The following is a 57,671-nucleotide window of genomic DNA, read 5'->3' as shown; positions in this document are numbered from 1 at the left end:
CCTTTGCCTGATGCTGCTGCTTTTCGGTTTTCAGGCATATGCCGGCGAAGCAGAGCTCAAGGGCTTCATCACCAACAACACCATTTCCCGATCCGGCCAGGAGTTCTACCGCAAGTTCTGCGAGCGCCTGAACGACACCAGCTCGTTGGATTTCAACCTAGCGGTCAAGGAAAGGCCGTCGGCACGCTGGGGCATTCTGGTCTGGGTCGAGCAGAGCAATCAGCCGCTTTACCGCCGCTTTCTGCAACCGAACGTCGGAGACATCGAGCAAACCGCCTATGAGGCGGCGGATTTCGTACTGCAAGAGATAAACCGTAAGAAAGTTGAAGCAATGTTCGAAGACACCATTGACCTTGCGAAGGATGAGTTATGAACCGGCCACAACAAAAAACCACCGGCATTCTCCTGGCCGGGCTATTGCTCAGCACTGGCGTTACGGCGACTGAACTGGTCTATACCCCGGTGAATCCGTCTTTTGGCGGCAGCCCGCTGAACGGCGCCTGGCTATTGGGCAACGCTCAGGCTCAGAACGACACCAAGGATCCGGATGCGATCGATCGCGCCTCGCTGTCCGGAACTTCGGCGCTCGACCGCTTTACCAGTCAGTTGGAGTCACGTCTGCTCGGAGATCTGTTGGATAAAGTGAAAACTCCAAACAACGGCTCCCTAGAAACCGATGATTTCCTCATTAATGTCGTGAACCTCGACGGCAATCTGACGGTGCAAATTACCGACCGGCTGACCGGTGAAATATCGGAAATCATTGTCAACGGCTACGGCGCCGCCCCCGTCAACAACTAAACAGCAAGGAGAGCAAAGGCCATGAGAAGCCTATTCGTCGCCATCGGGATGATGGCTGTTCTGCAGGGCTGCGCAGTGCGCGAACCGATGTCCGCAGACCAGGAACAACCCACCCTTACTCCACGCACGTCGACCTACCAGGACCTGCTACAACTGCCCCGCCCCAAAGGCCCACTGGTGGCGGCCGTATATGGCTTCCGCGACCAGACCGGGCAATACAAACCAAGCCCGGCGAGTTCATTCTCCACCGCCGTGACCCAGGGCGCGGCGAGCATGCTGGTCGATGCCATGCAGGCCAGCGGCTGGTTCATCGTGCTGGAACGCGAGGGCCTGCAGAATGTGCTGACCGAACGCAAGATCATTCGCGCTTCGCAGGCCAAGCCGGACGTGGCACCGAACATACAGTCGGAACTGCCATCGCTGCTGGCCGCCAACATCATCATGGAAGGCGCCATCGTCGCCTACGAAACCAACGTGCGCAGCGGCGGACTAGGTGCGCGCTACCTGGGTATCGGCGTCTCGCAGGACTACCGGGTCGATCAGGTCACGGTAAATCTGCGCGCCATCGACGTGCGCAGCGGCCAGGTGCTTTCCAATGTGATGACCACCAAGACCATCTACTCCATCGGGCGCAGCGCCAACGTCTACAAGTTCATCGAGTTCAAGGAATTGCTCGAAGCCGAGGCTGGCTACACCACTAACGAACCGGCGCAGCTCTGCGTACTGTCGGCAATCGAGGCGGCGGTAGCCCACCTGATCGCTCAGGGCGTCGACCGTCAGCTCTGGCATACCGCCGACAACACGCCCGCGGTCGAGGCCGAGCTGGCGAAATACCTCGCCACGCCGACCAAGCTCTAGATTCGTTCCCGTTTCATCGAAGCCGCGAAACGCGAACAGTCCATGAAACAAACGCAACGGTTTCAACCGTTCGATGGATTTGCCGAATCGCGGTTTAGGACAGGATGACCTACCGCGATTCAACCAGGGACGACTGATGAACCACGCGCAAAGGATTGCCCGCAAAGCGCTGTTGCCGCTGATCTTCGCAGCGGTAACCAGCCCCGCCCTCCAGGCCGCTGGTCTTCCGGCTTCGCTCGACCTGGCGCCCAGCGAAATCGCCTCGAGTCTGGATCATTCGATTGCATCGGCCCGGCCAAACGCCAGCGCCGCGCATGGCAACCTCGCTCTCATCGCCCAGGCCGGAGACAGCCTGACCAGCGATATCACTCAAACCGGCAGCGCCCTGGAAGCCTTCATTCTCCAGAGCGGCTATGCGCACGAGGCAACCATCGTGCAGCAGGGCAGCCACAACCAGGGATTGATTGTTCAATCGGGCGCCTATAACGAGGCCCGGATCGAGCAAAACGGCGCGTACAACAACGCGCTGATCGAACAGACCGGCACCGGGCATCGCAGTAGCGTCACGCAGAACGGCCAGGGTCTGAGCGTGCTGGTTCGCCAGTACCGCTGAAGCAAAGCACCAGGAAGTACCGCTGAAAAAACATTCCATGGAGAGATAATAATGTTCAAGATCAAACCCCTTGTAGCTGCCATCCTGACTGTCGCCACCGCTCAGGCTTTCGCCGCTGAGCACACCTCCGAACAACGCCAGAACGGCATCGATAACCTCGCCGAGGTCACGCAAAGCTTCGGCAGTTCGAACATGGCCAAGCAGGTGCAGAGCGGCTGGGGCAATGACGCATCGATTGAGCAGAACGGCTCATATTCTTCGTCGGCCTTGCAGACCCAGGTCGCCAACTTCAATCAGGCGAGCGCCAACCAGACGTTGGCGGTACGGAGCGACTCGGAGCAGTGGCAGAGCGGCAAGAGCAACGATGCCAGCATCAACCAGACCGGCACCTTGGACAGCAGCGCCAAGCAGCGTCAGCAAGGTTACGCCAACACCGCCGAAACCGATCAAGTCGGCACCTACGGCGCTGATGCGGTTACCAAGCAGGATGGCAGCCACAACTATGCTTCCAGCTATCAAGCGGCGGCTTACGGCAGCAAAACCGAGCTGTACCAGGACGGCGACCTCAACGACGCCAGCATCAGCCAGTCGTTCAGCTCCAACGACCGCGCCATGATCGATCAGCAAGGCAACGAAAACGCCGCCGAGATCGTTCAGAACTGGAGTGCTGGCTCGGTCGCCGAAGTCGAGCAGGTTGGCAACCTCAACGATGCATATGTCAGCCAGACAGGCACCAGCCAAGAGGCTTACACCTACTCGGGCGGCGACTACAACAACCTGAACGTGGACCAGCGCGGCAGCCACCAGAACGCTTTCATTTATCAGCAAGGCGACGAGAACGACGCCGACGTCGCCCAGCGCGGCAATGGCAACACCGCCACTGCCAATCAGTACGGACTCGGCAACGTGGCGGTGCTCGATCAGGATGGTCGCCATCAGGTCGCCACGGTTACTCAGCACGGCAGCTACAACGACGCCACCGTTGATCAGCAGGGCAAGAACAACGAGCTGAGCTTCAATCAGTCGGGCATCTTCAACACCCTCAGCGCCGTGCAAGAAGGTGAAGGCAACCGCATCACCGGCTCCAGCAGCATCGCTGGCAACGATGTCGATATCGTCCAGGACGGCGATTTCAACCTGGCTGACGTCAACCAGACCGGTGTCGACAACGCGGCAACCCTGTCTCAGTACGGCGAAAGCCATCTGGCGACGGTTACCCAGAACGGCGCCGGCCACGAGGCTCTGGTGGTGCAGAGCGGCATGGGTAACAACGCGTTGATCAGTCAGGCAGGCTTCAACAACATGGCGATCGTTACCCAACACTGATCCCCCGCAACACCTCGCGACTGCCGGCCCTGCGTCGGCAGTTTCGTTCTCCACGGCAGTCAGCAACCCCTGTCCCGTCGTGACAGCCGCAGCACTGACCTGCTAGCTGCGCTCCGTCGAATCGAGCATCTTCGCCGTGACTGGCACTGAGTCGAAGCGCGCCCACTCAGGACCGTTAGACGATCCGATCCGCTTATATGCCTCCTTGATATCACCGCCTTGACCTACACAGCCTCGATCCACACCGCTGTGCGCGGAACGTTGCTCATCACAAAACGATGAAATAAAAGGATTTTTGTGATATTTCCGCTGCGCTTGTTCGACTGGCGCGGCGCTGCTTTGAGCGCAACGCCTGCCCGTTGGAAAAAGCCCATATAAGCAGTCGCAACTGCATTCAAGGAGCATATCGATGAAACGCAGCCTCACCACCGCCGCTCTTGCAGCCGGCTTGGCCCTTGGCGGCCAGGCCATGGCCGCTCCGATGCTTTGGCAGAACAACAGCCTGACCTACCTTTACGGCAAGAATTTCTCTGTGGATTCAGGCGAGGACGGGCGCGAAGCCGACATCCAGCAAACCATCACTTTCGAGCACGCCAGCGGCTGGACCTGGGGTGACATGTTCCTGTTCGTCGACCACAAGTGGTTCAACGGTCATTCCGGCAATGATGGGCGGACCTATTACGGCGAATTCAGCCCGCGCCTGTCGCTGGGCAAGATCACCGGCCAGGACCTCTCCTTCGGACCGGTTACCGATGTGCTGCTTTCGGCTACCTATGAGCGTGGCGAGGGACGCAATCGCAACTATCTGCTCGGCCCTGCCGTCGATCTCGCGGTGCCTGGCTTCGATCGCCTGGCAATCAATACCTATTACCGCAAGCCGGATGGCATTACCGGTCAGGCCAGCGGCCAATGGCAGATCACCCCAACCTGGGCCATGACCTTCCCGGTGGGCAAGTCCGACATCCTCTTCGACGGCTTCATCGATTGGGTGGTGAACGACGCCGGCTCCAAGTCCAAGGGCGACTTCGTCGCCAAGAACCTGCACATCAACCCACAGATCAAGTACGACCTGGGCAAGGCGCTGGATCAAACCCCAGGCAAGCTCTACGTCGGTATCGAATACGACTACTGGACGGACAAGTACGGTATCGAAGACAGCGATGGCTTCAACACCGATAACAACGTAACCAACTTCATCGTCAAAGCGCACTTCTGACGGCGTACCGGTCGTCAAGTTGCACGTTGGAGGTGCCGGCCCGCGGCGCAGGTGCGGCCTACGCCACGGATCGATGGTTGCGCAGTCACCACCGATCCGGGCGGCTACAAACCTGATCGACCCAACTCAGCGTCAGCTGCGCAGCTCTTCAATACGTGCCGCCAACGTGTCAATCGAAAACGGCTTGGTCACGATGCGCATTCCCGGCTCCAGTTGGCCGTTTCGCATCACCACGCTTTCCGCGTAGCCGGTAATGAACAGCACGTTTAACCCCGGATCGTGTTGGCGGGCGGCATCGGCCAGTTGGCGACCGTTCATGCCGCCCGGCAAACCGACATCGGTAATCAGCAACGCCACCGGCTCGTCGCTCTGAAGAATGCGCAGGCCCTCTTTGCCATCGCCGGCCTCTAGCACCCGATAGCCCAGCTCTTCGAGAATTTCCACCACCAGCATGCGCACCGCAGGCTCGTCGTCGACCACCAATACCGTCTCACCGCAGCCGCTCGCCTGCAGCGATGCATGCTGCGTCGCCTCGATCTGGCTGGGCGTGCTGTTCAAAGCCACATGAGGCAAATACAGGCAGATGCAAGTGCCGTGTCCGGGCTCGGACTGGATGCTCACCTGACCGCCCGACTGCCGAGTGAATCCGTAGACCATCGACAACCCCAGGCCGGTGCCCATGCCTAATGGTTTAGTGGTGAAGAACGGATCGAATGCTTGCGCCACCACATCCGCCGACATGCCAACACCGGTATCCGACACGCACACCAGCACGTACTGACCGGGTGGTACGTCGAGCTCCTGTGCGGCGGCGTCACTCAGCACGACGTTGCTGGTTTCAATGTTCAAGGTCCCGCCCGAAGGCATCGCATCGCGGGCATTGATGCCGAGATTGAGCAAGGCGTTTTCCAGCTGATTACGGTCTATCAGCGTTGACCAGAGGGCGCTGGCGACCTCAATCTCAAGCTTGACCGAAGGTCCGACAGTGCGACTGAGCAGTTCGCGCAGCTCGCCGACCAGTTCGCCGATATCGGTGGTCAGCGGATCAAGTGTTTGCCGGCGAGAGAACGCCAGCAGACGGTGAGTCAGCGCCGCAGCGCGCCGAGTCGCGGTCTGCGCCACCGTCACGTAGTGCGCCAGCGACTCGACGCGGCCCTGCTCGATGCGCTTTTCCAACAGCTCCAAGCTACCACTGATACCCGTCAGCAGATTGTTGAAGTCATGCGCCAGACCACCGGTGAGCTGGCCGACGGCTTCCATCTTCTGACTTTGTCGCAACTGCGCCTCGGCCCGAGCAAGCGCCTGGGCCTGCTCCTTTTCGGCCGTGATGTCGCGACCGACCGCATTGATCACCCCGTCTGCCGGTCGCGACGACCAACTGAGCCAGCGATAGCTGCCGTCGCTGCAGCGATAGCGATTTTCAAAATGCAAAAATGCCTGCCCCTGCGTCGAGCTTTCCACCGCTCCCTGCGTACTGGCTAGGTCGTCGGGATGAATGAAATCGAAGATGCGAGCGCCGAGCAATTGCGTCTCGCGCCAGCCCAATAACTGCTCCCAGGCCGGGTTGATGGCGATTATGGTGCCGTCGAACCGGCAACGAATCATTACGTCGCTGGACAGCTCCCAGAGCTGATTGCGGTCTTTGGTTCTGGCGGCGACCTCCTCTTGCAAAGAGGCGGTCAATGCTTGCAGGGCGAGTTCGGCGGAGCGGCGCGCAGATACATCGTTGAACAACACCGCCACGCGGTGTTCGGACGGCTCGCCCACCGGCATCGCCTGCACCTCATACCAACGCTGCAACGCCTCGGCGTTATTCTCGAAACGCACCGTGCGGCGGCTCAGCGCCACCTCGCCATAAATATCGAACCAGTGCTGCTCGTGAGTCGGCGCCAGGTCTCGTATCCATCTGCCAACCGCATCGACCAGCCCGGTATGGCGCTCGAACGCCGCGTTGGTTTCGATGAAGCGGTAATCGACCGGTTTGCCTTGCGCATCGAACTTCATTTCGATGATGCAAAAGCCCGCATCGATCGCGTCGAATAGGGTGCGATAACGCGTGTCGCTCTCAGCCAGGCGGCGCGCCGCTTCATCCACGGCGGTGCGGTCCTGCAGAATTTTCAGAAAGCCGACGTGGCGGCCTTCGCTAAGCAGCGGGGTCAGCGTGCCCGTACAGCGTAGACGGGAACTATCGGCGCGAATGTACCAGCGTTCATGGTGGGTGCAGCCTTCGAGGAAAGCGCGTTGCATGAGCGCCTGCAACTGGCCCGCATCGCGCTTCAGATCACTGAACAGATGATCGAACGCTCTGCCGCGCATGTGCTCTGCCGTCCAGCCGAAGAGGCGCTCGGCGCCAGCGCTCCAAGCGGTGATCACGCCTCGGAGATCCGTCGTGAACATGGCGCAATCGCTAGCGGCGTCGAAGATTGCTTGTACTTGCTGCGCTGACTCGGGAATGGTTTTGGCTCCTGCAGCTATTCGATTACAGATCGCCACGATCCGCGGATTGCCTACGCCATCATTGGCGAAACCGCCAAGAGGGTATGCCGTCGAACTTTAACTGCTGGCGATGTGCTTGCGAAACTCTCAGTAGACGGCTGGCGGTGCGGATAACTTGGACACATCCGCGACCCGCTGCGTCCCTTGCGCGTGCCGCCTGCCTTTCTACGCCTGGATGGACGCAAGCGCGCCGCGCTTGAATACGAGGGCCTTCAACCCACTGTCGGCGCTGATATCGGGGAATTCCGGCGGGTTTTCCAGACGCTCCTGAAATGTCAGTTCGGGCGCCTCGGCGGACATGCCTTCGATAAGAAAATCCGGCCCGGTGTCGGGATCGTTGATGCAAGCCAGCACCGTGCCGGTTGGGGTCAGTAGCTCAGGCAGGCGTCGAAGAATCTTTTGATAGTCCCGACTCAGCGCAAAGCTGCCTTTCTGGAACGACGGCGGATCGATGATCACAAGGTCGTAGGGCCCGCTTCTCTTGACTTTGCCCCACGATTTGAACAGCTCATGACCGAGAAAGCTGACCTTGTTCAGGTCATGCTCGTTCAGCCGATGGTTATCCCGCCCGCGGTTCAGCGCGGCCCTCGCCATATCCAGATTGACTACGTGCTCGGCACCACCAGCGATGGCTGCCACGGAAAATCCGCAGGTATAGGCGAATAGATTGAGCACCCGCTTGCCCTGCGCCTGCTGCTGGACCCAACGGCGGCCGTAACGCATATCGAGAAACAGCCCGTTGTTCTGCTTGATACCGAGGTCGAGCTTGTAACGCAGTCCGTTCTCGGTAATCAGCCACTCCTCGATCGGCTCGCCCAGTAGCTGCTCCATGCGGCTATCCGGCAGGTAACGATGCTGCAGCAGCAGGCTGTGCGCTCCGCTCGCCTGCCACGCTGGCCCTTCCGCCAGGGTCGACAACATCTGGATCAACGCATCAAGCTCCGCCGCCGCCGGTTCGCGAAACAGCGAAACCAGCACCACACCCTGCAGCCAATCCACTGTGACGTGCTCGAGCCCGGTCCAGCAGCGCCCCCGTCCGTGGAACAACCGCCGGGTCTCGTCAGGCGCTTGCGTCAGGGCAGTTGTCAGGTGTTGCTGCAGTGTATCGAGGGCGTCCGGGTGCATTGAATTTCATCATCTGATTAAGGCGCGCGCATTCTAAACATGATCCCGAGCGCCTGCAGTTCCTGGCGCGGCAGCGACCTGTTCGTCCTGCTGCCATAGGGCGATTCCGGCGGCACGGAGCTGCAGTATTGTGACTACCGGCTGGCAGCGTTGGCCCGGCATCAACGGGCCATCATGCCGGGCTCGGAGTCTTGACGGTGCGGCGTCCGCGGGCTGCGGTTTTGCGCGTGCCACTCTTGCGCGCCTTGCACGGTGCGGCGCGGCCCGCCGGAGTCGGCGGCCCGGCAATCTTCAGACGCAACCCAACGCAGCGTTCGACCTGCTTGCTCATCCAGGACGATTGTTTGCTGACGAATTCTTCCAGGCTCATCTCGCCGCTTTGCACCATGTCGAGCGCCTGCTCCCAGATTGCCGTAGTGCCCGGATCAGCAATCGCACGAGGGACGGCATCGATTAGGCTGAACGCCGCTGCGGTGGCGGCCAGCGCCTTGCCCTGCTTGGTCAGATAACCACGATCGAGCAGCCCCTGGATGATCCCGGCACGAGTCGCTTCGGTGCCGATGCCGGTGGTGTCCTTGAGCTTCTGCTTGAGTTTCGGATCGTCTACCAGCTTGGCGACGTTTTTCATCGCCTTGATCAGATCACCTTCAGTGAAGGGCTTGAGCGGCTGGGTCCAGAGATCCTTGAAGATCAGATCCTTTACGGGGCACGCCTGCCCTTGGCGGAGCGTTGGCAGAGTTTGCGGCCCTGCAATCTCGCGGCGGGTTGCAGCGAGCGCTTCCGGCAGCGCGCGTTTCCAACCAGGCTCGACGATCTGCTTGCCGACCGCCCGCAGCGCCTGGCTGGCACAGTCGAAGTCAGCCTGGGTCCGGTCATATTCGTGGTTGGGCAGAAACTGCGCCAGATAGCGCGCGCGAATAAGCGTGTAGACCGCGCGTTGTTTACCCACTAGGCGATCGAGTGGCTTTGCCGCGGCAGTCGGGATAATGCCGTGGTGAGCACCGACCTTAGCGTCATTCCAGGCACGCGACTTACGGCTGGCATCCAGATGTTGCTGCAGCTCGCCTAGCGTCGGGTCGGCATGTCTCAGTGCAGCGAGGATCGCCGGCGCCTCGCCGTGCTGACTCAACGGCAAATAGCCGCAGTCGCTTCGCGGATAGGTGATGACCTTGTGGGTTTCGTAGAGCGCCTGGGCGATATCGAGGGTTTCCTGGGCGCCAAGTCCGAGTTTCTTCGAGCAGACCTCCTGCAGCGTGCCCAGATCAAAGGGCAGCGGCGGCGCTTCGCGCATGCGCTCGGTCTTGAGCTTTTGCAGGTGCGCTTCACCGGCCTTGCGCATGGCCTCGGCGGCTTCCTGCGCCAAGTTCTGGTCGAGGCAGCGGCCCTGATCATCGCAGTGGTCTTCCGCTGCGCGCCATTGCGTGATGAACGGTACGTCTTCGCCGAGCAGCTGCACCTCGATGGCCCAGAACGGCTGTGGCACGAAGTCGGCGATGCTGCGGTCGCGATCGACCACCAACCGCAGCGTTGGCGTTTGTACGCGGCCAACCGGCAGCACGCCCTGATACCCGGACTGGCGCCCGAGCAGCGTGAACAGCCTGCTCATATTTATGCCGATCAACCAGTCGGCCCGCGAACGGCCCAGCGCCGATTGATACAGATTGAAAGTGTCACTGCCCGCGCGCAGCCCACCGAGCGCTTTGCGAATCGAGGCATCGTCCAAGGCGGACAGCCACAACCTCTGAACCGGCCCGCGATACCGACAATGTTCCACCAGCTCGCGGGCGATCATCTCGCCTTCCCGATCAGCGTCGGTGGCGATAACCAGTTCCCGCGCCTCAGCCAGCAGACGCTTGACCGCCTTGAACTGGCTGGCGGTCTTTGGCTTGACCAGCATCTTCCAGCGCTCGGGAACGATGGGCAGATCGGCCAGTACCCACCGCTTGTAGCGCATGTCATAGGCGTCTGGCGGTGCGGTTTCCAGAAGATGACCGATACACCAGGTCACCGTCACGCCGGTTCCTACCCAACAGCCATCGCCGCGCCGGGTCGCGCCGAGTACCTTGGCGATGTCCTTGGCCTGGGAAGGTTTTTCACAGAGAAACAGCCGCATCACGTCATCACTGGATCGTTTGGGTAACGCACAGCATGCGCAGTGACGGCCAATCAAGCAATCTTTATCTGTATGGATATACAGTTAAAGCATATTGATCTCACGACGCAAACGACTCGGCGTCGTGAACAGCCGCTCGCGACGACAGCTCCGGGGGCAACCCCGAAACCGCCCATGCGGAACGGCAAGGAAAAAGCCGAGTCGAAATAAATGACTGCGCCTCTTGACCATCGCCGCCGAACGCCACCGCCTCGGCCCTGCATAAAGCAGCAGGCGATCAATCCAGAGGCTTCAGCCCGACCAGCCTACAGGGCTTTCCCGGGCGCGTTCCGCCTTGCAATCGGCCCACATTTGGCCGGAGCGGCAGGAACAAGGAACGCGGCGCTTTCCCTGCGAAGCCCGCGTAAGGAGTATGGAATGACCGATTCCCCTAATTTTTCTTTCGACCCAGACGACGACTCGCCGCGTATTTCCACCGGCAGTGAAGGTCTGGATGACATCCTCGGCGGTGGTCTCGACCCCAACCGGATGTATCTCTACGAGGGCACCCCCGGCTCCGGTAAGACCACCATCGCCTTGCAATTTCTGCTCGAAGGCGTGCGCCACGGCGAACGGGTGCTCTATGTGACGCTCTCGGAAACCAAGCAGGAACTGAAGCTCGTCGCCAAGCGTCATGGCTGGACGCTCGACGGTATCGATGTGTTCGAGCTGGTCTCACCCGAGGCAAGCCTCGACCCCGAGCTTGAACTGACGGTACTGCACCCCGCCGAAATGGAGCTGAGCGAGACCACAAAGCAGGTGTTCGATCGAGTCAGTGAAACCAACCCGACCCGGGTCGTGTTCGACAGTCTGTCCGAGATGCGACTGCTGGCGCAGAGCCCGCTGCGCTATCGGCGCCAGGTGCTGGCGCTCAAGCATTTCTTCACCACTCGGCGTTGCACGGTGATTCTGCTCGACGACCAGACCTCGGAAGTTGGCGACCTGCAACTGCACTCCATTTCTCATGGCGTGGTGATGCTTGAGCAGTTGGCCATTGATTACGGCGCCGAACGCAGGCGGCTGCGGGTGATCAAGATGCGTGGCATTCAGTTCCGCGGCGGCTACCACGACTTCACGATCAAAAAGGGTGGGCTCGCGATCTATCCGCGGCTGATCGCCGCTGAGCATCACACGCACTTCATAGGGGAACTGACATCCAGTGGCAATGAGGCCTTGGACAAAATGCTCGGTGGCGGCTTGGAGCGCGGAACAAACGCGCTACTGATTGGCGCCGCTGGCGTTGGCAAATCATCGCTGGCGCTGGGTTACGCCGTAGCGGCGTGCCAACGCGGTGAACAGGTCGCTTTCTTCATTTTCGATGAAGGAATCGGAACCCTGATGGCCCGCGGCCGCGCTTTGGGGCTGAACCTCGAACCTTGGATCGAAAAAGAACTACTGCACCTGCAACAGATTGATCCCGCCGAACTTTCACCCGGCGAATTCACCGCTGCGGTACGGCATAGCGTCGAAGTACAAGGCGCGCGGCTGGTGGTGCTGGATAGCCTCAATGGCTATCTCAACGCGATGCCAGACGGCCGCTTCCTGATTCTGCAGATGCATGAGTTGCTCAGCTATCTGGGCCAGAAAGGCGTGATGAGCGTGATGGTTCTGGCTCAGCATGGCCTGGTCGGACCGATGGATACGCCCGTGGATATCAGCTATTTGAGTGATGCGGTTATCATGCTGCGCTATTTCGAGCATGCTGGCGTCGTTCGCCGCGCGTTGTCGGTGGTCAAGAAACGCAGCGGACGCCACGAAAACACCATCCGGGAGTTCCGGCTTGGCACTTCCGGCATCAAGGTCGGGCCACCGCTGTCGGAGTTCAGCGGTATATTCTCGGGCACACCGGCCTACACCGGCGATGCCGCTCCCCTCATGAAAGACGAGCATGACGACGCCTGAGCCAGAAAGCCCGATAGTAGCCGTCTACGCCCCCATTGGCAGGGACGGTCCCGCGTCGGCCGCCCTGCTCCGCCGCAGCGGCATGGACGCGGTGGTCTGTCACAGTGTCGAGGAAGTATTGGAGCGTGCCGGTACGGATGCCGATGCGGTATTCATCGCCGAAGAAGCCCTTTTCGGCCAGGACCTCGATGCGCTGTCAGCCTGGGTCGATCAACAACCGGCATGGTCCGATTTTCCGTTCGTGGTGCTGACCAGCAAACATCAGCAACCGGCAGTCGCCGCCTGGCGCCAACGGATGGTTGCAGCGTTGCGCAACGTCTCGCTGCTCGAACGGCCGGTACAGAGCATTACGCTCACCAGCGCGATCCAGACTGCATTACGTGGGCGGCATCGCCAGTACGAGGTGCGGGCGCTGATCGAGGCACGCGAACAGGCATCTCTCGAACTGGAGGCGCTGATAGTGGAGCGCACGAGCGAACTGGAGAAAACCAACCTCGAGCTGCGCACGCAAATAGCCGAACGCGCCCATATAGAGGAAACCCTGCGCCAAACGCAGAAGATCGAGGCCATCGGCCAGCTCACCGGCGGCGTCGCCCACGATTTCAATAACCTGCTGATGGTGATATCTGGCGGCCTCGATATGCTCGATCGGCGAGCGGATCCGGAACGCCGCCAGCGCCTGATGGATGGCATGCGCCAGGCTGCACAACGCGGAGCCGCCCTGACCCGCCAGCTGTTGGCATTTTCCCGGCGTCAGTCGCTGGCCCCCGAACCGGTGGACCTTGCCCTGCGCATTAGTCAGATGAGCGAACTGCTCGACCGCAGCCTGCGCGGCGATGTGCACGTGGAGGTGCAGTTCGCACCCGATCTGTGGCCGGTGGAGGTCGATCCGGGCGAACTGGAACTGGTGATACTCAACCTGGCGGTCAACGCCCGCGACGCCATGCCAGAAGGCGGTTCGATTCTGCTGCAGGCAACCAACGCACCGAATGAGCATGTACTGGGGCGTCAGGGCGACTTCGTCCGTCTGGCGGTGATCGATTCGGGTACAGGCATTCCCGCCGACGTGCGCGGCCGGGTATTCGATCCCTTCTTCACCACTAAGGAGATTGGCAAAGGCTCCGGTCTTGGCCTTGCACAGGTGTACGGCTTCGCTCGTCAGTCCGGCGGCACGGTATGGATCGATACCGAATGCGGTCGAGGCACCAGCGTGATCATGATGCTGCCTCGCTCGAAACATCTGCCGGATCAGGTGCCTATCGAGGATGCCCGCGTCGACGAATCCCCTGAGGCATCCGCAGGTAACGTCCTGCTGGTCGACGACGATGAAGAAGTCGCCGCACTGGTGGGTGAAATGCTCGAGCACCTCGGCTATCAGGTGACTCATTCCGGCAGTGCTGCCGCTGCTCTCGGCGCACTGGCGAACGGGAATCGAGTCGACGTCGTCTTCTCCGACGTGATGATGCCCGGCGGCATGAACGGCGTGGAACTGGCACGGGAAATCCGCATGCGCCAACTCGGTATTCCCGTCCTGCTCACCAGCGGCTACGCCGAAGCAGCGAAAAAATCGGCGGAAGCCGAAGGCGTGCATGTGCTGGCCAAGCCCTACCGCCTCGAAGAGCTGGCCGTGGCGTTGCAAAGCGCTATGGAAAGCGCCGAACTGACGAGCCTGCCGGCGCTCTGATCCACCTGCCGTTGACCGACGAGTGCGCGCATTCGCGAAACTAACCACAGGCAAGGCCGTCGAAACGCGAGTTCCGAGCCGCTGCGGTTTCGCCCCGGCTTTTGCTATTCGTCTGCGTCAACCAGAAGGAATCGACCATGCCCTCGCCTCGGGATATCCCTTATCCGCCTGCCCGTCCCGCAACCACCAAACGAAGTGCCGCGGCGCTGCTGGGCGTATGGCTGATAGGCTGTTCGCTACCCTTGCTGGCTGAGCAATCGCTGGTCGCTCGTGATGCGCAGAACAAGCGCCTCGCCGAGAAACTGATGGCCAAGCCCAACCACCTCTCCCCAGCGCCGACCGCGAAGTACAACCACATCGTTACCTATGGCCAGTCCCTGGCGTCGGCCGCCGAAGGCTGGCCTGCACTGTCGAAACAGCCGGGTTACGACAACCTGATGTTGGGCGACTCGGTGCGCTCGGCGACGTTCAGTGGGGATCGCTTCGTGCCGGTCGGCGAGGCGGCATTCAAGCCGCTCAAAGCCGTGGTACAGCTTAAGCGTGATCCAAAGGTCATCCTCGATAGCCGCGCGGTGGCGAAACTGGAAGAACACGCGCCGGAGGAAGGCGAATCAGTGGAAGTCGGCGCGCTGAACATGGCGCGACGACTCTATCTCGAGAAGCACGGCGTCCAGGCCGACCCTGAGCACCTGTTCGTCGCCAGCAATGCTTCCACGTCCGGTCGCTCCATTGCCCAGCTGTCCAAGGTCGGCGGCACCAATGAATACCGACGGGTGCTGCAGGCGGTCGAGCAGGCCAAGCAGATTGCCGATGCCGAAGGCGCCAGTTACAGCCTCAGCGCCTTCTTCTGGCTGCAAGGGGAATACGATTATGCGCAGGTTCAAGGCGGTATCAACGACAAGCATCACTACAAGAAAATGATGCGCCAGTTGCGCGACGACCTGAATGCCGACACCGCGCAGGCAATCGTCGGCCAGCAACGGATGCCGGCATTCATTACCTACCAGACCGATGCCAAGTCATCGGTCGTGGACGGCAGCCTCGACATCGGCATGGCGCAATGGGAATTGGCGCAGGAAGAGCCCAACTGGTATTTGGCAGGCCCGGTCTATCCCTACGTCGACAAGGGCACGCATCTGTCGGCCAATGGCTACCGCTGGTTCGGCCAGATGCTCGGCAAGGTTTACCATCAAGTCGTCGTCGAACGCCGCAACTGGCAGCCGCTGGCACCGCGCCGCGCCACGTTCGAGAGGCGCGAGGTGCTTATCGACTTTCATGTGCCGCGCCCTCCACTGACCTTCGACGAACCCTACCTCGGCCGTCAGGCGCACATGATCGAGAACCGCGGCTTCACCCTGAGCGACGACCAGGGCGAGGTAGCGATCGAGTCCGTCGAGATTGCCGACAATACGGTGGTACGCCTGGCTGCTGGGCGTGACCTGATCGGCACCCCGCGGATCCGCTACGCCAGCCATGCGGTCGGCGGCGCCGGCGAGCTGCGTGACAGCGACCCGACCGTGGCCGACGCGAACTATGAATACCTGCCGGACGAAGGCATGCCGCCGGAAGCGAATATCGACGCGCTGGTGGGCAAGCCCTACCCGCTGCATAACTGGAGCATCGCTTTTGAGATCGAGGCGATGAAGGCCAGCGAAGCAGATCAGCTGCAGCGTTGACCGGGCCACAGCACGCCATCATGCAACTACGCGCGGCCAGCGCCTGAGTTGCGCCAGCACGACGATACGCTCCGCCAGAATCAGGCAAGTGCCAGGCAGAATCCGTCTAACGCCCCGTCCGCGCACCTCCCTAGCATTCATTCCACAGCACAGTGGTGCTGCATCGAATGAAGGCAATCGGAGGTTCTGCACATGTCGAACATCAACGGAAAGGTCATCGCGATCACCGGCGCCAGCAGCGGCATCGGTGAAGCAACGGCACGCCTGCTGGCGAGTCAGGGCGCGCGGGTGGTTCTGGGTGCACGGCGCCTGGAGCGTCTGGAAGCGCTGGCCACAGCAATCATCGATGACGGCGGTAGCGCGGTGGTCCGTGCGTTGGACGTGACGAGTCGTGCGGACGTGCAAGGCTTCATCGATTTCGCCGAGCAGCAGTTCGGGCGCGTCGACGTCATCATTAACAATGCCGGTGTGATGCCGCTTTCGAAGCTCGAAGCGCTGAAGCTCGACGAATGGGACCGGATGATCGACGTGAACATTCGCGGCGTGCTGCACGGCATCGCCGCCGGCCTGCCGCTGATGCAGCGTCAGCGCAGCGGTCAATTCATCAACATCGCCTCCATCGGCGCCTATGCAGTCAGCCCGACCGCTGCCGTGTATTGCGCCACCAAATACGCGGTGCGCGCCATCAGTGAAGGGCTGCGCCAGGAAGTCGGCGGCGATATCCGCGTCACCCTGATTTCCCCCGGCGTGACCGAATCCGAACTGGCCGAGAGTATTTCCGACGAGGGCGCCCGCGCAGTCATGAGCGACTTCCGCCAGATCGCGATCCCCGCCGAAGCCATCGCCCGTGCCATCGCCTACGCCGTTGACCAACCGGCCGATGTGGATGTTAGCGAGCTGATCGTCCGCCCCACCGCCAGCGCTTACTGAGGGCACGCCCATAAACGGCAATGCAAGCAGAACCCTATGGTCTGTTGATGTTTCGCCGCAGCCGCGACGGAGCCGGTTTTAGCGCGCCATCGATGCGGCACAAGCGTTGCGCGAAGTGCCGGACCCGCCTGCAGCGCGTTGAGACTCAGGCAATACTGCGCAACCGCGCCATGTCCTTGACTGGGGACGCGCCAAACAGCCGGCTGTATTCGCGGCTGAATTGCGAAGGGCTTTCGTAGCCGACCCGGTAACCGGCCACCGAAACCTCCAGCCCTTCGGCCATCAGCAACCGCCGAGCCTCCTGCAACCTGAGCTGTTTCTGGTATTGCAACGGGCTCATGGCGGTCAGCGCCTTGAAGCGGTGATGCAGGCTGGAGCTGCTGAGATTGACCCGCCGCGCCAGATCGTCGATACGCAGCGGTTCCACATAGTTCTGGTTGAGCCACTCGATCGCGCGGGTCACCCGATGCGACTGGCTGCCCTGCAATGCGATCTCCTGCAGATGCTGGCCCTGCGGCCCGCAGAGCAGGCGATAGAAAATTTCGCGCAACGCCAGCGGCGCCAACACCGGAATATCCTTGGGATTGCCCAGCAAACGCACCAAACGCAGGGTGGCATCCAGCAGCGGCGCGTCGATCCGGTCCAGATACAGACCACGCTGCGTCGCTTCGTCTATTTCGCCGAACGGATCGGATTCACTGATAAGCCCGGCGATCAGCGACGGATCGATGTCCAAGCGAATGCACATGTAGGGCTCATGCGACGAGGCGCGTACCACGCAACCGGCCACCGGCAAGGTGACCGACACCACCAGGTAGTGCAGCGGGTCATAGCAGTACAGCTCGTCGGCCAGCCTTACTTCCTTGCCGCCCTGCACGATGATGCACAGCGCCGGCTTGTGCACGCCCCAGGTCTTCTCGCCCGGCTCCGCGCAGCGGATGAAGTACAGAGACTCGATGGCGGTCGGATGCACGCCATCACCGCTGACGAAACGCTCCACCAGCTGCGCCAGTTCGGCGCGCTGCGCACTGGTTTCATCGCCGGAAGGAGTAACGAACGTATTCATGGAGCGGCTTCCTTTGAAACGAAGGAAACCAGCTTAGCAGCTCACATCGCGAACGCAGTGCCAACCGATTGGTAGCGGCGGCAAAGAACGTCGCTTGCCGCATTCCGTCAGCTGTGTGCCCTGGCATTTGACAGATCAGCAAAGTGCTTCCTAGTATCATTTTTAAAATCAAGTATCGCACTGCAAAACAAAAACAGGCTTTCAAGCCGAGGAGTGAACGATGCATCGCACTGCCCGCCCCATCCTGCTTGCCCCGCTTGCGCTATATCTGGGATTGTCCGGAGCCGCACAGGCCAAGGACGTCGAACTGCCCAAGACCATGGCCTGGTCGGCTTACGGCACCAATTCCAGCGGTTACACCCAAGCCGTCGCCATCGGCGCGATGCTGCAGAACAACTACGGTACGGCCCTACGCGTCCTACCCGGCGAAAATGATGTCTCGCGCATGACGCCCCTCAAGGGCGGTCGCGTCCAGATCTGCGCCTGTGGCATCGCCGCCTACTTTGGCGCCGAAGGCGTGCTGATGTTCGCCACGCCAGATTGGGGCCCGCAGCCGCTGCGGGTGATCACAACCTCCATCGCCTCGTTTTCAATGTCTCCGGCCATCGCTGGGGATATCGGTGTGAAGACGCCGGCAGACCTCAAGGGCCGCAAAATCTCCTATATCCGTGGGGACGATGCGCTGAACAAGGGCACCGAGGCCTACCTGGCATTCGGCGGCCTGACCTGGGACGACGTCGAGCGAGTTGATTTTCCGGGCTACGGGCGCTCGTTCGACGGCGTCATCGCTGGTCAATCCGACGCCGCTTTTACCAGTACGGTGACACCGGTCGCCCAGCAGCTCGCCGGCAGCCCGCGCGGTATCACCTGGCCAGAACTCGACCCGAACGACAAGGAAGGCTGGGCGCGCATGCAGAAGGTCGCGCCCTATTTCCAACCGCACGAGATGACTTCCGGTGCTGGCGGCGTATCGAAAGACAACCCGGTCGACAGCGCCAGCTATCCCTACCCCATCATCGTTGGCAACGCCGACCTCGAGGACAAAACTGCCTACTCGCTGATCAAGGCCCTGCAGGACAGCCACGACGACTACAAGGATGCCGCGCCCGGCGCCGCTGGCTATGCGATGGACAAGCAGAACATGACCTGGGTGATCCCCTTCCATGATGCCGTGGTCGAGTACTACAAGGAAAAGGGCGTGTGGACCGATGCCATGCAGGCGCATCAGGATCAGTTGGTCAAGCGCCAGAACCTACTGATCGACACCTGGAAGACTTTCACCGCTGGCAACCCTCCGCAGGACGAAGCCGCCTTTACCCAGGGCTGGATGAAAGTCCGCGCCGATGCCCTGCGCCAGGCGAATATGGAACCGGTGTTCGAATAGTTGCCCTAGTGGCCTGTGTGGCTAGCTCAATTAGTCAATTTCGGCGCCTGAGGCCCCGATACGGCGTTGCTGCTCCTCGCCATAGCCAGCTATGACTCGTCGCAGCGCCTTGTCTCGGAATCTCAGTCATCCGAACTTGAGTTAACCAACTAGCCGTACAGGCCACTAACGGTTTGCTTTTATCCAGGCAGCCGGGGCTCCCCCCGGCTGCCTTCGCGCAAGGCGGCTCGGAGTAGTTGATGAATACCAGTACCGATCCCTCGGACGAAACCAGAGACCTTGGCGAGCAGGTTTCCAAGGTCCGCGCGTTACCGTCGGCGCTGCGCTGGTTACCAGGCACCCTGACGGTACTGCTCACCCTGCTGACGATCGATTACCTGTTCAACCTTGGCCTACTCACGATAGTGACTGGGCTCGAAACACAGTTCTACTACGCGGTGGTGGCCCTGCTGCTGCCGCTGGTATTCCTGCTCTGGCCGGCGCTCGCTTCCGGTCAGGACAAGCCGGTGCCTTGGTACGACTATCTGCTGTTCGCCGCCGCCGTGGTGGTCAGCGGTTACTTCGTGGTCCGGGCCGAGACCATCCTCGAACGCGGCTGGGGCTTCGACGCGCCGGCGCAGGCGGTGTGGATGAGCTATGCGTTCTGGCTGCTAATCCTCGAGGCGGCCAGACGTGCCGGCGGCTGGCCGATCGCGCTGATCGCCGCGCTGTTTTCTTGCTACCCGATGGTCGCAGACATCATGCCGGGGCCGATCCAGGGCTTTCCCTCGACGCTTGAACAGACTGCGATCTACCACACCATGAGCACCGAGAGCGTCATGGGTGTGCCGCTACAGGCCTTCGCCGGGTTGGTGATCGGCTTTCTGATTTTCGGCGTGGTGCTGCAGAAGACGGGAGGCGGCGCGTTCTTCATCAACCTCGCCTTCGCCCTGCTCGGTCATGTGCGCGGCGGACCGGCGAAGGTGTCGATCTTTGCCAGCGGATTGATGGGCTCGATGAGCGGCAGCGTCATAACCAACGTGCTGACCACTGGGGTGTTGTCGATCCCGGCGATGCGGCGGATCGGCATGAGCCGTTCTTTTGCCGGCGGCGTCGAGGCCTGCGCTTCAACCGGCGGAGTATTGATGCCACCGGTGATGGGCGCCACCGCGTTCGTCATGGCGATGTTTCTTGACGTGCCCTACGGCGAGGTGGCGCTGGCGGCGGTGATTCCGTCAGTGCTGTATTTCCTCGGGCTGTTCATCCAAATCGATGCCTACGCTGCGCGCGAAAACATCAAAGGTATCCCGAAAGAAGAACTTCCATCGGTGAGGGAGACGCTCAAGGAAGGCTGGTACTTCATCTTCGTTTTCGCCCTGCTGGTGTGGATGTTGCTGGTGATGCAGCGCGAGGCGGTGGCGCCCTTCTACGCCACGGCATTGCTGTTGGTGATCAACCAGTTCTCACGCAAGCATCGCTGGGGCTGGGCACAGGTACGCGAAACCCTCGGTTCGGCGGCCAAGCTGTTCGCCGAGCTTATCGCGATTCTCACGGCAGTCGGCATGCTGGTCGGCGCGCTGTCGATGACCGGGCTGTCGGGCACCATCGCCAACGACTTCATCCGCCTGGCCGGCGGCAGCGTGCTGCTGTTGCTGCTGATGGGCGCATTGACCAGCTTCGTACTGGGGATCGGCATGACCGTGACCGCCGCTTACATCTTTCTTGCCGTGGCGCTGGCGCCCGCGCTGATCCAGGGTGGTGGCATGGACCCGATGGCGGTGCATATGTTCATCCTTTACTGGGGCATGCTGAGCTTCATCACCCCACCGGTCGCGCTCGGTGCCTTCGCCGCCGCCACGCTCGCCGGCGCACGGCCGATGGAAACTGGACTGCAGGCCATGCGCCTGGGCAGCGTGATCTATTTCATCCCGTTCCTGTTCGTGCTCAACCCGGCGTTGATCATGCAAGGGCCGGTCTGGGAGATCGCACTGGTTTTCTGCCAGGCCGTGGTGGGCATCGTGCTCTTCGCGTCGGCGATGCAGGGCTACCTGATCGGCGTCGGCCGACTCGGCCACAATCTACTGACCGAGACCCTGAACCGAACGCTGATCCTGATCGCCGGCCTCTGCCTGGCGCTGCCCGGCGGCGGCTCGATTCCCTTCTCCCACCTGCAATTGCTGATCGCCGGTGTTGCCACCGCCGTACCGGCGATCCTACTGGCGCGCTGGAGCCAGCGACGCATCGCCGCGTCCCACTCAGTGGCCTGACCCAGTGCCGCCGCGTCCCGACCGGGATGCGGTGACCGCGCTACACCGGCAAATCACAACCACAGCGGATACACAAACGCCCCGAATCAGTCGGGGCGTTTGGCGTTGCGCGATGTTCGCCGCTGGCGCTCAGGAACCCGCCTTACTGGCCGGGCTTGGCATGGCCTGCGCACGTTGACGCAGCTGACCCTTGAGGATCTTGCCGGTGGCGGTGGCGGGCAGCACATCGACCAAGATGAGCTGACAGGGCCGCTTGTACGGCGCCAGACGCGCCGCAGCGAAGATCAGCAACTCAGCTTCGCTCACGTTGGCGCCGGCCGCGCACTGCACGAAAGCGACGACTTCCTCATTACCCGGAACCTGCCGCCCCACCACCGCCGAGAGCGTGACCTGAGGATGCGCATTGAGTACCGCCTCGACATCGGGTGGATAGATGTTGAAGCCTGAACGGATGATCAACTCCTTGCTGCGGCCGACGATGAACAGCTCACCGCGCTCATCAACACGGGCAATATCGCCGGTGTTTAGCCAGCCCTGTTCGTCGAGGCAGGCACGCGTGGCCTCCGGTTGACGGAAATAGCCGCGCATGACATTGGGCCCGCGAACCCATAGCTCGCCCGTCTCCGGCGCGTCGGCATCGGCGCTCTCGAGCGGTTCGAGACGATATTCGAGCAGCGGCAGTACGCGCCCGACGGTAGTGCTGGTGTGGCGGTCGTCCATTCGCGTCTGACTGATGGTGGGGCTGGCTTCGGTAAGCCCGTATCCGTTGTGCAAGGTCATACCGAAACAGGTCTCGACCCGCCGCTTGGTCTCGCTGTCCAGCGGCGACCCTCCCGCCGAGGTGTAGCGCAGCTCCGGCGCGGTCAGCGTCAGCTTCTGCTGTTTGAGGTGCTCCAGAAGCCGTGAATACATGGCGGGCACACCCATCAGAACGGTAATCCGCTCGTTGGCGAGCGCGCTCAACAGCGCGGCAGGTTCGAAACGTGGCACCGGGAAGAGACAGGCACCGTTGTGCAGCGAGCCCATGCACACCGACGCCAGCCCGAACACGTGCGACATCGGCAACACGCCGTAGACACGATCGTCCTCACCGAGACAGCGCATCCCACCGGAGATGGCTGCGATGAACAGAATGCCGCGGTGCGTCAGCATCACGCCTTTCGGAGTGCCGGTCGTGCCGGAGGTATAGATCAGTGCCGCAACCTGCTCTGCACCGCTGTGGTGTACCGGCTCAGGCGCCGTCTCGGCCAGTGGGCCGATCATCAGTTCGCCCAGGCTGGCATGATCGAAGCGTTGGGCACCCTGGCGGTGGCCGTGCTCGCAGGCGTCAACGGAAGCGCCGACGGTATAAAACACCCGCCGCGGCTGGCAATTGTCCCGAATCGCATCCACTTCCGCGGCGGACAACCGAGCGTTGACGATGGCCAGCCAGGCGTCCAGCTCACTGGCGGCCAACAGCAGCACGACTAGCGCCCGGCAATTTTCGCCAACGCTCATCAACCGATCGCCAGGGCGTACCCCCAGCTCGCGCATCCAGCCGACCGCCGCGCGCACTTCGCGACCAAGCTCGGCGTAGCTCCAGCGCACGTCCCCTTCCACCAACGCTTTGCGCTCAGGATGGGTTTCGCCAAATTGCAGCACGCGCGCGCTGAGCCGGTTCGGCAGCTCAGCCAGAAGCTCGCTCGCCCATTGACCATTGATGAGCTCGTCCGGAGCGATAAAGGCTTGTGAAAGTCGCATCAGCTCACCCCGCACGGCTTGAAGGCATGAAAGGATTGGGCGGAAATGGCCGAGCAAGGCACCGATTTCTGGCGAATTTGACACAAGGAATGATGGTTACTCATGCATTCGTCCTGACCATTTTGTCGTTTTTGTATGGATGGCAATGAAGCTGCGTTTCAGTCGGCTTGTTTCGCTATGCGAAATTACGTTTCGACTAAACCATATCGACTTTTACACAGCCAACCGGGCGGGTCAAATTCATGATCGGTTGATAAACCACAGGCAATGCAGGGCTGAACGAGCCAGGAGAGCCTCGTGTCTGGAAAGAAGAAAAACAATGCCACGGATGGAGACGTGAACGGGCCCGCTTGCTACGTGCATTGCGCAGCAGCGCTCCGTGCCCGGCGGCGCGAATGCCTCCGCCAGGCACGCCGAGCCTTGGGCGAATCAGCCACGCGCGCGCTCTGCGTCACGCAGCGCCTTAACCTGATCATGGTTACGCTGCACACCCTGGAGCTGGCGTTCGACCACGCTGCGCACATCGACCGGCAGGTCTTTTTCCAGTGCCTTGCGATAGCTCTTCAAGGCGACGTCTTCGCCGCGCTCGCACTCGTTGAGGATCGCTTCGTCGCTCTTTCCGGTGATCATCGACTTGAGATCGACCCAGCGGCGATGCATGTCGCCCGCAGTACTGGTGGTGGTTTCGGGATCGCCGCCCAGCGAGCGCACCAGTTGCTGCAGCTCAGCTACCGCAGTGGCGCAATCCTGGGCGCGCTGGGTCATGGTGGTTTTGAGGTTCGGGCTCTGCAGATCCTCCGCGCATTCACGGAAGCCTTTCTCGCCATCCTTGCTGGTTTCGATGAGATCGTTGAGTGTCGAGATGGTGTCTTTGGTATCCATTGAATAACCTCCTGGGGCTTGCTAAACGGCCGGAATCAGCACGGCCAACCTGTTGAGTCGACTGTCCCGCTTCGGCAAAGGTTCAGCCGATCGGCTCGGTGACTTGCCCGTGGACGCAACTTCGATCAACCGTTTCGCGCTCGCGATTGTCCCAAGAATATCTGCCGGTTCGGCAGGAGCGCACATAACCCTAGTCATCGCCGTCGAGCCCTGCGAAACATGCCGGAATACCTCGCTCCCGTTCCCCGCTGGGAACCCCACGAACGCCCGTCGATGCCCGGCTCGCCGGCGATCCTGCTGCACCCGATGCCGATGCGCATCGCCTATGCCTGTGTCGCTGTGCTGGTCGGGCTGACCGGTGGCCTGGGCAATGCACTGTTCATCGCCAACCTGCCGAGCATCCAAGGTGACCTTGGCCTGACACCGTCGCAAGCCGCCTGGCTGCCGGCGTCCTACTTCATGGTCAATGTTTCCGCCAACCTGCTGATGATCAAGTTTCGTCAGCAGTACGGTCTGCGTCGCTTCGCCGAGATCGGCCTGGCGATATATGCATTGCTGAGCATCGCTCACGTTTTCGTCGCAGGGCTGGAGATGGCGGTTTTCGTACGTGCCGCCAGCGGCCTGGCGGCGGCTACCACCTCATCCCTGGGCCTGTTTTACATGCTGCAGGCGTTCCGCAAAGCGGACCTGCCCAAGGGGGTGATTCTCGGTTTCGGGATTTCCCAACTGGGTACGCCACTGGCCTGGCTGATGTCGCCAGCACTGCTGGAGATGGGCGAATGGCACCGTCTCTACGTGTTCGAGAGCGGCCTGGCGCTGTGTTCGCTGGCGGCGGTGGTGGTACTTAAGTTGCCCTTGGGCGAACGCATCAAGGTCTTCGAACCGCTGGATTTTCTCACCTTCGCCCTGCTCGCCCCGGCGTTGGCGCTGATTGCTGCGGTACTGGCCCAAGGACGCATACTCTGGTGGACCGAACAGCCCTGGCTCGGCTACGCGCTGATCATCGCGCTGGTGCTGATGTGCATGGCCTTCATGATCGAACACCATCGACGCAACCCGTTGCTGCACACCCGCTGGCTCGGCACGGCGGAAATGCTGCGCTTCGCCTTCGGCGCCCTTGCATTGCGCTTTCTATTATCAGAGCAGACCTACGGCGCGGTCGGCCTGCTACAAACGCTGGGCATGGGCACCGAGCAATTACAGCCGCTATACGCAGTGATTCTGCTCGGGCTGAGCATGGGCATCGCTGGCAGCGCCATGACCTTCAGCCCGACCACCGCGCTGCCGCAAATATTGCTGTCGATCGTGCTGATCGCGGTCGCCAGCTTTCTCGACATCGACGCGACCAACCTGACCCGCCCGCACGACATGTTTCTCAGCCAGGGCCTGCTAGCCTTCGCCAGCGGCATGTTTCTCGGCCCGCTGCTGATCACCGGCATCGGCAAAGCGCTGCGCAACGGACCAAATTATCTGGTCAGCTTCATCGTGCTGTTCACCATGACCCAAAGCCTCGGTGGGCTGGCGGCCCCGGCCTTGTTCGGCACCTATCAGGTGGTGCGCGAGAAGTACCACTCCAGTCACCTGACCGAACAAGTGGTGCCGGGTAATCCAAGCGTCGCGCAGCGGTTGCAGCTTCAGAGTCAGGCGCTCGTTCCGCGCCAAAGCGACCCGCAGCTACGGCAGGCCTTGAGCGCGGCGCAGCTAAGCCAGGCGGCTACCCGCGAAGCCAATGTGCTGGCCTTCAATGATGTATTCCGGCTGATCGGCATGCTTTCCATCGGCGTGTTCGGCTGGACGCTCTACCACACCCTGCGCATCGCGCGGCAGAACAGGAACGCCCCGCCTTCATGAGTGAAACCAAGCAACCCGACCAGGAAGAGACCTTGCAAACGGCTCAACCACCGCAGCCCTCCGCCGCGGCGACGGACGCTGGCCCGGCCCCGGACGATCCGCCGAAGACGATCAAGCCAAGCCGTCGCTCGGTCATTCTGATGGCGCTGGTCGCACTGGCCGGTGTCCTGGCGATTCTCTACGCCTGGCAGCTGTGGCCGTTCAGCGACCGCATCGCGGTCACCGAGAACGCCTATGTACGTGGACAGATCACCGTCCTGGCGCCGCAGGTCAACGGCTACGTTACCGAGGTGCTGGTGCAGGATTTCGAACAGGTCGGGCGTGGCCAACCGCTGGTGCGCATCGATGATCGACAGTATCGCCAGCTGGTCAAGCAACGCCGTGCCGAGCTGGCTGCGCAGCGTTTCGAGCTGGAAAACCTCGAACAGACCCTGGCCTCCAACCGCGCCACGCTGGCGTCACGTCGCGCGGAGTTGTCCGCCGCCGAAGCCGAACTGCAGCGCGCCCTGGCCGATGAAAAGCGCGTCAACGAACTGGCCGAACGCGGCTCGGTCTCGATTCGCGAGCGCGATCAGATCCGCGCCAGCGCCCGCGCAGCGGCGGCGAACGTGAAGCAGGCCCGCGCCGCCATCGCCATTGCCGAGCAGACGTTGAAGGCCAGCGAAGTCTCACGCGGCGGCCTCCAGGCGCAGGTAGAAATCGCCGAGGCGGCACTGAAGCGGGCGCAGATCGACCTGGACAACACGGTGATCCAGGCGCCGCGCGACGGTCAGGTCAGCGAAGTCACGGTCCGTCAGGGCCAGTACGTCACGGCCGGCTCACAGCTGCTCTATCTGGTGCCGGATCAGCTTTGGGTCATCGCCAATTACAAGGAGACTCAGACCTTCGCCATGCGCCCAGGCCAGCCGGTGTCTATTGAGATCGATGCACTGGACGGTGCTCGCCTGAGCGGGCATGTACAGCGTTTGGCACCGGCCACTGGTTCGGAATTCAGCGTGCTGCGCCCGGATAATGCCACTGGCAACTTCACCAAGGTGGTGCAGCGAATACCGGTGCGCATTTCCATCGATCCGGACCAGCCGCTGAGCCAGCGTCTGCGGCCGGGACTCTCGGTGGTCACTCATGTAAATACCAGCGGCGACGCCGAGGCTGCTGAAACGGCAGCGGACGGTAGGCGATGAGTCGTCCGTTTTTTGCCTTCCACGGATTGCTGCCCAGCCTGCTGCTGATCGCATTGGCAGGCTGTATGCCGCCCCGCCAGCCGCTCCCTCCGGAAGCCACGTTCACCCCGCCGACCGAGTGGCGTGATCAAGGGGCGAGCATGGCTGAAATTTCCGCAACATGGTGGGAGGCGTTCGGCGACCCACAGCTCACAGCGCTGGTCGAAACCGCATTGGCGACCAACACCGATGTGCTGAGCGCCGCTTCACGCGTCGAGCAAGCACGCGAACAGATTCAGCTGTCCCGCGCCGCACTGCTACCCAACCTCGACGCCGTGTTGGGTGCGCAACGTACCCGAGAGTTGAGCGTACTGGGCATTACCCACACCACCGCGGTGCAGCCCTCGCTGCAAGTTTCCTACGAAGTCGATCTATGGGGCCGGCTGCGGCGTCTGCGCGAAGCCGCAGAATTGCAATACGAGGCCACCGAGGCCGAACGCGACGCGGTGCGCCTATCGGTGGCCAGCACCACGGCACGTGCCTATGTCTCGCTGCTGTCGCTGGATCGCCAGTTGTACGTCACGCGGGAAACCGTCGACTCCCGCCTGCAGGCGCTTCGTGTAGCCGAAGACCGCGCCAGCCTCGGCTACACCTCGCAGCTGGAACTGACCCAGGCGCAATCGGAATATGAAGCCGCAGCCCAATTACTGCCGCAGCTGCAGCAGGCGATCCGCGAGCAGGAAAACGCCCTGCGCCTGCTCACGAGCCGCTTCCCCGGCGAGGTCGAGCGCGGCGCCGGACTACTGGCCATTGAGCCACCCCTAATTCCCAGCGTGCTGCCCTCGACCCTGTTGCGCCGACGTCCGGATATTCAGCAGGCCGAACTGCTGCTCGCCGCCAGCAACCTGAACCTGCAGGCGCAGCGTGACCGCTTTCTACCGCAGGTGCAGCTGTCGGCCAGCCTGGGGCAGCTGTTCGTCAACTCGCTGGATTACGACCCGGTGCGGGTCTGGGATCTCGGTGCCAGCGTGCTGGCACCGATCTTCGATGCCGGGCGCCTTGAGGCAGGCGTGAACATCGCTGTCGCGCAGCGCAACCAGGCCGCTTTCGCCTATCGCGCGACCGCGCTGGAGGCTTTCAATGAGGTGGAAAACAGCCTCTCGGCCGTCGGCAACCTGCGTCAGCAGCTCGAGCGTGTCGCGGCCCGTCGCGCTGTTCTCGAGCGGTCACTGACCTTCGCCGAGGACCGCTACCGCGCGGGCTATTCGTCCTATCTGGAAACCCTCGATGCACAGCGCAACCTGTTCAACACCGAGCTGGCCGCCGTTCAGCTACGCGAAAGCCAGCTCAATGCGCTGATCAGCCTCTATCAGGTACTCGGTGGTGGCTGGCGGCCCGCCGCCGAGCGCTGAACGTTCAACCCGGCTGACGCACGTTCTCGCGATCCGTTCGCCGCATGCCGCCTAGCGCCAACTCGGCCACCAGGAACAGCAGCAGACTGCCGCCCAGCACCGGCAGGCAATAACCGAACAGCGCGGCGAGCGTCACCGTCACCACTCGAGCAGTCGGCGACAGATCGCGCAGCGCCTGTAGCAAGCCGGCGCTGCGCACCGGCGAACGGCGGCGCCACCACATCAGGTATCCCCAGCTCACCAGCGTGACCAAGCCGAGCGCGGTAACGGCCAGCAGCATCTGGTTGGCCAGGCCGAACAGTGAGCCCATGTGCGCATCGATTCCCCAGCGCGTCAGCTTTGCTGCCAGCGGGAAGGTCGCAAAATCGATGCGATCGGTGACCGTCAGCGAGCGCGGATCGATGGCTACCGCGTCGACCTGAGTCGGCCAGCTGCGGTCGATTTCGGTCACCGTCCAGGCTCGATCGGGACCTCGCGCCGGGACGATTTCCAGCTTGCCGGCATCGATACCGGCGCGGCGCGCAGCAGCCAGCACGGCGTCGAACAGCGCCGGAGCGCCAGATTCAGCCGAAGCCATCTGCATTCCGGCGTGATGGGCGTGTTCACCCTCGGGGGTCGCCGTCTCGCCGGTCAGCGCTGTGGATACGTTTGGCGTGGACATACCGAAGGCAGCCCGCGCGACGCCAATGTTGTCGCCTGCCCAGCGCGACCACGTCAGGCCGGTGGCGGAGAAGAACAACAGCCCAACCAGCAAGCACAGCCCCAGCGTCGAATGCCAGCGTCGCAGCCGTTGCGTCCTCGGCACGTTCGTCGTGCGATCTCGCTGGCGCCGGATCATCCACAGCGCCAATCCACCCAGCGCCGCGACCCATAGCCAGGATGCGGCCAACTCGCTGTAGATTCGGCCCGGCTCGCCCAGCAGCAGGTTGCGATGGAATTCATCGATCCAGGTCCGCAACGGCAGTACACCCGTGGTGCCGTAAACGACCAGATCGCCGCGAATCTCCGCCGTTATCGGATCGATGAATACGGCTCTGCTCTCCGACAGCGCCAGCCCCGGCGCGCTGAACATCACCCGTGTAGTCGTGCCGGGTTGCGGTGCCGGCCGCACAGCCGACAACGTCGCAGCCGAGCCGATATGTGCCTGGGCGACTTCGATCTGCCGAGCCAGCGGCAGCGACGGACCGCTGCTCTCAGTGAACAGTTGTTCGGGATACAGCCGGCTCTCCAGCTGCGGCGTTAACGCATAGAACAAGCCGCTCAAGGCTGCGACGAGGATGAAAGGCCCGACGAACAGACCTACGTAGAGATGCAGACGGATCAGCAACGCCAGCAATGGTCGCTGCGCTCGGGATGCAAGGGGTGGCGCCTCTGGCTGCGCACCGGAAATGGATGACGACATGAAGACTCACTCGATCGAGAAAAACGGCCAACCCAGCACTTCAGGTGGCGACACGGATCACTGGCGCTGCCGCACGCCAACGCAGCAGGCGACCAGGCAGCTCAAATAAATCGATCAGGCAAACGGAGAAGCGCGGGGATTGAGGCTTGGCCAGCGGTAACGCGGTGAGAGCGGCGGCGCCGCGGCGAGCGGTAGAACGCTCAGCTGCACCCGCCGCGGCTCGTGCAGCTCCGGCGCGCTGGCGGGTATCGCAGCCAGCGACGCCGAGCCCGCCGCACAGCAGCAGGGCATGCCGAGGTGATGCGCGGGCGCGGGCTCGCTGTCATCCGTCGGATGGCTGGCATGCATGGCGAAATGAGAAGAGTCGTGCCGACTGGCCTCGGTCATTGGGCAGTGCCCGGCCATGCCCGACGCTCGCGCACCGGCCCCCATCAGCGGCATCGCGAACAGATGCAACAGCACCGCCAAAGCGGTGATCCAGAGCGGAATGCGGCGGGGGCGGTGCATGGTTGTCAGACGGCTCCTGCAACATCGGATAAGGTCTGAAGGCGCGGCATTATTCGCTTCCTGTCAGGGTTCACCTGGCTTGCGCCTTGGTCTTGCTGCGCCTCGGCGCAGGTTTTGCGCTCGCCGACTCGCCACGCAGCGTCACCCAAGTAGGGGCGTGATCGCTGGCGTGTTCCTGATCGCGCACCCAACGATCGACGCCGGCATCGGCCAGCCGCGGCGCCAGATCGGCGCTCAGCAGCAAGTGATCGATGCGCAGGCCGGAATTCTTCTGCCAGTGCTGACGAAAATAGTCCCAGAAGGTGTAGATGCGCTCGTCCGGGTATTGGGCGCGCAGCGCATCGGTCCAACCCTGGGACAGCAGTCGCTCGAAGCATTCGCGGCTTTCCGGCTGCAACAGCGCATCCTTGGTCCAGGAGCGTGGATTGTAGATGTCCTCGTCGGTGGGCACCACGTTGTAATCACCGGCCAACACTACCGGGTGGCCGTTGGCGAACAAGCCGGCGGCATGCTCGATAAAGCGCTCGAACCAGCGCAGCTTGTAGTCGAACTTCGGCCCCGGCTGCGGATTGCCGTTGGGCAGATAAAGGCAGGCAACGATCACGCCATGCACAGCCGCCTCCAGATATCGGCTGTGGCTGTCATCCGGGTCGCCGGGCAGACCGCGGCGGATTTCCAGCGGATCGGCGCCACGCGCGAGTATCGCAACACCATTCCAGGATTTCTGCCCATGCCAGATGGCGCCATAACCGGCGGCGTGGATGTCGTCGATGGGAAAGTCCGCGTCCTGCGCCTTTAGCTCCTGCAGGCAGACCACGTCGGGCTCTTCGCGTGCCAGCCATTCGAGCAGATTGGTCCGACGCGCGCGGATGCCGTTGATGTTGAAGGTGGCGATTTTCAGGGTATCCACGAGAAGCCTCGCGCCGATGAATGACCTTGTTGTGACTCGCAGTGGCGCGGCGTGGTTCGCTTCCAGCCGGTTCCGCGTCGAGCCGGCGGATGTAGAGCCGTTTGCAAGATAACGGTGGGCTGAAGCCCACCCTACACAACTGCGTATCCGGCCTGGCCGTAACTGCAACACACAGAGGTAGGGTGGGCTTTAGCCCACCGAAAACGCACCAGAAAACGAGGATGAGTTGAGAAGCGCTCCGACCAAAGCCGTCAGGCCATGCGGTGGGCTGAAGCGGAGCGCCGCCCGGCCCGCCCACCGGGCATCGGCGTGGTTCAGCTCAGCGGGTTTCCCAGTAGCCGGGCGCGTTGTAGATCGCTTTCAGATAATCGATGAAGAAGCGCACCTTAGCCGGAAGGTAGCGCTGCTGCGGGTAGACCGCCTGGATGTCGTAGGCCGGCAGTGCGTATTCATCGAGCACCGTCACCAGCTCGCCGCGCTTGAGTTCGGCCTGGATTTCCCAGGTCGAGCGCCAGCCGATGCCGAGCCCCTGCTTGACCCAATTGAACAGCAGCTCGCCGTCATTGCAGTCCAGATTCCCCGCCACCCTGACCGCCACCTGGCGACCGTCACGCAGGAAGGTCCAGCCACGCTGCTGGCCGCCTTGCAGGTTGAACGCCAGACAATTGTGCCGTGTCAGGTCTTCCAGCGTACGCGGCACACCCTGCCGTTCGAAATAATCCGGCGCACCGCAGACCACCCGGCGGTTGGGAAACAATTTGATGGCGACGTAGTTGGGGTCGGTCACTTCACCGATACGAATGCCCATGTCATAGCCGTGACGCACCAGGTCGACCACGCTGTCGGTGAAATTGAATGACAGCTGCAAGTCCGGGTAACGCGCCTGGAATGCCGGTGCGTGCGGACCGATGTGCCGTCGACCAAACGCGGCCGGCGCCGACACCACCAGATGCCCGCGTACCGAGGTACGGTGATGGCTGATGCTGGCGTCCGCTTCTTCGAAATCCTTGAGCAGGCCGCGCGCGCGATCCAGGTATTGCTCACCGAGATCAGTCAATGCCAGCCCGCGAGTGGAGCGGTGCATCAGTTTGACGCCCAGGTGCCGCTCCAGCGCATCGAGCCGTCGGCCCATTACCACGGGAGTCACGCCTTCCTTCAGCGCCGCGGCGGCGAAGCTGCCGCTCTCGGCCACCAGCACGAAACTGTGCAAGGTCGTATAGCGATCCATTCGATACTCCTGATATCGACAGAATTGAAGTTTCGGCCAATTCCGCCTTTCCTTCCAGCCCTGCATGCTTGGGCCACGTATAAAAACTATCGAGTTACAAGTAGGAGAAACGACCCATGGCCCGAATGAGAGCAATCGATGCCGCCGTAGCGGTATTGCGCAAGGAAGGCATCGACACTGCCTTCGGCATCCCCGGTGCCGCGATCAACCCGCTGTACTCCGCCCTGCGCGCCGACGGCAGTATCCGTCACATCCTGGCCCGTCACGTGGAAGGCGCGTCGCATATGGCTGAGGGTTATACCCGCACCAAGGCTGGCAACATCGGTGTGTGCATCGGCACTTCCGGCCCAGCCGGCACCGACATGATCACCGGGCTGTATTCCGCTTGGGCCGATTCGATTCCGATTCTCTGCATCACCGGTCAGGCGCCACGTGCTCGTCTGTACAAAGAAGACTTCCAGGCCGTGGACATCGAGTCCATCGCCAAGCCGGTCACCAAGTGGGCGGTGACCGTGCGTGAGCCGGCGCTGGTGCCACGCGTGTTCCAGCAGGCCTTCCACGTAATGCGCTCCGGTCGTCCGGGCCCAGTGCTGATCGACCTGCCGTTCGACGTGCAGATGGCTGAAATCGAATTCGACGTCGAGACCTACGAGCCGCTTTCCGTCTACAAGCCGGCGGCCACCCGCAAGCAGATCGAGAAAGCCATCGACATGCTCTGCGCCGCCGAGCGCCCGCTGATCGTCGCCGGTGGCGGCATCTACAACGCCGGCGCCGAAGCGCTGCTGGTGGAGTTCGCCGAGACCGTTGGCGTGCCGGTGATCCCGACCCTGATGGGCTGGGGCGCGATCCCCGATGACCATCAGTTGATGGCCGGTATGTGCGGCCTGCAGACCAGCCATCGTTACGGCAACGCCAACATGCTGGCCTCGGATTTCGTGCTTGGTATCGGCAACCGTTGGGCCAACCGCCACACCGGCTCGGTCGAGGTCTACACCAAGGACCGCACCTTCGTGCACGTCGATATCGAACCAACCCAGATTGGCCGGGTGTTCTCGCCGGACTTCGGCATCACTTCCGACGCTGGCGCCGCGCTGAAGCTGTTCGTTGAAGTGGCCAAGGAGCGCAAGGCCGCTGGCAAGCTGCCAGACCGCAACGCCTGGGCCGCCGATTGCCAGGAGCGCAAGCGCACAATGCTGCGCAAGACCCACTTCGACTCGGTACCGATGAAGCCGCAGCGTGTATACCAATGCATGAACAATGCGTTCGGCAAGGACGCCTGCTACGTCAGCACCATCGGTCTGTCGCAGATCGCCGCCGCGCAATTCCTGCACGTTTACAAGCCGCGCCACTGGATCAACTGTGGCCAGGCCGGCCCGCTCGGCTGGACCATTCCGGCAGCGCTCGGCGTGGTCGCGGCGGACCCGACCCGCAAGGTGGTGGCGCTCTCGGGCGACTACGACTTCCAGTTCATGATCGAGGAATTGGCCGTGGGTGCGCAGTTCAAGCTGCCCTACATCCACATCCTGGTGAACAACGCGTACCTCGGCCTGATCCGCCAGGCGCAGCGCGGCTTCGAGATGGACTACTGCGTGCAGCTGGGCTTCGAGAACATCAATGCCGATCAGAGCGGCATGGAAGGCTACGGCGTCGATCACGTCGCGGTGGTCGAGGGCCTGGGCTGCAAGGCGATCCGCGTGTTCAAGCAGGAAGAGCTTCAACCGTCCATCGAACAGGCCCAGGCCTGGATGGCCGAGCACCAGGTACCGGTGGTGATCGAAGTGATCCTGGAGCGTGTGACCAACATCGCCATGGGCACCGAGATCGACGCCATCAACGAATTCGAGGCGCTGGCCGAAGGCCGAGAAGATGCACCGACCGCGATCGGCTTGCTGGATTGATTCAACCGTAACCAAACGCGTGGAAGACGCTTCGCGGTCTTCCACCCTACCTAAGTGAACGTAGGGTGGATATCGCGAAGCATATCCACCGGATGCGCCAGCGGAGCACTTCGAGGTTTCCGCCGACACCGAAGCAACCACAGGGTGGAATGTGGCGTCAGCCAATCCACCGATTGTCCCTACAGACAAGGAGATGTACCCATGCCCCGCTTTGCCGCCAACCTATCCATGCTGTTCACCGAGATGGACTTCCTCGACCGCTTCGCCGCCGCTGCCGAAGCCGGTTTCAGCGGCGTCGAGTACCTGTTCCCCTACGACTACCCGGCCGAGGAGATCAAGGCACGGCTGGACGCCAACGGCCTGACTCAAGTGCTGTTCAACCTGCCCGCCGGTGACTGGGCCAACGGTGACCGTGGCGTCGCCTGCGATCCCGAGCGGGTCGAGGAATTCCGGGCTGGAGTCGACCAAGCCATCGCCTACGCCAAGGTGCTGGGCAATACCCAGATCAACTGCCTGGCCGGCATCGCACCCAAAGGTGCCGACATCGGCAAGCTGGAAATAACCTTCATCGAGAACCTGCGCTACGCGGCGAAGAAGCTGGAAGAAGCCGGCATCCGTCTGGTCATGGAAATGATCAACACCCGCGACATCCCGCGTTTCTTCCTTAACAACACCTCGCAGGCGCTGGAGATTCGCGACAAGGTCGGCAGCACCAACCTGTATCTGCAATACGACATCTACCACATGCAGATCATGGAAGGAGACCTGGCAAGGACCATCGAAACCAACCTGGCAGCAATCAACCACGTGCAGCTGGCGGACAACCCTGGCCGCAACGAACCAGGCACTGGCGAGATCAACTACCGCTTCCTGTTCGAGCATCTGGACCGCATCGGTTATCAGGGCTGGGTCGGCTGCGAGTACAAGCCGGCCACCACCACCGCTGCCGGCCTCGGCTGGATGAAAGCGCACAACGCCATTTAGTAAACCTTAGAAAAAACGTAAGCGAGGCAGGCAAGACGAGGCGAAGCCAGCCGAAGAAGCGGACCGGGCTCGCGCGCGAGTTTAGGTGTTCTAAATGAGCATCCTGACCGGGCTGGCGATCCAGGCTGTTTTCAACGACGTACTGCCAACGCAGGTAGTTTTTCAGCGACACAGACGAATTTGAGGAGAACCATCATGGCTAAGATTGGATTTATCGGCACCGGCATCATGGGCCTGCCCATGGCTCAAAACCTGCAGAAAGCCGGCCACAGCATCTTTCTGTCCACCCATCACGACCCGGCTCCGGCCGCACTGCTCGAAGGCGGCGCCGTAGCCCTGGCCAACCCGAAGGAAGTGGCCCAGGAAGCCGAGTTCATCATCGTGATGGTTCCGGACACTCCGCATGTCGAAGATGTGCTGTTCCGCGAAAACGGCATCGCCGAGGGCGTAGGCCAAGGCAAGCTGGTCATCGACATGAGTTCGATCTCGCCCAGCGCCACCAAGCAGTTCGCTGAGAAGATCAACGCCACCGGCGCCCGTTACCTGGATGCGCCAGTGTCCGGCGGTGAAGTCGGTGCCAAGGCCGCTACGCTGTCGATCATGATCGGTGGTAGCGAGGAGAGCTTCGCTCGCGCCCTGCCCCTGTTCCAGGCCATGGGCAAGAACATCACCCTGGTCGGTGAGAACGGTGACGGCCAGACCGCCAAGGTCGCCAACCAGATCATCGTCGCGCTGAACATCCAGGCCGTCGGCGAGGCGCTACTGTTCGCCGCCAAGAACGGCGCCGACCCGGCCCGCGTTCGTGAGGCGCTGATGGGAGGCTTCGCCGGCTCGAAGATCCTCGAAGTCCATGGCGAGCGCATGATCAAAGGCACTTTCGATCCGGGATTCCGCATCAGCCTGCATCAGAAGGACCTCAATCTCGCCCTGGCCGGCGCTCGCGAGCTGGGTCTGAACCTGCCTAACACCGCCAACGCGCAACAGGTGTTCAGCACCTGCGCAGCCCTCGGTGGCAGCGGCTGGGATCACTCGGCGCTGATCAAAGGTCTTGAGCACATGGCCAACTTCTCGATCCGCAAGAAGTGATCGTGAAGCAACAAGGTTGAGTTGAGCCGCGCTGCCCGGTGTTGGATCCAGACAGCAACACAGGGTAGCGCTGCGCTCAACGCCAATTGCAAGTGATGAGCCGGTTGTTGCGCGGAGCGCTTGGAATCAAAGTCTCCCACGACGCAATGCTCCGTTCAGCAGCCAGCTCATTCGCCGCCTTCGGGCGGCACCCCTTTCGACCTGCTCGGCAGAAGGAGTCACGGCCCGATTGCCGGGCGGGTCGATTCCAAACCTTAGTGCTTGCCTTTAATACTTGCATTCTTGTACTTGCATAACCGAGCCCTAAGGTCTGGAATCGGCCCCAGACCCCATTAGAAGGAGCTGTACATGAGCCTCGATCCGCAAGCCTTGTTGCGTGAGCTGTTCACCGCCGCCATCGATGCGGCTCACCCACGCCAGGTCCTGGCCGACTATCTGCCCGCCGACCGCAGCGGGCGCGCCATCGTCATCGGTGCTGGCAAGGCGGCCGCCGCCATGGCCGAAGCCATCGAAGCAGCCTGGGAAGGCGAACTTTCCGGCCTGGTGGTCACCCGCTACGGCCATGGTGCCGAGTGCCGCAAGATCGAAGTAGTGGAAGCCGCGCACCCGGTGCCGGACGACGCTGGCGAGCGCGTCGCCCGTCGTGTGCTGGAAATGGTCAGCAACCTCGAGGAAAGCGACCGGGTGATATTCCTGCTATCCGGCGGCGGCTCTTCCTTGCTGGCGCTGCCGGCCGAAGGCATCAGCCTTGCCGACAAGCAGGCGATCAACAAGGCGCTGCTGCGTTCCGGCGCGCACATCGGCGAGATGAATTGCGTACGCAAACACCTCTCGGCAATCAAGGGCGGCCGTCTGGCCAAGGCCTGCTGGCCGGCCAGCGTTTACACCTATGCGATTTCCGATGTACCTGGCGACGAGGCTACGGTGATCGCCTCCGGCCCTACCGTGGCCGACCCGACCACGTCGGCCGAAGCCTTGGCGATCCTTGCCCGTTACAACATCGAGATACCGGCCAACGTCCGCGCGTGGCTTGAGGATCCGCGTTCGGAGACGGTCAAGCCGAACGACCAGTGCCTGTCGCGCAGCCATTTCCAATTGATCGCAAGGCCCCAGCAATCGCTGGATGCGGCGGCCGAAAAAGCCCGTGCTGCTGGCGTTATGCCGCTGATCCTTGGCGATTTGGAAGGCGAGTCGCGTGAAGTCGCCAAAGTCCATGGCGGTATCGCCCGCCAAGTGGTCCTGCATGGCCAGCCGATCACCCCGCCCTGCGTGATTCTTTCCGGCGGCGAAACCACGGTGACGGTGCGCGGCAACGGCCGCGGTGGACGCAACGCGGAATTCCTTCTGAGCCTGACGGAAAACCTTCAGGGTCTGCCGAACGTGTATGCGTTGGCCGGCGACACCGATGGTATCGACGGCTCTGAAGACAACGCCGGCGCCCTGATGACACCGGACAGCTATGCCCGTGCCGAAGCCCTCGGCCTCAAGGCTGCGGATGAGCTGGCCAACAACAATGGCTACGGTTACTTCCAGGCACTGGACGCCTTGCTGATGACCGGGCCGACGCGCACCAACGTCAACGATTTTCGCGCCATCCTGATTCTGCCGCCGTCCCGCTGAGGAGCGGTTGCAGTGCGCGTCTGTTACGTGCGTTTGCTGCGATTGCCTGCTACGCGCGTCTTTTACACGCGTCTGCTGCGCGCGCCCCCTAACAACTACTGCCGATAGAGCCTGCCATGACACCCGACAAGAAGGTCAAGATCCTCGCCACCCTGGGACCGGCCACTCGTAGCATCGACGATGTGCGCGAGCTGGTGGAGAACGGGGTTAACCTGTTCCGCCTCAACTTCAGCCATGGCGAGCACGCCGATCACGCTGAGCGCTTCGCCTGGATTCGTGAGGTCGAGCGCCAGCTGAATCAGCCGATCGGCATCCTCATGGACCTGCAGGGACCCAAGCTGCGTGTCGGTCGCTTTGCCGAAGGCAAGGTACAGCTTGCTCGCGGCCAGACCCTGCGGCTGGATCTCGACCCGACACCGGGCGACAGCAGCCGGGTCAATCTGCCGCATCCAGAAATCATCGACGCCTTGCAGCCGGGCATGAGCCTGCTGGTAGACGACGGCCGGCTGCGCCTGACGGTAATCGCCAAGCATGCCGACGCCATCGATACTCGAGTGGTCGCCGGCGGCGAGTTGTCCGACCGCAAGGGCGTCAACGTGCCGGAGGCGGTGCTGGAGCTCAGCCCGCTGACCGACAAGGATCGCCGCGATCTGGCTTTCGGCCTGGAGCTGGGCGTCGACTGGGTGGCGCTGTCCTTCGTTCAGCGACCGCAGGATATCCATGAGGCGCGCGGGCTGATCGGCAACCGTGCCTTCCTAATGGCGAAGATCGAAAAACCGTCTGCAGTGCAGCACCTGCGTGAAATTGCCCGCCTGTGTGACGCGATCATGGTGGCGCGTGGCGATCTGGGCGTTGAAGTACCCGCCGAGAACGTGCCGCGCATCCAGAAGAATATCGTCCGCACCTGCCGCCAGTTGGGCCGCCCGGTGGTGGTAGCGACGCAGATGCTCGAATCCATGCGCTTCTCCCCCGCCCCGACCCGCGCTGAGGTCACGGACGTGGCCAACGCCGTGTCCGAAGGGGCGGACGCGGTCATGCTGTCGGCGGAAACCGCATCGGGCGACTATCCGCTGGAAGCCGTAAGCATGATGAGCAAGATCATCCGCCAAGTAGAAAGCGGGCCGGATTTCCAGGCCCAGCTCGATGTGCATCGACCGAACGCCGAGGCCACGCTGCCAGACGCCATCAGCTGCGCGATTCGCCGTATTTGCGGCATCCTGCCCGTGGCGGTACTGGTCAACTACACCGAATCCGGACGTTCCAGTCTGCGCGCCTCGCGCGAACGGCCGAGCACGCCGATTCTCAGCCTGACGCCGAACCTGGCGACGGCGCGCAAACTGACCGTGGCCTGGGGGGTCTATTCGATGGTCGATGCACCGATGCACGACATGGAGCAGGTTTGCCTCAACGCGCTGGAACTGGCCCGTGCCCAAGGCATGGCTGGCACTGGTGACACCGTGTTGATCACAGCCGGGGTACCTTTAGGACAACCAGGAACGACCAACTCGCTGCGTATCGAGACGCTCAACTAGTTCAGCCACGCTGGCATCCGCCTGCATCTGCAATGTGCGATGCAGGCGACATGCGCTTCCAACTGCCGCCCACCTCTCACCGGTTTTCAGACCCAGAATGCGCGGTCCTTTTCTACCGCACGCGTCACTCGCGGTGCTCAACGGTGTCAGTCAGATTTTCCTCCAGGCTAATCACGCCTGCGGGTTGCTGACGCTCATGACCATCACCTTCTACGCGCCCTCGCTATTGGCTGGCACGCTGCTCGGTCTGCTAAGCGGAACCCTTGCCGCCCGGTTTCTGGGCTATGAACGCCAGGACATCGAATCCGGGCTCTATGGCTATAACCCGGCGCTTTTGGGGTTGCTGGTCACGCTCGTGCTGGGCCCATCACCGCTGGCCCTGTTTCTGGTGACGGTCGCCGGGGCGCTGTCGAGCCCGCTGCAGCGATATCTGCTTCGCGCTATGCGCGAGCGCGGCGGGCCGGCGGTCTTCACCTTGTGCTTCGTTCTGCTCGGCTGGCTGGCGCTGATGGTTGCCGGTATGCTCGATTCAGTCGCCGAAGCACGACTGCCCGAGCCCAGAATGGACGGTTGGGGCGCGGTGGGCGCCATGGTAAGCGGCGTTGGGCAAGTGGTGTTTGTCGGCGAAGCCGGAGCCGGACTCTGCCTGCTGCTAGCGATACTGGTTGCAGACAGGCGTGCGGGATTATGGGCGCTTTGTGGCTCGGCGGTTGGGGTGTATTGCGCGCTACTGACCGGTACAACGGAACCACAGGCACTGGCGGGGCTGGCTGGATATAACCCAGCACTGGCGGCCCTGGCTTTGAGCCAAGTGCACCGCTCGGCGCTGGCACCAGCGTTGGGCATCGCGCTGGCCATAATCTACAAACTGGCCTTCGACCAACTGGACATTCTAGCGCTGACCATGCCCTTCATCCTCGCGTGCTGGACGGTGGCGCTGGGTACGCGATTGCTCCAGCGCCAGCTTGAAACGCAAACGGTTTGACCTTCAGCCCTTGGTCGCGCGCGGGTCCTGATCGCGCGGATAGGTCCGTTCTTCTTCAATCTGGCCGTTATCGGTATGGATTTTCACCGAAGCGGTGCGCAGCTTCATATAGTCACGGGTCTCGTTGATGATGTCCTCCTTGGTCGCGGCTTCGAGCAGTGCCCGCTTGTCACCTTCCTCCCGCAATACCCAACGGTCATCATCGTGCGTGATGTGGTAGTTCTCCATGTTGCCTCCATAGGCTCGTCAAATGGTCAAAGTTATAGAGCGCTGGTACGCGTAGCGGTTCGATCATTTGTTACAGCGCCAGCGCATCAGGGTGATTTTTACCGTTCATGGTTATAAAAACCTTCAAGGTCAGGGTGATAAAAACCATCCACAGCACTGAAGCCCTTGATTTCGGTCAGTTTCGGGGCTGGAACGGATATTGAAAGGGGTATAGCAACCTGTCCATGTTGCGCGGCGGCTGCGCAATACATGAAGACGGTCTTCTCACCTACTGGAGTTCATCCATGCTTTGCGCTGAACAACGTGCCCTGATCAAAGCCACCGTCCCACTGCTGGAAACCGGTGGTGAAGCGCTCACCAACCATTTCTACAAGCTGATGCTTGCCGAACACCCCGAAGTGCGCCCGCTTTTCAACCAGGCACATCAAGCCAGCGGCGATCAGCCCCGCGCCTTGGCAAACGGTGTACTAATGTATGCCAAGCATATCGATCGCCTGGATCAGCTCGGTGGGCTGGTGTCGCAGGTGATCAACAAGCATGTGGCTCTACAGGTGCTGCCGGAGCACTACCCTATCGTCGGCTCCTGCCTGTTGCGGGCCATCCGCGAGGTACTCGGTGCCGAAATTGCCACCGATGAGGTGGTCGAGGCCTGGGCCGCGGCTTATGGGCAGCTCGCCGACATCCTCATCGGCAGCGAAGAAACGCTCTACAGCGCCACGGCCAACGCGCCCGGCGGTTGGCGTGGCGCGCGCGCGTTTCGAGTTGCGCGCAAGGTGGTCGAGAGCACGGAGATCACCTCGTTCTATTTGGAGCCGGAAGATGGCGGTGCGGTTGTCAGCCACAAGCCTGGCCAGTACATCGGCCTGCGCTTGGAGGTAGAAGGCCAGGAAATCCGCCGCAACTATTCGCTTTCCGCGGCGAGCAACGGTCGCGACTACCGCATCAGCGTCAAGCGCGAGCCAGGCGGGGTTGCGTCCAATGCCTTGCACCGGATGGGGCCTGGCGACAGCCTTGAGCTGTTCGCGCCGGCCGGTGAATTCACGCTGCAGCCCAGCGATAAGCCGTTGGTGCTGATCAGCGGCGGCGTCGGCATTACGCCAACACTGGCGATGCTCGAAGAGGCGGTCACGACCGACCGGCCAATCCATTTCATTCATTGCGCACGCAATGCCGATGCGCATGCGTTCCGCCAGACCATCGATGCGTTGGCCGAGCAGCATACTCAGCTCAAGCGCTTCTATTGCTATGACGAGCACCACGGGAGCGATGTCCAGCCGGACGCTGTCGGCCTGATGACCGAAGAGCGGTTGAATGCCTGGCTCCCCGCCGATCGCGACCTGGACGCTTATTTCCTCGGCCCTAAACCCTTCATGGCGGCGATTCGCCGGCAGCTGCGAGCGCTTGGAATCCCGGAGCACCAGACCCGCTTCGAGTTCTTTGGCCCGGCTTCGGCGTTGGAGTGAGTTAACAGGTCGTTGAAGACATAGGCGAGGCAGGACAAAAAAGGCCGAAGAAGCGAACCGGGCTCGCGTGCGCGTTTACATGCGGTAAATGAGCATGAGTCACTCGCCCTTCGGGTCGCGCTTAAGTGAGTGAGCCGCATGACTCATTAAGAACGGTATAACTTCGAACGCAAACATGAGGAACCCTCTGCCGTTTCGCTGTGCCTGCATAACGCCATAATCCCACGATACTTATAGATACCATTCGTCTGCCGCTTGTTCTTTACTGGAAACTCCGGAGGCGCAACCTAACTCTCAAATCATGAAGGCTGATGAAGTTTGTGCAGCCCTGCAGAAAGTCTCTATCCATTGAGGAGAAAAAGACATGACAAACAAGAATCCCGGCAATTTTGCCAACGACCGCGAAAAGGCGTCGGAAGCTGGCAAGAAGGGTGGCCATAATAGCGGCGGCAACTTCGCAAACGACCGCGAAAAAGCCTCTGAAGCAGGCCGTAAGGGTGGCCAGAACAGCCACGGCGGTGGTCGCAATAGCAACAGCTGATATGGGTGTAGCGTTACAACAAAGGCAAAGGCAAGTACCTTTGCCTTTTTTGTTTCGTATTTATTTAAATGATTATTACAGCGCAAGAAAGACAGTTTTCTTTCGACAATAACCCGACACTTAATGAAATCGAACTGGTTATACGCAATACATGCGAATGCTCGATAAATTTGGAGAACTCAGCCAACGCCAACCATTAAAGGGATCGTATCGACATGACCAAACTTAATAGCGAAACGGTGGCAACCAACCCTGGCGATCAAGCGCCGCCAGGCACGCCCGGTACCGGTGAAAATACTTGCCCGGTGTGCAACGGCAGCGGCCGCATTGAGTCCGGCGAATGCCAAAACTGTGGCGGTACCGGTAAGGTGGTCGAAGGTATTGGCGGAGCCTGATGCCTGCCCCGCAGCCCAGGAGCAGCCAATGAGCGCCAGCGCCTTTTCCGACCGTATCATCCAGAGCCTGCTGGACACCGATTACTACAAGCTGACAATGATGCAGGCGGTGCTGCATCAATATCCCAATGCCGAAGTCGAATGGGCCTTTCGCAGTCGCTCCGAGGAAGACCTGGCGCCCTATCTAAACGAAATCCGCCAGCAGGTCGAGGCGCTCGCCGCGCTCAGAACCAGTCCGGAAGAGCTCGCCTTCCTCGATCGTATTCCGTATATGCAACCGGATTTCATCCGCTTCCTCGGGCTGTTTCGATTCGATTTACGTTACGTGCGGATCGAGCTCGAAGCGGGCGAGCTGGTGGTCTACCTGCGCGGTCCTTGGCTGCATGTGATTCTTTTCGAGGTGCCGCTGCTGGCGATCATCAGCGAAGTCCGCAATCGGGCTCGCTACGCCAACGTTACCCTGGAACAGGCCGAGGAACGACTCGAAGAAAAACTCCAGTGGCTGCGCGACGAAGCCACTGCCGAGGAGCTGGCTGGATTCAACCTCGCCGACTTCGGCACTCGCCGACGTTTTTCCTTCGCGGTTCAGGCTATGGTCGTCAAACGTTTGAAGAGCGATTTCCCCGGCAACTTCGTCGGGACCAGCAACGTTCACCTCGCCCGCACGCTGGATCTGAAACCCATGGGCACCATGGCCCATGAGTGGATCATGGCGCACCAGCAACTTGGCCCCAGGCTCATCGACAGCCAGAGCGAGGCGCTGGACTGCTGGGCCCGTGAATACCGAGGCGCACTAGGCATCGCCATCACCGATTGCATCACCATGGATGCCTTCACCGCTGATTTCGATCTGTATCTGGCGAAGCTGTTCGACGGGCTGCGCCACGATTCCGGTGACCCGGTCGAATGGGCGGAAAAAGCCATTGCCCATTACCGGCGCCTAGGCATCGACCCGACGACACGGCAGCTGGTGTTTTCCGATGGGCTGGATTTCCCGAGGGCGCTTGGCATCTATCGCACCCTGGCGGGCCGCAGCAACACCAGCTTCGGTATCGGCACGCAACTGACCTGCGACATTCCAGGCGTCGAGCCGACCAACATGGTGATCAAGATGACCAGTTGCAACGGTCAGCCGGTGGCGAAGATCTCCGACTCACCTGGCAAGACCATGTGCCGCGACGAAGCTTTCATCGCGTACCTCAAGCACGTATTTTCGGTGGCTGGCCACTGATTGAAGGGAGATTGCTCGCAGCGTCCGCATCCTGAGCCGTCGACATTAATCCGTTAGAGCTACAGGCTTTCGCCTGAAAAATGACGCTTAAGAGCGCTTATGACATACCCCTCCGAATGATTAGGTTGAGCGGTCGACGAGCTGAAGCAGCCCGCGACCATGCAGCCAACAAAAACAACAATAGGAGATTTTTGGATGCGAATCGCTCGCACGCCCCTTGCCCTCGCTGTGCTACTGAGCTGCACGTCAATGACGGCAGCAGCCGACACAGGGCCATTCAGTCAATTCGTGAATTTCGGCGACTCGCTCAGTGATGCTGGCAATTTTCCCGATCCGGCCAGCCCACTTCAAAACGGGTTGCCGACCGGCGGCCTGCGCTTCACCAACCGCACCGGTCCGACGTACGCGCCGAACAACACTGAATATGCAGGGCAGGTTGTTACCCAGGTACTCGCCGATCGCCTGGGCCTGCAGTCGCTGCCCTCGACGCCCCTGTTGCCCGCGCTGTTGACCGGCAATCCGGACGGTACCAACTATGCCGTGGGAGGTTACCGTTCGGATCAGATTCTTAAATCGCTGAATGAAACCTCGATAGTCGATACCGGCACTGGCCTGTCTCGCAGTCGTCCCGGCTATCTGGTGGAAAACCCGCAAGTTGACCCGAACGGGCTGTACTACCTCAATGGCGGCGCCAACGACATCTTCCAGCTACAGAGCAACCCGGTGACCATGGCACAATCAGCCGCCAATATGGTCGCCGCGGTCGGTGCGCTGCAGGCCGCCGGCGCGCGCTATATCGTGATCTCCGACCTGCCGGACGTTGGCAATACCCCTCTGGGCAACAGCCTGCCGGGCTTCAGCACGGCGCTGAACGACCTGAGCGACGCGTTCAACGCTGAACTAGCCGCTGGACTCCAGGCGCAGGGTGGCAATTACGTGCTGCTGAACAACCGACTGCTGCTCTCCGAAGTTCGCGCGGACCTCGCCCGCTACGGATTCGACCCGACCATCGATCAGACCGCGGTGTGCTTTGACGGCGGCAACTGCCCGCTCGACCCCACCTACGGTCTGGGCACCGCCAACGCCGATCCAAGCCGACTGCTGTTCAATGACCAGGTGCACCCCACCACCGCTGTACACCAGATCAGTGCCGACTACATCTTTTCGATTCTTTCCGCGCCGGCAGAGGTTTCGCGTTTGCCGGAAATGGGCCGCTCGGCCTTGCGCAATCACCTACAGATGCTCGACAACGAGCTGACCGTGCAGCGCGGCAATTGGCAATCGATCGGTGCCTGGCGCACCTTCGTACAGGGTGGCTACAACAGTCCGGAATACGACGGCTTCGGCGGCGGCGATGGAGACAACCCAACGCTTGCGATCGGTGCGACCAACCGAGTCAGCGACAACTGGCTGGCAGGGCTCAGCCTGGGGCTGGCACAGAACTCGCTGACCTTAGGCGAGGGAGACTCGGATTACGACATGCGCAGCTACCTTGCCACCGCATTCGCCAGCTTCCAGCAGGAGCGTCTGTTCGCTGACTTCAGCGTGAGTGCCGGTTACCTGGACTACGATGATCTCGAGCGCACCTTCGCCCTCGGCGTCGCCGAGCGCTCCGAGAAGGGAAGCACTAAAGGAATGCTTTGGGGCGTTTCGGGCAAAACCGGCTTCAACCTGATGCAACAGGGCGAACGCCTTCAATTCGGCCCGTTCATCGGCGCCAGCTACCAGAAAATCGAAGTCGATGGTTATAGCGAAAAAGGCGCCAGCGCTACCGCACTGACCTATGAAGACCAGGAGTTGGACTCGCTGCGATTGTCGGTCGGTCTATTTGGCGGCTATGCGCTGACCGAGCGCACGCGCCTTTTTGGTGAAGTCGCACGCGAGGTCGAACGTAAGGATGACGAACGTGACGATCTGCGCATGTCGCTGAACAGCGTACCGAACAATAGCTTCGAGCTGCCCGGCGCCACTCCCACCGGCGATCAGACACGCTTCAGCGTTGGCGTCGCGCATCAACTCGCAGCGGGACTCAGCGTTCGAGCCAACTACAACTACCAGGGCAACGACAACCGTAACCACGGTATCGGCCTATCCCTGGCGCTGGATCTGTAATACCTCTTCTCGTTTGGCTCGCTCTAGCTAAGCCGCTGCGTGCGTTGCGCAGCGGTTTTTTTATCGGATGAGCGCTGCAACCTAGCGGCCATCGATCTGCTCCTGCAGGTTCGCAATCTGCCCTCGCAGGGTGCTGAGGTTGCGCGTCATCTGTGCGCGGAATGCATCGAACTCACCGATATTCACACCCGGCGTGGCGGACGGTCGATTGTCCAGCTCGCTGCGCAGAACCAGCACCTCCTGTTCGAGGCGGCTGACCGCCGGGCTGGAATCACCTCGCTGTTTCAGCGCGGCGATGTCTTTGCTCATCCCATCCAGTCGAGCGGAAAGTTTGTCGATGCTGTCGGCTGAGCCCTTCAGTTCGTTCACCGTGGAACTCAGCGCCGCCTGCTCGCTGGTCAGCCCTTTCAGACCCTCGGCAAGGGTCGCGGCTGTGCCCTGCTGGTTACGCACGTCTGTCGCTACCGCTTCGACCCGCCTGGCCTGTTCGTCCAAGCGCTGATCCTGATTACCCTGTTTGCCCGTCAGGCTCTGCTGCTGAGTAGTGATGGCGCGCTGTTGCTCCGCCAGATCGAGCGCCTGCTTCTCAAGCTGTTTGATGCGCAGTTTCAACGCTTCGCCTTCAGTGGTGACGCTGGATTCCGTCGCTACCATCTTTCCGGAGATATCCTGCAGCCTGCCTGCCGCATCCTCGCTGATCCGCGCGAAGCTTTCCTGAGTGGCGACCACTTGCGCCTCGAGCCGGGAGATCTGTTGCATGCTCCACCAGCCCAGTGCCGCCAAGGCAGCGAACAGCGCCACGATCATCACCCATAGCGGTGCGGTGTTAACGCCGCGGCGCTTCTGCCGCGATCGCCCATCATCCGAGCGGCTTTCCACGGGCTTGCTGATCGGCTCAAGCTCCGGCGCGGGATAGGGATCGCGATCACGGCCAGCGGTCAGGCTGGGTACATGGTCCAGTTCGTCGTGAGCATCGTTGCGCATGGGATACCTTCAATGGCGCGAAGCAAGAAACAGCGCGCAGTATAACGGTTCAGCGTAGTCACTTCAGCGGCTCCAGTTCCTGGAAGCGCACCACGGGCAAGCATACAAACGCCGCCACGGATCAAGGCTGTGCATTCCAGCCGCTGCAACCCTTCGAAGGCAGTACTGACTGATTCTTTCGGCAACCGATCGATACGTACCGGCATCAGCCATACCGGGTTTCGGCGAAAATAGCGTAAGCAATCAGACGCAGAAAACCGAGCTGGTACGCCTGTTGCTTTAATAACCGTGCCAGCGGATAGCATTCACCGACAAGGATGTCGGGCCAAGGACCCGGGCCGCTGAGGGAGAGACTAAGAGGAGTGAATGACGATGGAGTTCAACAAGGCTGTACTCGATTGCATGCAAGCACTACGGCGCCGCTTACGGGAGGAACAACAGCTTGATATCCGTCTGAGCCAACCCGACGCCATCACGGCGATGCTGACGGCGTGTTTAGGCTCCAGTGACGAAACTACCCGCGATCTTGGCAGACAACTGGCCGCTTACAGCGATATACCGCCGCCCGTTGTGGCGAAGTCTTTTCCGCCCGCTAACAGCAGCGGCCATGTGCCATCGGTGCGCATCTATCGCGGCCAACGAGTCATGGCCTGAAAGGGCTCTCGACCAGCCATTGCCTGGCCGAGCGCGTGAGTTGCCGGGTAAGCTCGGCGAGCAACTCGCCGCCATTGCGCCAGTGATGCCAATAGAGCGGCACATCTATTGGCTTGCCGCGAAATACATCGACCAGCGCCCCACTGACCAGCTCCCCTCGTACCTGAAGCTCAGGTACCAGTCCCCATCCGAGATCGCTTTGCAGCAGGCGGACAAAACCCTCGGATGACGGACACAGATGATGACTGAAGGCACCGCTCAGCCCCAGCGAAGCCAGGTAGCGATGCTGCAATTGATCATCGGGACCAAATACGATCGCCGGCGCTCGCAACAAAGCCTCGGCCGGAGCGTTGTTGCCCAGATGCCGTGAAACGAACGCCGGGCTGGCAAGGGCGCGATAGCGCATTGCACCGAGAAACTGACTGCGCGCACCGGCTAGGGGACGTTCCACGGCACAAACGCAGGCGGCTACTTCCCCGGCCCGCATGCGCTTGAGGCCCACCGCCTGATCTTCCAGCACGTGATCGAGCACCACCCCATGCGTCGTACAGAACGGTGCTACCGCCTCGGCCCACCAAGTCGAAAGACTATCGGCATTGAGCGCAATGCGCAGCCTCTCCGGCAGGCGACTCTCGTCCAATTCCGGCACCTGCCCCTGCAGATCACGCTCCAGTAAACGTACCTGCTGCACGTGGTTGAGTAGACGCCTACCGACCTCGGTCGGCTGCGGCGGCGTAGCGCGAAGCAGCACCGGCTGTCCTAGCCGCGCCTCCAGCAGCTTGATGCGCTGGGAGACCGCTGATTGCGATAGCCCCAGCGCCTGCGCCGCGCGATCGAACCCGGCCTGCTCGACCACCGAAGCCAAGGCGGCCAACAGCTTGTAGTCAAACATCAGATTTCCTTATATAGCATTACGATATTTCGTTTTTCTTATAAATCAGAGCAGCCGAGACTGCGAGCACTCTTTCGATGCGAACAGGCAGAACGCTATGTGGCAGAGCTATTTCAACGGGTTGCTGGTCACCGCGGGCTTGATCATCGCCATTGGCGCTCAGAACGCCTTCGTCTTGGCACAAAGCCTGCGGCGCGAGCATCATCTGCCGGTCGCCGCCCTTTGTATTCTCTGCGACATTCTGCTTGTCAGCGTTGGCGTCTTCGGCCTCGCCGCGCTATTGGCCGAAAATCCGTTATTACTGCAGATCACTCGCTGGGGCGGCGTGGCGTTTCTGCTGTTCTATGGCGTCATCGCTTTGCGCCGTGCGGCACGCCCGCAAGCCCTGCTGGAAGACGTACAGCGCGGCCCGCGTTCGCTGCGCAGCGTGCTGCTCGCCGCGCTGGCGGTCACACTACTCAACCCACACGTCTATCTCGATACGGTGTTGTTGATCGGTTCGCTCGGCGCCCAGCAACCCGAGCCCGGCGCCTACACGCTGGGTGCCGCAAGCGCGTCGACATTATGGTTTCTGATTCTCGCCCTTGGCGGTGCCTGGCTGGCGCCCTGGCTCGCACGGCCATTGACTTGGCGGCTGATCGATCTGGGCGTGGCGGGAATGATGTTCGCCATCGCCGCGCAGCTGATCATTCTCGCCTGAGGAACGCCTGGCCCAACAGGAGGTCCACGCAGAGGGCTCAATGCACCGCCAGTCCCAGCGCGAGCTTCGGTTACGAGGCTCTGGCTTCGGCTTTCCCACACAGTTGTCGCGTGGTTTTGCCGCAGAGTGGGTGCTATGATCCCTGGTTCGCGGGTATGGAGCGGAACGCTTCAGCCCGCCATTACGGCCGCCCGTGAACGGCCGAAAGAATGCGCACGCATGTAGCGAGCGAAGGGAAAGACAGGCGTAAACGGACGAACATCGGTGCAGTAGTTTTCTCCGTTCCGCGAGGCGCTGGTCACCAGCGCAGACTGCCTCCTTCCGAGCCGCATCTATTCTCGACACCTGAGCAGGAGATACACCATGGCTTTCGAATTGCCGCCGCTTCCGTTTGAAAAGAACGCCCTCGAGCCGCACATTTCCGCCGAGACCTTCGAATATCACCACGGCAAGCATCACCAGGCTTACGTGACCAACCTGAACAACCTGATCCCGGGCACCGAGTTCGAAGGCAAGGATCTGGAAACCATCATCAAGTCCTCGTCCGGCGGTATCTTCAACAACGCCGCTCAGGTCTGGAACCACACCTTCTTCTGGAACTGCATGGCACCGAACGCCGGTGGCCAGCCGACCGGCGCCCTGGCTGATGCCATCAACGCCTCCTTCGGCTCCTTCGACAAGTTCAAGGAAGAGTTCACCAAGACCGCCATCGGCACCTTTGGCTCCGGCTGGGCCTGGCTGGTGAAGAAGTCCGACGGCAGCGTCGGCCTGGCCAGCACCATCGGTGCCGGCAATCCGATGACCGCCGGTGACAAGCCTCTGCTGACTTGCGACGTCTGGGAACACGCCTACTACATCGACTACCGCAATGCGCGTCCGAAGTTCGTCGAAGCATTCTGGAACGTCGTTAACTGGGACTTCGTCGCGAAGAACTTCGCTGGCTGAGCCACCTGGCATGCAACACGGGACGGCTTCTCCAGTCCCGTGAAGTACGCAACCGAAATGCCCGCATCCTGATGATGCGGGCATTTTTGTTTCAGCGGTACACGTCCCTGGCGGGCTCAGCCAGACAGCGCCGGTGCGGCATCGGCTATGCTTGTTAGCCCGCCTATCTCGGAGCTTTTCCAATGCCCAACACAGCCCTGATCATCGGCGCATCACGTGGCCTCGGCCTGGGTCTGGCCAAGCAGTTCGCCAGCGATGGATGGCAAGTGATAGCGACCGTTCGTGATCCGCAGCGTGCGGACGAGCTGAAGGCCGTTGCGAATATCCGCATCGAAGCGCTGGATATCGATGACGTTGCCGGTGTCGACGCGCTCGCCCAACGGCTAACCGGTGCCCCACTTGATCTGCTCTATATCAATGCCGGCATTTCCGGCTCACGCCAGCTCTCGGCCGACAACGCTACCAGCAAGGACGTTAGTCAGCTGTTCATGACCAATGCCATCGCACCGGTGCGCCTGGCCAAGCGTATGCTGCCTCTGATCAACCCACAGGCCGGGGTGATTACCTTCATGAGCTCGATCATGGGCAGCGTCGAAACCGGGCCGGGGATGGGTATGCCGCTCTACGGTGCGAGCAAGGCGGCGCTGAACCATCTGACCCGAACCTTCGTCGCAGAGCTCGGCGAGGGTACACAGATCACGGTGCTCTCAATGCATCCGGGATGGGTCAAAACCGACATGGGAGGCGAAGAGGCGCCACTGGATATCGAGACCAGTTGCCGCGGCATGGTTGAGCAAGTCACGCATGCAGCCGGTCGGGGCGGGCACCGCTTCATCGATTATCAGGGCGAGCAACTGCCCTGGTGAAGCAAGGAACAGGCACCGTTCAGGCTCAAGAAACGACGATGCGAGTGGCAACGTCAGTCACCACTCGCATCGATAGAGATTCGCCAGCCAGCATCGAATGCACTGGACTTGGGATCTTGGAAGGCTTACGCCTTGGGCAGTGTCACGCCGCGCTGACCCTGATATTTACCGCCGCGATCGCGATAGGACGTCTCACATTCTTCATCCGACTCCAGGAATAGCATCTGCGCCACGCCTTCGTTGGCATATATTTTCGCTGGCAGCGTTGTGGTGTTGGAGAACTCCAGCGTTACATGCCCCTCCCATTCGGGTTCCAGTGGCGTCACGTTGACGATGATGCCGCAACGGGCATAGGTACTCTTGCCCAGGCAGATGGTCAACACGTTGCGCGGGATGCGGAAGTACTCAACGGTACGGGCCAGCGCAAAGGAGTTCGGGGGAATGATGCAGACATCGCTCTTGATGTCGACGAAGCTCTTCTCGTCGAAGTTCTTAGGATCGACAGTTGCCGAATTGATGTTGGTGAACACCTTGAATTCATCGGCACAGCGCACGTCGTAGCCATAACTGGACACGCCATAGGAAATCAGGCGCTCGCTGCCCTCGGTGCGTACCTGACGCTCGACGTAGGGCTCGATCATGCCGTGCTCCTGGGCCATCCGGCGAATCCACTTATCCGATTTGATGCTCATGGCGGGCGTCCTGATTTGGCTGGTGGGCATTAGATAAAGGCGTGCATCTTAACCGAGCCCACGAAGCCGGTTCAAAGGCTCCGAGCCGGGACTATGCGCCGCATCTCTGACGCTTTGGCTGGAAACTGAAAATAATGCTCGCATTGCTACGGAAATACGGTATCTTTCGTTGGCTGCTGCTGCATGTGTCACCGTGAATCGCTACATGTTTAGATTTCGATCCGATCATTGCTACGACTCCTTTAACTCCTTGCACACAGTCACCGTTCGGGGTATTTGCCCGTTCAAATCATCTCTACACCTTGTTCAAGGAGACATTTCAAATGTCCAATCGCCAAACCGGTACCGTTAAGTGGTTCAACGATGAAAAAGGCTTCGGCTTCATCACTCCACAATCCGGTGACGACCTCTTCGTACACTTCCGCGCCATCCAAGGCGACGGTTTCAAGAGCCTGAAAGAAGGCCAGCAAGTTTCCTTCGTCGCTACTCGCGGCCAGAAGGGCATGCAAGCTGAGGAAGTTCAGGTTATCTAAACCTGAGTCTTCTCTGAAAAAACCCCGCTTCGGCGGGGTTTTTTTTGTGCCTGCGATTCGCCAATCGTTGGCGAGTCACAGCAGGCGGCGCCTGGCGCCACCCGCGAATGCTGATTCAGTCGTCAGAAACCACGATATTCGGCATCGACTGAGCAATGATTTGCCCGCTTTGGGAAATGCGCGCACCTACGCTGCGGGCCATTTGCTGGTAAATCATCGCGATCTGGCTTTCTGGATCGGCAATGGCCGTCGGCTTGCCCGCATCGGCCTGGCTACGGATCGCCATCGACAGCGGCAACGAGGCCAGCAGCTCGACGTTGTACTGCGCCGCCAGCTTCTCGCCGCCGCCTTCACCGAACAAATGCTCGGCGTGGCCGCAGTTGGAGCAGATATGGATGGCCATGTTCTCCACCACACCCAGCACCGGGATGTTCACCTTGCGGAACATCTCGACGCCCTTCTTGGCATCTAGCAACGCCAGATCCTGAGGCGTTGTGACGATAACCGCACCGACGACTGGCACTTTCTGCGCCAGGGTCAGCTGGATATCGCCCGTGCCCGGCGGCATATCCACGACCAGATAATCGAGATCATTCCAGGCAGTCTGGGTGATCAGCTGCAGCAAGGCACCGGACACCATAGGCCCGCGCCAGACCATCGGCGTCTTGTCATCGGCCAGGAAAGCCATCGACATGATCTGCACGCCATGGGCTTCCAGCGGAATGAAAGCCTTACCGTCGCGGATCTCCGGGCGCGTACCTTCGGGAATGCCGAACATAATGCCCTGGCTGGGTCCGTAGATATCGGCGTCCAGCACGCCGACTCGCGCGCCCTCACGAGCCAGCGCCAGCGCCAAGTTGGCCGCGGTGGTGGACTTGCCCACCCCGCCCTTGCCGGAGGCCACAGCAATGATGTTTTTTACGTTGCCAAGTGCGGGCAGCTGGTCCTGCGCCTTGTGCGATTGAATCACGCAATCGACCTGTACATCCGCGCGGGTCACGCCTTCAAGCTGCTCGATGGCCATGGCCAGCATTTGCGCCCAGCCGCTGCGAAACAGTGCGGCGGCATAGCCGAGCTCGAGCCGCACGCTGACGCGATCGCCCTGGATATCGATGGAACGCACGCAACCGGCACTCACCGGATCTTGGTTCAGATTGGGGTCGGTGTACTGACGCAGTACGGCTTCCACAGCTTCGCGTGTGACGGACATGATTACTCCCAGAAAAACCGAGTGAAACAGAACGCGATGGTACCAGTAGACCAGCTTCAGACAATGCAGAACGAGCTGCGTCTCGACCGGAACAAAAGCGTAAAGCCCAGCAGTGCTGCTGCATTTCCCGTTCAACTTTCTGCGCTCGCGGCGGCTTTTCCTTCATCAGGTCCAGACCGAGCCCATTTGCTTTAACCCCCGCTTACAGCTTCAAGCTTGTAGCTGCTTCCCTTATAGTGATCGACTCACTTCGCAATCCCGACTGCAGATTTCCCATGTCCGAAGCCCGCCAGATCCTCGTTACCAGTGCCCTGCCCTACGCCAACGGTTCGATCCACCTTGGCCACATGCTCGAGTACATCCAAACGGACATGTGGGTAAGGTTTCAGAAGCTGCGCGGCAACCAGTGCATCTACGTCTGCGCCGACGATGCCCACGGCTCGGCCATCATGCTGCGTGCCGAAAAAGAAGGCATCACGCCGGAACAGTTGATCGCCAACGTGCAGGCTGAGCACAGCGCCGACTTCGCCGATTTCCTGGTTAACTTCGACAACTTCCATTCGACCCACTCGGAAGAGAATCGCGAGCTGTCCGAGCTGATTTATACCCGCCTGCGCGAAGCCGGGCACATCGCCACGCGCTCGGTCACCCAGTATTTCGACCCTGAAAAAGGCATGTTCCTCGCCGACCGTTTCATCAAAGGCACCTGCCCGAAGTGTGCCGCCGAAGACCAGTACGGCGACAACTGCGAGAAGTGCGGTGCGACCTACGAGCCCACCGAACTGAAAAATCCGCGCTCGGCTATTTCCGGCGCGACGCCGGTGCTGCGCGACTCCAAACACTTCTTCTTCAAGCTGCCCGACTTCGAAGCGATGCTCAAAGAGTGGACCCGCAGCGGCAGCCTGCAAGACTCTGTCGCGAACAAGATCGCCGAATGGCTGGACGGCGGCCTGCATGAGTGGGACATCTCCCGCGATGCGCCCTACTTCGGTTTCGAGATTCCCGACGAGCCGGGCAAGTACTTCTACGTCTGGCTGGACGCGCCCATCGGCTACATGGCCAGCTTCAAGAATCTCTGCGCGCGCCGCCCGGAGCTGGATTTCGATACCTTCTGGAAAAAGGATTCCAGTACCGAGCTGTATCACTTCATCGGCAAGGACATCATCAACTTTCACACCCTGTTCTGGCCCGCCATGCTCGAAGGCGCAGGCTTCCGCAAACCCACTGCAGTCGCGGTGCATGGTTACCTGACGGTCAACGGGCAGAAAATGTCCAAGTCACGCGGCACTTTCATCAAGGCGCGCACCTACCTCGAACACCTGAACCCGGAATACCTGCGCTATTACTACGCGGCCAAGCTCGGCCGCGGCGTGGATGACTTGGACCTGAACCTCGAAGACTTCGTACAGAAGGTCAATTCCGATCTGGTCGGCAAAGTCGTTAACATCGCCAGCCGTTGCGCCGGATTCATCCACAAGGGCAACAGCGGTTTGATGGTCGACCGCAACGCCGCGCCGGAACTTACCGATGCCTTCCAGGCGGCCGCACCATCCATTGCCGACGCTTACGAATGCCGTGATTTCGCCCGCGCCATGCGCGAAATCATGGCGCTGGCCGACCGCGCCAATGCATGGATCGCCGACAAGGCGCCCTGGGCATTGAACAAGCAGGATGGTATGCAGGATGAAGTGCAGGCGATCTGCGCCACCGGCATCAACCTGTTCCGCCAGTTGGTGATCTTCCTCAAGCCGGTGCTGCCGAATCTGGCAGCGGACGCCGAGCGCTTCCTCAATGTCGAGCCGCTGACTTGGAACGACCACGAGAAGCTTCTTAGCAACCACCAGCTGAATGCATTCACGCCACTGCTGACCCGTATCGAGCCCGCGAAAATCGAAGCCATGATCGAATCATCCAAGGAAGACCTCGCTTCTACCGAAGCCGCCGCCCAACCGAGCGGTAACGGTGAACTGACCAAAGAGCCCATCGCTGCCGAAATCGCCTTTGACGCTTTTGCCGCCGTGGACCTGCGGATCGCACTGATCGAGAAATGCGAGTTTGTCGAAGGAGCCGACAAGCTGCTGCGCCTGACGCTCGACATCGGCGACGCCAAGCGCAACGTGTTCTCCAGCATCAAGAGCGCCTACCCGGATCCAAGCAAACTGGAAGGCCGCCTGACGCTGTACGTCGCCAACCTCGCCGCGCGCAAGATGAAGTTCGGTGTCTCCGAAGGCATGGTGCTGGCCGCTGGCCCTGGCGGCGAAGAGATCTACCTGCTCAGCCCCGACAGCGGCGCCAAGCCCGGTCAACGCGTCAAGTAACGAAGTGACAGCACAGGAGCCCGGTGCAATGCCGGGCGCCTGTTTCGACGCCAACCAACCGCCTCACCGCATCACTCGCTGCCACTGCCCGGAGGCGGTTATGACTGATACACCCGATCCCAGTAGATGTCCGGTCTGCGGCGAACCCAATCAATGCGGTCTGGCCAACCCAGCCACCGCCACGCAGCCCTGCTGGTGCTTTAGCACTGAGATAGCACCCGAAGCCCGCGATCAAATTGCTGACGACGCGCTTAATAAAGCCTGTATATGCCCGCGCTGCGCTCGCGGCGAGTTGCCTGCAAAATCCTGATGCGCCTCGACCGCTTCCTCGCCAACCTGCCCCACTGCAGCCATCGGCAAGCGCGCCTGCTGCTGGCCTCGGGCCGTGCATCGGTGAATGGCAAGATGGTCTGCGACGGCACTCATGACGTCCGCATCTTCGACCGTATCGAGCTGGATGGCGAGCTATTGCAGGCAGGCAAACCGGCGCGCTTCTTCATGCTGAACAAACCGACCGGCTACGTCAGCTCCACCGCCGATCCGCAACATCCCACGGTGTTGGATTTGCTGAACGAAACGGACAAGGAAGAACTGCATATCGCTGGGCGGCTGGACTTTAACACCACCGGGCTGATGATCATCACCAACGACGGCCTCTGGTCCCGCCGCCTCACCCAACCCGAAAGCCTGCTAGGCAAAACCTACCTCGTGGAAACCGAAGACCCCATCGACCCTATCTGCGTCGACCGCTTCGCCCAAGGCCTCTACTTTCGCTTCGAGAACCTCACCACCCTGCCCGCCGAACTCGATCTGCTCGGCTCCCACCTGGCGCGCCTGACCCTCCACGAAGGCCGCTACCATCAGGTCAAACGCATGTTCGGCCACTTCGACAACAAGGTCACCCGCCTGCACCGCGAACGCATGGGCCCGCTGCTGCTCGACCCCAATCTCGCCCCCGGCCAGTACCGCAGCCTGACTTCAGGGGAAGTCGAGCAGATCTGAAAACGTTCGACCTAAACGCCGCACGTGCTTCTCCTCACCCCGCCCTTCTGGTAAAAAGGCTGCCTACGCGGGCGTCGTATAATGGCATTACCTGAGCTTCCCAAGCTCATGACGAGGGTTCGATTCCCTTCGCCCGCTCCAGATTTAGAAAAGCCCTGCATTTGCGGGGCTTTTTTGTTTAGGGAAACTCTGAAGAAGACTTCCAGATTTTGGCAAAATACCCGGATTCCACC

The 57,671-nt window shown here is 61.3% G+C and carries 49 protein-coding genes and 1 tRNA gene (1 of these 50 running past the window's edge); 35 read left to right on the top strand and 15 right to left on the bottom strand.

The genetic code is table 11. From position 1 onward, the window contains the following. From csgE to AC2LD7_RS13405, 6 genes are all read left to right on the top strand, one after another. A protein-coding gene (gene csgE / locus AC2LD7_RS13430; protein ID WP_484598233.1) for a curli production assembly/transport protein CsgE crosses the window boundary here: on the top strand, positions 1-373 show its 3' portion. It extends 14 nt beyond the left edge of the window; the window shows 373 of its 387 coding nt (coding positions 15-387); the start codon falls outside the window, past its left edge; it ends in the stop codon at positions 371-373. Further along, positions 370-801, top strand: coding sequence for a curli assembly protein CsgF (locus tag AC2LD7_RS13425; protein WP_484598232.1), 432 nt, complete (start codon positions 370-372; stop codon positions 799-801). Before csgE ends, AC2LD7_RS13425 begins: the two co-directional genes overlap by 4 nt. Positions 802-822: 21 nt before the next feature. Beyond that, the gene (locus AC2LD7_RS13420; RefSeq protein WP_484598231.1) at positions 823-1,659 is read left to right on the top strand and encodes a CsgG/HfaB family protein; all 837 of its coding nucleotides are present in this window, start codon (positions 823-825) and stop codon (positions 1,657-1,659) included. Between the two features lie 136 nt (positions 1,660-1,795). Further along, positions 1,796-2,272, top strand: coding sequence for a curli production assembly protein CsgB (locus AC2LD7_RS13415; protein ID WP_484598230.1), 477 nt, complete (start codon positions 1,796-1,798; stop codon positions 2,270-2,272). A gap of 51 nt (positions 2,273-2,323) precedes the next feature. Further along, positions 2,324-3,598, top strand: coding sequence for a hypothetical protein (locus AC2LD7_RS13410; RefSeq protein WP_484598229.1), 1,275 nt, complete (start codon positions 2,324-2,326; stop codon positions 3,596-3,598). A 409-nt stretch (positions 3,599-4,007) separates the two neighbouring features. Continuing rightward, on the top strand, positions 4,008-4,814 hold the full coding sequence (locus AC2LD7_RS13405) for an outer membrane protein OmpK (RefSeq protein WP_484598228.1): 807 nt from the start codon (positions 4,008-4,010) through the stop codon (positions 4,812-4,814). Between the two features lie 132 nt (positions 4,815-4,946). Here the strand turns inward: AC2LD7_RS13405 and AC2LD7_RS13400 are convergent, their stop codons facing one another. From AC2LD7_RS13400 to AC2LD7_RS13390, 3 genes are all read right to left on the bottom strand, one after another. Then, positions 4,947-7,307 (bottom strand): PAS domain S-box protein, encoded by a 2,361-nt coding sequence (locus AC2LD7_RS13400; protein WP_484598227.1) that lies wholly within the window; start codon positions 7,305-7,307, stop codon positions 4,947-4,949. A 168-nt stretch (positions 7,308-7,475) separates the two neighbouring features. Beyond that, positions 7,476-8,435, bottom strand: coding sequence for a class I SAM-dependent methyltransferase (locus tag AC2LD7_RS13395; protein ID WP_484598226.1), 960 nt, complete (start codon positions 8,433-8,435; stop codon positions 7,476-7,478). A gap of 172 nt (positions 8,436-8,607) precedes the next feature. Further along, a complete protein-coding gene (locus AC2LD7_RS13390; RefSeq protein ID WP_484598225.1) occupies positions 8,608-10,548 on the bottom strand; it encodes a DNA topoisomerase III in 1,941 nt (646 codons plus the stop codon). 417 nt (positions 10,549-10,965) lie between these two features. Between AC2LD7_RS13390 and AC2LD7_RS13385 the strand changes: the two genes are divergently transcribed. The 4 genes from AC2LD7_RS13385 to AC2LD7_RS13370 all read left to right on the top strand — a co-directional run bounded on the left by AC2LD7_RS13385 (position 10,966) and on the right by AC2LD7_RS13370 (position 16,779). Continuing rightward, entirely contained in the window at positions 10,966-12,489 is a 1,524-nt protein-coding gene (locus tag AC2LD7_RS13385) for an ATPase domain-containing protein (RefSeq protein ID WP_484598224.1), read from the top strand. Beyond that, positions 12,476-14,173, top strand: coding sequence for a response regulator (locus AC2LD7_RS13380; protein WP_484598223.1), 1,698 nt, complete (start codon positions 12,476-12,478; stop codon positions 14,171-14,173). Before AC2LD7_RS13385 ends, AC2LD7_RS13380 begins: the two co-directional genes overlap by 14 nt. Before the next feature lie 137 nt (positions 14,174-14,310). Continuing rightward, the gene (locus AC2LD7_RS13375) at positions 14,311-15,849 is read left to right on the top strand and encodes a sialate O-acetylesterase (protein WP_484598222.1); all 1,539 of its coding nucleotides are present in this window, start codon (positions 14,311-14,313) and stop codon (positions 15,847-15,849) included. Between the two features lie 192 nt (positions 15,850-16,041). Then, a complete protein-coding gene (locus AC2LD7_RS13370; protein ID WP_484598221.1) occupies positions 16,042-16,779 on the top strand; it encodes an SDR family oxidoreductase in 738 nt (245 codons plus the stop codon). A 145-nt stretch (positions 16,780-16,924) separates the two neighbouring features. Here the strand turns inward: AC2LD7_RS13370 and AC2LD7_RS13365 are convergent, their stop codons facing one another. Further along, positions 16,925-17,845, bottom strand: a complete 921-nt coding sequence (locus tag AC2LD7_RS13365) for an AraC family transcriptional regulator (RefSeq protein WP_484598220.1) — start codon at positions 17,843-17,845, stop codon at positions 16,925-16,927. A 220-nt stretch (positions 17,846-18,065) separates the two neighbouring features. On the opposite strand from AC2LD7_RS13365, the gene AC2LD7_RS13360 reads away from it, so the two are divergent. After that, positions 18,066-19,229 carry a TAXI family TRAP transporter solute-binding subunit gene (locus tag AC2LD7_RS13360; protein ID WP_484598219.1) on the top strand — a complete coding sequence of 388 codons (1,164 nt, stop codon included), beginning with the start codon at positions 18,066-18,068 and terminating at the stop codon, positions 19,227-19,229. 341 nt (positions 19,230-19,570) lie between these two features. Then, on the top strand, positions 19,571-21,475 hold the full coding sequence (locus tag AC2LD7_RS13355; RefSeq protein ID WP_484598259.1) for a TRAP transporter permease: 1,905 nt from the start codon (positions 19,571-19,573) through the stop codon (positions 21,473-21,475). Positions 21,476-21,604: 129 nt separating this feature from the next. Here AC2LD7_RS13355 and AC2LD7_RS13350 read toward each other — a convergent pair whose 3' ends face one another. Together AC2LD7_RS13350 and AC2LD7_RS13345 are read right to left on the bottom strand one after the other, a co-directional pair. Next, positions 21,605-23,215 carry a class I adenylate-forming enzyme family protein gene (locus tag AC2LD7_RS13350; RefSeq protein WP_484598218.1) on the bottom strand — a complete coding sequence of 537 codons (1,611 nt, stop codon included), beginning with the start codon at positions 23,213-23,215 and terminating at the stop codon, positions 21,605-21,607. Between the two features lie 429 nt (positions 23,216-23,644). Then, the gene (locus AC2LD7_RS13345; RefSeq protein ID WP_484598217.1) at positions 23,645-24,097 is read right to left on the bottom strand and encodes a PA2169 family four-helix-bundle protein; all 453 of its coding nucleotides are present in this window, start codon (positions 24,095-24,097) and stop codon (positions 23,645-23,647) included. 273 nt (positions 24,098-24,370) lie between these two features. Between AC2LD7_RS13345 and AC2LD7_RS13340 the strand changes: the two genes are divergently transcribed. From AC2LD7_RS13340 to AC2LD7_RS13330, 3 genes are read left to right on the top strand one after another with little or no spacing between them, the layout of a single operon-like run. Next, entirely contained in the window at positions 24,371-25,948 is a 1,578-nt protein-coding gene (locus AC2LD7_RS13340) for an MFS transporter (RefSeq protein WP_484598216.1), read from the top strand. After that, positions 25,945-27,129 (top strand): HlyD family secretion protein, encoded by a 1,185-nt coding sequence (locus AC2LD7_RS13335; protein WP_484598215.1) that lies wholly within the window; start codon positions 25,945-25,947, stop codon positions 27,127-27,129. The genes AC2LD7_RS13340 and AC2LD7_RS13335 overlap by 4 nt, the downstream gene beginning before the upstream one ends. Next, entirely contained in the window at positions 27,126-28,520 is a 1,395-nt protein-coding gene (locus AC2LD7_RS13330) for an efflux transporter outer membrane subunit (RefSeq protein WP_484598214.1), read from the top strand. The genes AC2LD7_RS13335 and AC2LD7_RS13330 overlap by 4 nt, the downstream gene beginning before the upstream one ends. Positions 28,521-28,524: 4 nt before the next feature. Here AC2LD7_RS13330 and AC2LD7_RS13325 read toward each other — a convergent pair whose 3' ends face one another. The 4 genes from AC2LD7_RS13325 to AC2LD7_RS13310 all read right to left on the bottom strand — a co-directional run bounded on the left by AC2LD7_RS13325 (position 28,525) and on the right by AC2LD7_RS13310 (position 32,567). After that, positions 28,525-29,922 carry a PepSY-associated TM helix domain-containing protein gene (locus AC2LD7_RS13325; protein ID WP_484598213.1) on the bottom strand — a complete coding sequence of 466 codons (1,398 nt, stop codon included), beginning with the start codon at positions 29,920-29,922 and terminating at the stop codon, positions 28,525-28,527. Positions 29,923-30,036: 114 nt separating this feature from the next. Beyond that, a complete protein-coding gene (locus AC2LD7_RS13320; RefSeq protein WP_484598212.1) occupies positions 30,037-30,429 on the bottom strand; it encodes a DUF2946 family protein in 393 nt (130 codons plus the stop codon). A 70-nt stretch (positions 30,430-30,499) separates the two neighbouring features. Further along, entirely contained in the window at positions 30,500-31,339 is an 840-nt protein-coding gene (xth, locus tag AC2LD7_RS13315) for an exodeoxyribonuclease III (protein ID WP_484598211.1), read from the bottom strand. Between the two features lie 319 nt (positions 31,340-31,658). Further along, a complete protein-coding gene (locus AC2LD7_RS13310; protein WP_484598210.1) occupies positions 31,659-32,567 on the bottom strand; it encodes a LysR family transcriptional regulator in 909 nt (302 codons plus the stop codon). 116 nt (positions 32,568-32,683) lie between these two features. On the opposite strand from AC2LD7_RS13310, the gene gcl reads away from it, so the two are divergent. The 6 genes from gcl to AC2LD7_RS13280 all read left to right on the top strand — a co-directional run bounded on the left by gcl (position 32,684) and on the right by AC2LD7_RS13280 (position 40,672). After that, complete coding sequence (gene gcl / locus AC2LD7_RS13305) at positions 32,684-34,465, top strand: glyoxylate carboligase (RefSeq protein WP_484598209.1); 1,782 nt, start codon at positions 32,684-32,686, stop codon at positions 34,463-34,465. Between the two features lie 201 nt (positions 34,466-34,666). After that, on the top strand, positions 34,667-35,449 hold the full coding sequence (gene hyi / locus AC2LD7_RS13300) for a hydroxypyruvate isomerase (protein ID WP_484598208.1): 783 nt from the start codon (positions 34,667-34,669) through the stop codon (positions 35,447-35,449). Between the two features lie 195 nt (positions 35,450-35,644). Next, complete coding sequence (locus tag AC2LD7_RS13295; RefSeq protein ID WP_484598207.1) at positions 35,645-36,535, top strand: 2-hydroxy-3-oxopropionate reductase; 891 nt, start codon at positions 35,645-35,647, stop codon at positions 36,533-36,535. Between the two features lie 348 nt (positions 36,536-36,883). Then, on the top strand, positions 36,884-38,155 hold the full coding sequence (locus AC2LD7_RS13290; RefSeq protein ID WP_484598206.1) for a glycerate kinase type-2 family protein: 1,272 nt from the start codon (positions 36,884-36,886) through the stop codon (positions 38,153-38,155). A gap of 116 nt (positions 38,156-38,271) precedes the next feature. Next, on the top strand, positions 38,272-39,687 hold the full coding sequence (gene pyk / locus AC2LD7_RS13285) for a pyruvate kinase (RefSeq protein WP_484598205.1): 1,416 nt from the start codon (positions 38,272-38,274) through the stop codon (positions 39,685-39,687). 97 nt (positions 39,688-39,784) lie between these two features. Beyond that, a complete protein-coding gene (locus AC2LD7_RS13280; protein WP_484598204.1) occupies positions 39,785-40,672 on the top strand; it encodes an urea transporter in 888 nt (295 codons plus the stop codon). Between the two features lie 3 nt (positions 40,673-40,675). Here AC2LD7_RS13280 and AC2LD7_RS13275 read toward each other — a convergent pair whose 3' ends face one another. Then, complete coding sequence (locus AC2LD7_RS13275; RefSeq protein WP_484598203.1) at positions 40,676-40,900, bottom strand: DUF2188 domain-containing protein; 225 nt, start codon at positions 40,898-40,900, stop codon at positions 40,676-40,678. A gap of 284 nt (positions 40,901-41,184) precedes the next feature. Between AC2LD7_RS13275 and hmpA the strand changes: the two genes are divergently transcribed. The 5 genes from hmpA to AC2LD7_RS13250 all read left to right on the top strand — a co-directional run bounded on the left by hmpA (position 41,185) and on the right by AC2LD7_RS13250 (position 46,642). Then, entirely contained in the window at positions 41,185-42,363 is a 1,179-nt protein-coding gene (gene hmpA / locus AC2LD7_RS13270; protein WP_484598202.1) for an NO-inducible flavohemoprotein, read from the top strand. Between the two features lie 364 nt (positions 42,364-42,727). Next, positions 42,728-42,904 (top strand): con-10 family general stress protein, encoded by a 177-nt coding sequence (locus tag AC2LD7_RS13265; protein ID WP_272887379.1) that lies wholly within the window; start codon positions 42,728-42,730, stop codon positions 42,902-42,904. 215 nt (positions 42,905-43,119) lie between these two features. Next, the gene (locus tag AC2LD7_RS13260) at positions 43,120-43,299 is read left to right on the top strand and encodes a hypothetical protein (protein ID WP_484598201.1); all 180 of its coding nucleotides are present in this window, start codon (positions 43,120-43,122) and stop codon (positions 43,297-43,299) included. A 28-nt stretch (positions 43,300-43,327) separates the two neighbouring features. Next, positions 43,328-44,530: a nicotinate phosphoribosyltransferase gene (pncB, locus tag AC2LD7_RS13255; RefSeq protein WP_484598200.1), complete on the top strand. Its 1,203-nt coding sequence runs from the start codon at positions 43,328-43,330 to the stop codon at positions 44,528-44,530. Between the two features lie 195 nt (positions 44,531-44,725). After that, a complete protein-coding gene (locus AC2LD7_RS13250; protein ID WP_484598199.1) occupies positions 44,726-46,642 on the top strand; it encodes an autotransporter domain-containing protein in 1,917 nt (638 codons plus the stop codon). A gap of 81 nt (positions 46,643-46,723) precedes the next feature. Here AC2LD7_RS13250 and AC2LD7_RS13245 read toward each other — a convergent pair whose 3' ends face one another. Continuing rightward, positions 46,724-47,626 (bottom strand): ATPase, encoded by a 903-nt coding sequence (locus tag AC2LD7_RS13245; RefSeq protein ID WP_484598198.1) that lies wholly within the window; start codon positions 47,624-47,626, stop codon positions 46,724-46,726. A gap of 372 nt (positions 47,627-47,998) precedes the next feature. Here AC2LD7_RS13245 and AC2LD7_RS13240 point away from each other — a divergent pair, with 372 nt between their 5' ends. Beyond that, entirely contained in the window at positions 47,999-48,280 is a 282-nt protein-coding gene (locus tag AC2LD7_RS13240) for a hypothetical protein (RefSeq protein ID WP_484598197.1), read from the top strand. Here AC2LD7_RS13240 and AC2LD7_RS13235 read toward each other — a convergent pair. Next, complete coding sequence (locus AC2LD7_RS13235; protein ID WP_484598196.1) at positions 48,270-49,172, bottom strand: LysR family transcriptional regulator ArgP; 903 nt, start codon at positions 49,170-49,172, stop codon at positions 48,270-48,272. The two genes, AC2LD7_RS13240 and AC2LD7_RS13235, sit on opposite strands and share 11 nt — an antisense overlap. Positions 49,173-49,269: 97 nt before the next feature. Between AC2LD7_RS13235 and AC2LD7_RS13230 the strand changes: the two genes are divergently transcribed. The 3 genes from AC2LD7_RS13230 (at position 49,270) to AC2LD7_RS13220 (ending at position 51,683) form a co-directional block, all read left to right on the top strand. After that, on the top strand, positions 49,270-49,872 hold the full coding sequence (locus AC2LD7_RS13230) for a LysE/ArgO family amino acid transporter (protein WP_484598195.1): 603 nt from the start codon (positions 49,270-49,272) through the stop codon (positions 49,870-49,872). Between the two features lie 363 nt (positions 49,873-50,235). Next, the gene (locus tag AC2LD7_RS13225; protein WP_484598194.1) at positions 50,236-50,817 is read left to right on the top strand and encodes a superoxide dismutase; all 582 of its coding nucleotides are present in this window, start codon (positions 50,236-50,238) and stop codon (positions 50,815-50,817) included. Between the two features lie 182 nt (positions 50,818-50,999). After that, entirely contained in the window at positions 51,000-51,683 is a 684-nt protein-coding gene (locus AC2LD7_RS13220) for an SDR family oxidoreductase (protein WP_484598193.1), read from the top strand. Between the two features lie 125 nt (positions 51,684-51,808). Here the strand turns inward: AC2LD7_RS13220 and dcd are convergent, their stop codons facing one another. Then, positions 51,809-52,375 carry a dCTP deaminase gene (gene dcd / locus AC2LD7_RS13215; protein WP_484598192.1) on the bottom strand — a complete coding sequence of 189 codons (567 nt, stop codon included), beginning with the start codon at positions 52,373-52,375 and terminating at the stop codon, positions 51,809-51,811. Positions 52,376-52,698: 323 nt separating this feature from the next. Between dcd and AC2LD7_RS13210 the strand changes: the two genes are divergently transcribed. Further along, the gene (locus tag AC2LD7_RS13210; RefSeq protein WP_003282211.1) at positions 52,699-52,908 is read left to right on the top strand and encodes a cold-shock protein; all 210 of its coding nucleotides are present in this window, start codon (positions 52,699-52,701) and stop codon (positions 52,906-52,908) included. 115 nt (positions 52,909-53,023) lie between these two features. Here AC2LD7_RS13210 and apbC read toward each other — a convergent pair whose 3' ends face one another. After that, entirely contained in the window at positions 53,024-54,118 is a 1,095-nt protein-coding gene (gene apbC, locus AC2LD7_RS13205) for an iron-sulfur cluster carrier protein ApbC (RefSeq protein ID WP_484598191.1), read from the bottom strand. A gap of 275 nt (positions 54,119-54,393) precedes the next feature. Between apbC and metG the strand changes: the two genes are divergently transcribed. The 4 genes from metG (at position 54,394) to AC2LD7_RS13185 (ending at position 57,579) form a co-directional block, all read left to right on the top strand. Continuing rightward, positions 54,394-56,436, top strand: coding sequence for a methionine--tRNA ligase (metG, locus tag AC2LD7_RS13200; RefSeq protein ID WP_484598190.1), 2,043 nt, complete (start codon positions 54,394-54,396; stop codon positions 56,434-56,436). A 28-nt stretch (positions 56,437-56,464) separates the two neighbouring features. Then, positions 56,465-56,746, top strand: a complete 282-nt coding sequence (locus tag AC2LD7_RS13195) for a cysteine-rich CWC family protein (protein ID WP_484598189.1) — start codon at positions 56,465-56,467, stop codon at positions 56,744-56,746. After that, a complete protein-coding gene (locus AC2LD7_RS13190) occupies positions 56,746-57,438 on the top strand; it encodes a pseudouridine synthase (protein WP_484598188.1) in 693 nt (230 codons plus the stop codon). Before AC2LD7_RS13195 ends, AC2LD7_RS13190 begins: the two co-directional genes overlap by 1 nt. A gap of 67 nt (positions 57,439-57,505) precedes the next feature. Further along, positions 57,506-57,579: transfer RNA gene (locus tag AC2LD7_RS13185), tRNA-Gly, on the top strand. The last annotated feature ends 92 nt before the right edge of the window (positions 57,580-57,671 follow it).

It is taken from the genome of Stutzerimonas sp., assembly GCF_982611455.1.
The sequence above is the reverse complement of the archived record's forward strand: the minus strand, read 5'-3'. Positions and strand labels throughout refer to the sequence as shown.

What these genes read in the sequence shown, in the direction of transcription:
- AC2LD7_RS13425 (WP_484598232.1), top strand. Translation starts at nt 370, where the DNA reads ATGAACCGGCCACAACAAAAAACCACCGGCATTCTCCTGGCCGGGCTA.
- AC2LD7_RS13420 (WP_484598231.1), top strand. Translation starts at nt 823, where the DNA reads ATGAGAAGCCTATTCGTCGCCATCGGGATGATGGCTGTTCTGCAGGGC.
- AC2LD7_RS13415 (WP_484598230.1), top strand. Translation starts at nt 1,796, where the DNA reads ATGAACCACGCGCAAAGGATTGCCCGCAAAGCGCTGTTGCCGCTGATC.
- AC2LD7_RS13410 (WP_484598229.1), top strand. Translation starts at nt 2,324, where the DNA reads ATGTTCAAGATCAAACCCCTTGTAGCTGCCATCCTGACTGTCGCCACC.
- AC2LD7_RS13405 (WP_484598228.1), top strand. Translation starts at nt 4,008, where the DNA reads ATGAAACGCAGCCTCACCACCGCCGCTCTTGCAGCCGGCTTGGCCCTT.
- AC2LD7_RS13395 (WP_484598226.1), bottom strand. Translation starts at nt 8,435, where the DNA reads ATGCACCCGGACGCCCTCGATACACTGCAGCAACACCTGACAACTGCC.
- AC2LD7_RS13390 (WP_484598225.1), bottom strand. Translation starts at nt 10,548, where the DNA reads ATGCGGCTGTTTCTCTGTGAAAAACCTTCCCAGGCCAAGGACATCGCC.
- AC2LD7_RS13385 (WP_484598224.1), top strand. Translation starts at nt 10,966, where the DNA reads ATGACCGATTCCCCTAATTTTTCTTTCGACCCAGACGACGACTCGCCG.
- AC2LD7_RS13380 (WP_484598223.1), top strand. Translation starts at nt 12,476, where the DNA reads ATGACGACGCCTGAGCCAGAAAGCCCGATAGTAGCCGTCTACGCCCCC.
- AC2LD7_RS13375 (WP_484598222.1), top strand. Translation starts at nt 14,311, where the DNA reads ATGCCCTCGCCTCGGGATATCCCTTATCCGCCTGCCCGTCCCGCAACC.
- AC2LD7_RS13370 (WP_484598221.1), top strand. Translation starts at nt 16,042, where the DNA reads ATGTCGAACATCAACGGAAAGGTCATCGCGATCACCGGCGCCAGCAGC.
- AC2LD7_RS13365 (WP_484598220.1), bottom strand. Translation starts at nt 17,845, where the DNA reads ATGAATACGTTCGTTACTCCTTCCGGCGATGAAACCAGTGCGCAGCGC.
- AC2LD7_RS13360 (WP_484598219.1), top strand. Translation starts at nt 18,066, where the DNA reads ATGCATCGCACTGCCCGCCCCATCCTGCTTGCCCCGCTTGCGCTATAT.
- AC2LD7_RS13350 (WP_484598218.1), bottom strand. Translation starts at nt 23,215, where the DNA reads ATGCGACTTTCACAAGCCTTTATCGCTCCGGACGAGCTCATCAATGGT.
- AC2LD7_RS13345 (WP_484598217.1), bottom strand. Translation starts at nt 24,097, where the DNA reads ATGGATACCAAAGACACCATCTCGACACTCAACGATCTCATCGAAACC.
- AC2LD7_RS13340 (WP_484598216.1), top strand. Translation starts at nt 24,371, where the DNA reads ATGCCCGGCTCGCCGGCGATCCTGCTGCACCCGATGCCGATGCGCATC.
- AC2LD7_RS13335 (WP_484598215.1), top strand. Translation starts at nt 25,945, where the DNA reads ATGAGTGAAACCAAGCAACCCGACCAGGAAGAGACCTTGCAAACGGCT.
- AC2LD7_RS13330 (WP_484598214.1), top strand. Translation starts at nt 27,126, where the DNA reads ATGAGTCGTCCGTTTTTTGCCTTCCACGGATTGCTGCCCAGCCTGCTG.
- AC2LD7_RS13325 (WP_484598213.1), bottom strand. Translation starts at nt 29,922, where the DNA reads ATGTCGTCATCCATTTCCGGTGCGCAGCCAGAGGCGCCACCCCTTGCA.
- AC2LD7_RS13320 (WP_484598212.1), bottom strand. Translation starts at nt 30,429, where the DNA reads ATGCACCGCCCCCGCCGCATTCCGCTCTGGATCACCGCTTTGGCGGTG.
- AC2LD7_RS13310 (WP_484598210.1), bottom strand. Translation starts at nt 32,567, where the DNA reads ATGGATCGCTATACGACCTTGCACAGTTTCGTGCTGGTGGCCGAGAGC.
- gcl (WP_484598209.1), top strand. Translation starts at nt 32,684, where the DNA reads ATGGCCCGAATGAGAGCAATCGATGCCGCCGTAGCGGTATTGCGCAAG.
- hyi (WP_484598208.1), top strand. Translation starts at nt 34,667, where the DNA reads ATGCCCCGCTTTGCCGCCAACCTATCCATGCTGTTCACCGAGATGGAC.
- AC2LD7_RS13295 (WP_484598207.1), top strand. Translation starts at nt 35,645, where the DNA reads ATGGCTAAGATTGGATTTATCGGCACCGGCATCATGGGCCTGCCCATG.
- AC2LD7_RS13290 (WP_484598206.1), top strand. Translation starts at nt 36,884, where the DNA reads ATGAGCCTCGATCCGCAAGCCTTGTTGCGTGAGCTGTTCACCGCCGCC.
- pyk (WP_484598205.1), top strand. Translation starts at nt 38,272, where the DNA reads ATGACACCCGACAAGAAGGTCAAGATCCTCGCCACCCTGGGACCGGCC.
- AC2LD7_RS13280 (WP_484598204.1), top strand. Translation starts at nt 39,785, where the DNA reads ATGCGCGGTCCTTTTCTACCGCACGCGTCACTCGCGGTGCTCAACGGT.
- AC2LD7_RS13275 (WP_484598203.1), bottom strand. Translation starts at nt 40,900, where the DNA reads ATGGAGAACTACCACATCACGCACGATGATGACCGTTGGGTATTGCGG.
- hmpA (WP_484598202.1), top strand. Translation starts at nt 41,185, where the DNA reads ATGCTTTGCGCTGAACAACGTGCCCTGATCAAAGCCACCGTCCCACTG.
- AC2LD7_RS13265 (WP_272887379.1), top strand. Translation starts at nt 42,728, where the DNA reads ATGACAAACAAGAATCCCGGCAATTTTGCCAACGACCGCGAAAAGGCG.
- AC2LD7_RS13260 (WP_484598201.1), top strand. Translation starts at nt 43,120, where the DNA reads ATGACCAAACTTAATAGCGAAACGGTGGCAACCAACCCTGGCGATCAA.
- pncB (WP_484598200.1), top strand. Translation starts at nt 43,328, where the DNA reads ATGAGCGCCAGCGCCTTTTCCGACCGTATCATCCAGAGCCTGCTGGAC.
- AC2LD7_RS13250 (WP_484598199.1), top strand. Translation starts at nt 44,726, where the DNA reads ATGCGAATCGCTCGCACGCCCCTTGCCCTCGCTGTGCTACTGAGCTGC.
- AC2LD7_RS13245 (WP_484598198.1), bottom strand. Translation starts at nt 47,626, where the DNA reads ATGCGCAACGATGCTCACGACGAACTGGACCATGTACCCAGCCTGACC.
- AC2LD7_RS13240 (WP_484598197.1), top strand. Translation starts at nt 47,999, where the DNA reads ATGGAGTTCAACAAGGCTGTACTCGATTGCATGCAAGCACTACGGCGC.
- AC2LD7_RS13235 (WP_484598196.1), bottom strand. Translation starts at nt 49,172, where the DNA reads ATGTTTGACTACAAGCTGTTGGCCGCCTTGGCTTCGGTGGTCGAGCAG.
- AC2LD7_RS13230 (WP_484598195.1), top strand. Translation starts at nt 49,270, where the DNA reads ATGTGGCAGAGCTATTTCAACGGGTTGCTGGTCACCGCGGGCTTGATC.
- AC2LD7_RS13225 (WP_484598194.1), top strand. Translation starts at nt 50,236, where the DNA reads ATGGCTTTCGAATTGCCGCCGCTTCCGTTTGAAAAGAACGCCCTCGAG.
- AC2LD7_RS13220 (WP_484598193.1), top strand. Translation starts at nt 51,000, where the DNA reads ATGCCCAACACAGCCCTGATCATCGGCGCATCACGTGGCCTCGGCCTG.
- dcd (WP_484598192.1), bottom strand. Translation starts at nt 52,375, where the DNA reads ATGAGCATCAAATCGGATAAGTGGATTCGCCGGATGGCCCAGGAGCAC.
- AC2LD7_RS13210 (WP_003282211.1), top strand. Translation starts at nt 52,699, where the DNA reads ATGTCCAATCGCCAAACCGGTACCGTTAAGTGGTTCAACGATGAAAAA.
- apbC (WP_484598191.1), bottom strand. Translation starts at nt 54,118, where the DNA reads ATGTCCGTCACACGCGAAGCTGTGGAAGCCGTACTGCGTCAGTACACC.
- metG (WP_484598190.1), top strand. Translation starts at nt 54,394, where the DNA reads ATGTCCGAAGCCCGCCAGATCCTCGTTACCAGTGCCCTGCCCTACGCC.
- AC2LD7_RS13195 (WP_484598189.1), top strand. Translation starts at nt 56,465, where the DNA reads ATGCCGGGCGCCTGTTTCGACGCCAACCAACCGCCTCACCGCATCACT.
- AC2LD7_RS13190 (WP_484598188.1), top strand. Translation starts at nt 56,746, where the DNA reads ATGCGCCTCGACCGCTTCCTCGCCAACCTGCCCCACTGCAGCCATCGG.